We start from the raw sequence: 57,443 nt of genomic DNA on the forward strand, positions 1-57,443 counted from the left end.
CATAAGAATGCTGCACATGAGCATACAGGGCAGCGGAGAACATCCGACATTCCCTGCGCAATGGCTTTACGGCTTATAACGCGCTCTCCCCGGTGAGACGGCCTCTATTGCCACCGTCACCCCTCGGAAGCGTTAGCTCCCGAAAGACTTGACGCCGTTACGGGCGCCAGGACCACACGCCTTCACCGTACGCATCAGCCGCGACCGTCAATCGCAACATCAGCGTCCACCGCAACCCGCCCCTCGTTGTGACGATGGCCAACGCCCCTCTGAGTGGGACGGGATGGCTATTGATGTGCAGGTGATTTGGGGTCGAAGGAAAGGAAAATATTTTTGATTTTCGGAAATTTTGGACTTGACACTGATTTCTGTAAATCGGAACTGATTTGCCCGTCGGGCAAATTTTGTTGATTGCGCTCGCCTTTTTTGCGTCATTCCCGATCGGCAATTGCGTATCGTACAAGACACCTCAATCAGCGTCGGTAATTTTTCCTTTGCCGGTACAGGCCACGCACTTGGCCGGATAGATTCTGCGGATTGCCAGCACAGGCTGCTTCACCACGGGGAAGCCCGTTCCCTTGCAGGCGGAGCACGTATGCTCCCTGATTTTTTGCGTCATGATTTTCATTCGCTGCCTCCTAGGTGGTGATCCCGCCAATATGCACGCTGGCCGCCCCAAGACGCTGATCAATATTGCTCATCCTGTGCGAATTTGTACAAGCGGCGGCGGGTCGGGAAAAAGCGCAGCCTGGGTCGATTTGGCGATACAGCTATCATTTCCTTGAAATGAGAAACGCCAATTTCATGTCATTGTGCAAAATGGACTGTTCAGCCCGATTATCCCATTTAAGGGATACGCTCGACCAATTCCTCTCCGTGACGGTTGCCTGATCGCCTTCATCTGCACCCCAGCGAATGCGACTACCGACCTTGAGATTCCTTGATTCATCGCCGGTCATGGTCGACTCATGTCCCCGGTGGCCGCGGCCCCTGGAATTGGATGCCGCACTTCTTGATGTTTGCAGCTTGTTCAATGGCAACCATCTGCCCCTTCATTTGGGCAAGCTCGGCTGCGGTCTGCTTGTCGCCGCCGACGAAAAAAGCGGCTGGCCAAAAGATGACAACGGCCGCAGCGGTTGCCAGGCCGTCGTTGGTTCGCTTTTGATCCTGAACGCCCGATAGCGAAGCGGCCCGCGTTGAAACGGCCTGTGCTTCCTGAGCCAGTTGCTGACACGTATAACTCTGATACGCGACCGGCGAGACGTAGGCCGGCATGATATCAGATGAACTCGACGCACAGCCAGCCAGCGCGGTGCAAAGCACCACGATCCCGAGATTTCGCATTTTTGACTTCCCCCTGCCCAAGAGGTGTTGCGCCTACTGTGGCGGGAACACAAGGCACTCGCAGGCAGTTTGGCGCTTCCCAGTATTAGTACTGCCTTCCCGCCAAATGATGCGCGGGATTTCCATGGCCAACAAAAGGTTGCTGCTTAGCGAATCCACGACGCATCGCGTATCCTGTGAATTACCCCCCACCCACCAGCGCCATAAACACCCGTCGCACCTCGGCCTCGGTCTCCCGCACCCTCGCCGCCAGCGTCGAGAAATCCGGGGTGTCGCCGGCGCGGGCCATCACGCGCTGCAGATTTTCGCCTGCGGTTTCCGGGTTGAATTTGCCGTTCACGCAGAGCCGCAGAATCTGGGTCAGGTCGTGATAGAGCCGCGTCGCGGAGCGCAGCACTTCGGCTTCGGCTTGCGGCAGCACGCCTGACCGGGCGGCGTTGTCGAGCACCTGCAGCGTCGAGACGCTGAGGATTTCGGGCTTCTGAGCCGCGTAAGCGAGCTGCAGATATTGCGCGATGAAGTCGATGTCGACGAGGCCGCCGGCGGCGAGTTTCAGGTCCCAGATGTCGTCCTCGCCCTTTTCCAGCGCGATGGCGCGGCGCATGTCGGCGACGTCGGTCGCCGTGCTGGCGGGATCGCGGGAGCGGACCAGAACGCCGCGGATGATGTCCTCGATCTTCTTGCGGAACGCAAGGGACGCCGAAATCACCCGCGCCCGCGTCAGCGCCATGTGCTCCCAGGTCCAGGCCTCGCGTTCCTGATAGTCGGCGAATGAATCGATCCGCGACGCCACCGGGCCGGCGCGGCCCGACGGGCGCAGCCGCATGTCGACGTCATAGAGCACGCCGTAATTGGTCCGCGTCGTGAAGGCCGAGATCAGGCGCTGGGTCAGCCGCGCAAAATACTGCGCGCCGTGCAGCGACCGTTCGCCGTCGGAATCCGGATGCTCCTCGTCAAAATCATAGAGCAGGATCAGATCGAGATCGGAAGACGCCGTCATTTCGCGGCTGCCGAGCCGGCCCATCGCGAGGATCGCGGTCTCCTGCCCTTTGATCCTGCCGTATTGGGTCGCGAACTGGTCGGTGACGAGGCCATGCACGGTGTTCACGATGCCTTCGGCAACATCGGCAAAGGCGACGCTGGCCTGCTGCGCCGACACGGTGCCTGAAAGAATGCGCGTGCCGATCAGGAACAGGCTTTCCTGGCCGAACAACCTGAGACGGTCGAGGAAGTCCTCGTAGGAATCCGCGTCCTTCAATGTCGTCGCGAGGCGCGCGGACAATTCCTTCTGGTCCGGCATCGCGCCGAAGAAACGAGGGTCGATCAAGCCGTCCATGATCTGCGGCTGGCGCGCCAGCATGTCGCCGAGCCGCGGCGCCGCGCCGAGGATCAGCGCCACCAGTGCGACGAGATCGCGGTTCTGGCTCAATAGCGAGATCAACCGCCCGCCGCGCTGCAGCGCGCCGAGGAAACGGTCGAACGCCGTCACGGCGTCATCGGGGTCTTCGGCGTGCGCGAGGCCGTCGATCAGGCCGGGGATGAATTCGATGAACGCGCTCTTGGTGGCCTCGTTGCGCAGCCCGCGATAATCGCCCGCCATCCATTGCTGCAGGGTGCCTGCGACCATGATCGGCTTCTTGAAACCGAGCGAGCCGAGATGGTCGAGCAGCCGCTTGTCTTCCGGACCCGCGCCGTAATTGACGTCGGGCAGCTTTACGGTGCCGGTCGGGTCGCCCTCGAACAGCTTGCTGTAGTGCCCCTGCACGATGTTGAGGTGACCGAGCAAATCCTTCGCGAAAGCGGCGCGGCTCTCATAGCCGAAGAAGTTTGCAAAACGCGCCACGGCATCAGGGTCGTCCGGCAGCGCATGGGTCTGCTCGTCGGATATCATCTGCAGCCGGTGTTCGACGCGGCGCAGATATTCGTAGGCGATGGTGAGCTCTTCCAGCGCCTCAAACGTGATCCAGTTGCTGGTCGCCAGCACCTGCAACGCCTGCAGCGTCGGCCTCACCCTCAGATGCGGATGCCGGCCGCCTGCGATCAATTGCTGGGTCTGGGCGAAAAATTCGATCTCGCGGATGCCGCCGCGCCCGACCTTGACGTTGTGGCCCTCGACCGAGATCTCGCTCTGGCCGCGATAGGTCTGCATCTGCCGCTTCATGTCGTGGACGTCGGCGAGCGCGGCGAAGTCGAGATGCTTGCGCCAGACGAACGGGGCGAGTTCGGCAATCAGCGCCTCGCCGGCCCTGGGATCACCGGCGCAGGGCCGCGCCTTGATCATCGCGGCGCGTTCCCAGGTACGCCCTTCCCGCTCGTAATAATGCAGCGCCGCGTCGGTCGACATCGCGACCTGAGTCGAGGCGGGATCGGGCCGGAGGCGAAGATCGACGCGGAACACATAGCCGTCACCGCTGCGCTGCTGCAAAATCCGTGCGAGCGCCTGCGTGACGCGCACGAAGAACGGCGCCGGCTCGATGTCGGCGACGAGCGAGGTCGCAGCAGGATCGAAAAACACGATCAGATCGATGTCGCTGGAATAGTTCAGTTCGCCAGCGCCCATCTTGCCCATCGCGAGCACGATCAGGCCGCAGCCTTCCTCGGGCCGGTCGGGGTTGGCTGCATTCATCCGGCCGCGCACGACCTCCTGGCGGAGCAGGAACCGCAACGCCGCCTGCACTGAAGCGACCGCGAGATCGGTCAACGCCGCCGTCACCCGCATCACCGGCCAGACCCCGCCGATGTCGCACAGCGCGGTCATCAACGCGGCTTCCGCCTTCATGCGGCGAAGCAGATGCATCACGTCGGCTTCGCTGGCCGCATTGAATACGTCGTTGGTGGTTTTCTCGATCAGCGTGGAAAGGTGCGACTCCGGGTCGCACGCCAAGAGGCGGATCAGCCGCGCGGCGTCGGCGCGGATCAGATCGAACAGATAGGGCGAGAATTCCGCGATCCCGAGCAGGATGCGCCTGGCGAACGGCTGCGCCAGCACGGCCTCGAGCGCAGCCGACTGCGCCGGCTCCAGTTCGGAGAGCCAGGCTGAAAATATCTGTTCGGCATTGCTGGAAGCGGAGACATGCGGCCCGTCCACGAAGCGCGCGGCGAGGCCCTGTCCTTCCGCGTTGCCCGGCGCGGATGAGTTCATGCCACCTTCTGTGGCACATCCTGCGTTTGAGCCGCAAGCCTGTCACCGGAGGCCGCGCGCGCCGGAATGGCCAGCGTCGCGACCAGGCCCGGATGCGCATCGCCGAGCCGCAATTCGCCGCCATGCAGGGTTGCGACCGCCGAGGCCAGGCTGAGGCCGAGGCCGGAACCGGGCAGCGTCCGGCTGGCTTCCAGCCGCACGAACCGTTCCACCGCGTACTTGCGATCGCCTTCGGGAATGCCGGGGCCATGATCGGTGACGCTGAGCAGCACGGAATCGCCCTCGCGCCGCGACTCGATCAGGATTTCCTTCGATCGCGCCGCCACGGCGGCGTCCAGCGGCTGCACCGCCGGATCCGGCTTGCCGTATTTGATCGCGTTCTCGACCAGATTGGCCAGCGCCTGGCTGATCAGTTCGCGGTTGCCGTGCAGGGCTGCGGGTGCGGCCCTGACGCGCAATGTCAGCCCGTCGTCTTCAGCCAGCGGCTCGTAGAGTTCGTGGATGCCCCGGGCGACGTCGGCGGCGTCGAAATCGTCCATGTTGCCGCGCGCCTGCCCGGACTCGGCGCGCGCGATCATCAGCAGCGCGTTGAAGGTGCGGATCAGGCCGTCGGATTCCTCGATGGTCCGTTCCAGCGCGGCGCGGTATTCGCTCTCGCTTCCGGAACTCGCCAAAGCCTCCTCGGCGCGGTTGCGCAGCCGCGTCAGCGGCGTCTTCAGATCATGGGCGATGTTGTCGGAGACTTCCTTCAGCCCCGTCATCAGGGCCTCGATGCGCTCGAGCATGGCGTTGAGGTTTTCCGCGAGCCGGTCGAGCTCGTCGCCGCTGCGGCCCACCGGCAGCCGGCCGGAGAGATCGCCGGCCATGATGCGTTGGGTGGTGCCGGTCATCGCGTCGATCCGGTGCAGCACCCGCCGCGCCACGAAGATGCCGCCGCCGAGACCGAGCACGATGACGACCAGCAGCGACCATTGCGCGGCGTTGGCGACGATGCCGAACATCCGCCTTCGTTCCTCGAGGTCGCGTCCGACCAGCAGCCGAAAACCGTTGTCAAGCTGGGTGACGCGCACCAGCGCGCGATGGTGGGCGGTGTCCTGCTCGTCGAGCCGGCGGTACGCCGTCTCGGACCAGCCCGAAGAGGCCATTACGCCCGGAGACAGCGATTCGACATTGCCGCCGAACGCCGTTCCCGCCGGCGTGGTGACGAGATAGAGGTTGGCGCCGGGCCGCAGCGTGCGGCGGCCGAGCGTGAGGGCAAGGCCCTGCAGCCCGCGGCGAGCGTAGATGATCTCGATCTCTGCGATCTCGGCGTTGACGGTCGCGGTGATCTGCTCGTTGATCAGCCGGCGCGTATTCCAGGCGAAATAGCCCAGCAGCGAGGCGGCAAACAGCGCAAACAAAAACAGATAGACCAGCGTCAGGCGAAACGCCGTGGTCCGGATCAGTTTACCGAATGCCGTCACGGATCATGTATCCGGCGCCGCGGATCGTATGCAGCAAGGGCCGCTCAAAGCCCTTGTCGATCTTGGAGCGCAGCCGCGAGATATGCACGTCGATGACGTTGGTCTGCGGATCGAAATGATAATCCCAGACGTTTTCCAGCAGCATGGTGCGCGTCACCACCTGCCCTGCATGCTTCATCAAATATTCGAGCAGGCGAAACTCGCGGGGCTGCAGCGTCAGCTCGTCCTTGCCGCGGGCGACTCGGTGCGACAGGCGGTCGAGTTCGAGATCACCGACCTTGTAGGTGGTTTCCTCGGCGGGACCGCCATGGCGGCGCGACAGCACTTCGACACGCGCGAGCAGCTCGGCGAATGAATAGGGTTTTGGCAGGTAGTCGTCGCCGCCGGCGCGCAGTCCCTTGATGCGGTCATCGACCTGGCCAAGCGCGGAGAGGATCAGGACCGGCGTGCGGTTGCCCTTTTCGCGCAGGCTGCCGATCAGCGACAGGCCGTCGCGCTTCGGCAGCATGCGGTCGACCACCAGCACGTCGTAATCGCCGCTGTCGGCGAGCGACAGCCCTTCCTCGCCGTCGCTGGCGAGATCGGCGATGTAACCGACTTCACGGAACGCCTTCACCAGATAGTCGGCGGACTCGCGGTCGTCTTCGATGATCAACAGGCGCATTTGGGAGGCGGTCGCGGTCTGAGAAGCGGTTGTGCTCACGTTGTGGGCCTTTTCTCACCATGGCGCGTGGCGCATGCCGATGCAAGGCAACGGGGAACCCGCGCAACTTTTTGTGTTCCCAGAGCTTCGGTTTCCGAAGCTCTGGATTCTTGTTTTGACGCGTTTTCTTCACGCAAACCGGTGCCCACTTTGCTCGAAAACGCTTTCGTGTAGAAAAAGCGGGCGGCGAGGCTGGGGGACCCCGCCGCCCTTTTCCCTTCCGACAGAGGGGGGCGTATTCCATCGAAAGGTAGCTGGAGGGAGCGAGTTTTGCACCCGCTCCCCGGAAGGAGCCGTCGGCGGGGGCGACTGTTGCCGGCGAAACCCTCCATCTCGTATTTAACCCTTCGCTACCGGCACTGCCACGAACCGCGACGAACCGCCGCTCTTCACGCGCATGAGAACGCTGCTCTTGTTGTCGGTACGCGCCGCGTTGATCGCATCACGCACTTCGCCAGCGGTAGCGACGCTCTTGCCGGCGACTTCCAGGATCACATCGCCTTCCTTGAAGCCGCGCTCGGCGGCCGCGCTCTTCGGGTCGACCTCGGTGACCACGACGCCTTCCTTGCCGGCGCCGGCCACGCTGTTGGCGGGGGCAACCGTCATGCCGAGCTTCGGCACGTCGGTTCCCTTGTTCGGCTTGGCCTTGTCGCCGTCGTCGATGCTGGCCTTGGCCTCAACGGTGTTCGGCAACTGGCCGAGCGTGAGGTTGACGACCTTGTCCGCACCCTTGTGCAGCACGTTGAGCTTGACCGCGGCTCCCGGCGCCAATCCGCCGATGGTGCGGGCGAGTTCTCGCGCATCCTTGACCGTCTCGCCGTTGACCGCGGTGATGACGTCGCCGGATTCGATGCCGGCCTTGGCCGCCGGACCATTGGCCTGCGGTTCCGCCACCAGCGCACCTTCCGCCTTTTTCAGGCCGAGGCTGTCGGCGATATCAGCGGTTACGGGCTGGATCTGGACGCCGATCCAGCCGCGGGCGACCGAGCCCTTGTCCTTGAGCTGGGCGACCACGCTTTTTACCGTGGAGGCGGGAATCGAGAACGCGATGCCGACGCTGCCGCCGGACGGCGAATAGATCGCGGTGTTGACGCCCATCACCTCGCCGGCGGTATCGAATGCCGGTCCACCCGAGTTGCCCTTGTTCACGGGCGCGTCGATCTGGATGAAATCGTCATACGGACCGTTGCCGATGTCGCGGCCGGAAGCCGAGACGATGCCGGCGGTCACGGTGCCGCCGAGGCCGAACGGATTACCGACCGCGAGCACCCAGTCGCCGATCCGCGGCTTGGAGTCGGACAGCTTTGCGAACGGGAAGTCGGTGCGGCCGGCGACCTTGATCAGCGCGAGGTCGGTGCGCGGATCGGTGCCGATCACCTTGGCGGAGTAGCTCTTGCCGTCGTCCATCGTGACTTCGACCTTGTCGGCGCCGTCGACGACGTGATTGTTGGTCACGGCATAACCGTCAGGCGAGATGAAGAAGCCGGAGCCCTGGCCGGTCACCGGGCCACGGCCGCCACGCGGGTTACCGCGCAGGCCGGGCGGCAAACCATCCGGTCCACCGAAGCGGCGGAAGAAGCGCTCCATCGGCGAGCCCGGCTGGAACGGCGAGTCGTCGTCACGGTTGGCGCTGTCGTCCTTGTCCTTGCTGGCAACCTTCTCGGCGATGTTGATCTTGACCGAAATCACCGACGGCTTCACGCGCTCGACGATGTCGGCAAAGCCGATCGGCCGCTCAACCTTGCGGACTTCGTTGTTGACCTGCGCGTGCGCCGCGCTGGTGAACACATCGACCGGGCCCGACGAAGGGCTGAAACCATAAACCGCGGCGCCGAGGCCGGCGACGACGGACGCCATCAGCGCGAATTTGCGCGCCGAGAACAGCGAGCGGCGCGGGGCGCCATAGGACGGAAGCGAGGAAAGATCGACGGGACGTTCAGTCATTTTCAGAAATCTCCAGATCCAGAATTCGACGGTGCGGGGGGCTGGGCACCTGACAGGACGGAAGATGGGGTCTGGCGCCTTACCGCGCGCTGGCGAGGGAATTAAACTTTTGTAATGGAGGCGGTTATGGCTGCGGCAGTTTAGCGCAGGCAATCCAAGGGCTTAGCGCCGGCCGAAAGTGGCGTTTTGAGGGGCATTGCAGCCTCCCTCATTTGCCGCAATGGCGCCGCTAACCGCCGCCGGATTTACTGGATTTTCTGGACTTGTTCCCGGATTTGCTGCTGGCGCCATTGGCCAGGATATCCGCCATGTTCTCGATTTCGCTGGCGTCGTCCCACTTTCGGTCGGGGGCGAACACGCACCGCGTCAGGAAATACCCGACATGCATGCAGTGCACGGCGCGGGCCAGCACCTCGACATCGACATCGCTGCGAAGCCTGCCGTCGGCACGCAGGTTCTCCAGGCTTTCGAGCATCGGTTCCCAGATGTGCCGCTGCCACAGCCCGGCCATCGCGCCTCTGATATCGTCGTTCTGAATCATCTCCGCGGTGACGGTGCGGGCGATTCCCGGGTTCTTGACCACCATCGCCATCTCCTCGCTGGCGGCCGCGATGAACCAGTCCTTCAGACTCGGGGCCCTCGCCTTGATCTGCCTTTCCCGCGTCTCCCACTGCCGCGTCAGGCCCCGCTGCAGCATGATCGGAAACAGCACGCGCCGGACCAGATCGTTCTTCGAGGGGAAGTAGCGAAACATCGTCTTCTCGGTGACCCCCGCGCGCCGCGCGATTTCGGCGGTGGTCGCGCCGTCGACGCCGCGCTCGCCGATCAGGGCGACCGCGGCGTCGATGATCGCCTTCTCCTTGGCGGTGGCCGGCGTGAGGAATTTTTCGGTCTCGCGTTCGAGATCGGCCAGCGACAGGCGGGATTTTTGAGCCGGTTTTTGATCCATGACCTTGAGAATTCCCGCTTTTTCTGGAGGGTATAGTGATCACTATCTTTTCGTATAGTGCCTACTTTACTCGATGTATAGTGCGTACTATACTCTTGACCGTCGTTACGCAAGCGCGCCGAGGCGCCGCCGCCCGCGATGCTTGCCAGCAAACGGAGATCACCATGACCGCGTCACGGCAAACGCTGCTTCGCACCAACGCCATCTTCCTGCTTGCCGCGTCCGCCGGCGGATTCTCCAGCGACGTGCTCGGTATCTTCTTTGGAGTGGGGCCGGTCGCCAAAATCGTCGCGGTCGCACCCTATTCCGGTCTCGGCTTCATCGAGGCGCACGGGCTGGCCTTCCTGATCGGCATCCAGATGTGGCGCGCCGAACCATCGCGCGCCTGGCATCTCACCGCCGTGGCGATCCATGTCCTGCTCGGCACCTCCAACCTGGTGTTCTGGCAATTCTTCGTCGCCGCGGACATGCTGGTCGTCGGCTACGTGACGACGGCGCTGCACGGGCTGTTCGTGGTGCTGCAACTGCTTGCTGCCGGCACCGCGGCAGCCCCGATCACCGGTCCCGCCCGGGCCTGAGCGAGACCATTTCGCATCTGTTTGAAAAATGATGGAGCTGGACTGTGACCCGCGAACAGAACACCGTTGCGATTGGAGCCGCGAGCGGTGTTTTGACCATGGTGCTGGCGGTTGCCGGCATCTACCGGCTTTGGCCGGATACCGCAGGCCTCACCGATATTGCCAGCCGATTAGCCTTCACGCTGAAGGCCAATGCGTTTGCGGCGATCCCGCTGCTGGTCGGCATCATCACCGTCGGCAACAACCGGTTTCTCAGCGAAGCCATCGATCCGACGCTGCACAAGGAAGACGCCGCGACCGAGATCAACGGCCGCGTGCTCGACAACACGCTTCAGCAATACGTGCTGTTCCTGGCGGGCACGCTCGCCCTCAGCGTCACGCTGACGGCAGGGCAGACCAAGGTCATTGCCGCCGCCGCCATCGTGTTCTTCGTTATGCGATTTGCGTTCTGGGTCGGATACCGGATCCATCCGCTGTATCGCGCCTTCGGCATGTCGTCGACGATCTACCTCAATGTCGGCATTCTCGGCACGGCGCTCTGGAAGACCCTGTGGGGATAGACCAGCCTTCAGGTCTTCAACTTCAGCCGGCCCATGAAATCGCGTTTGCCGAGCGGAACGCCGTTGGTGCGCAGGATGTCGTAGGCCGTGGTGGCGTGGAAATAGAAATTCGGCAACGAGAACGACATCAGGAAGCCTTCGGCCGTGAACGGCAATTTGCGATCGCCGAGCGCGAAGATGACGTCCTTGCCGCCGAGCGCATTGACCGCCTCCGGCGTCAGCGCCGACAAGGCGTCGCGGGCCTGCGTCACATGCGCCTGCAATCCGGCGAAGTTGAACGGGGTCTTGAACGACGGCGGATTGAAGAGGCCCTGCTGCACGCCCTCGATGGCGCCGCGGGAATGCTGAACGACGGAAATGATCTGAAAGCGGAACGGCAGCATGTCCGCTGCCAGCCGCGTCTCGACGATCGCTTCCGGATCGATGTTGTTCTCTTCAAAATGGCTCAGCGCGCGGTCGAGGAATCCGCTGACGGCGCCGAGGGTCTGCAGATAGTTCGCCACGCTGGCGTCGTAGAGCGAAAGAGCCATTGCGAATTCCCCCTTTGGCGATGTTGTTTTTGACGGCCGCAATGTAGCGGCGGAACCGGCCGGCTTGCAATCGGTACAGGCTTCAGGCCGGCTTTTCCGGCGACGTTTCCTTGGCGATCAGCCGCTCCAGGCGGGCCTCTTCCTCGGCCGTCAGCTTGAGCAAGCCTTCCGTGCCCGGGAATTTCGAACGGCGCCGGCTGTAGATCCACAGCGCCAGTCCGCCACCCAGCAGCGCCAGCGGCGGCAACAGCCACAGCACCAGCGTATGCGGGTTGAACCGCGGCCGCAGCAGCACGAATTCGCCGTAGCGCGCCACCAGGAAATCGATCACCTGCCTATTGCTGTCGCCGGCCGCAATCCGCTCGCGCACGAGCAGCCGCAAGTCGCGCGCCAGCGGCGCCTCGGAATCGTCGATCGACTGGTTCTGACACACCATGCAGCGCAGCTCGCGCGACAGATCGCGGGCACGGGCTTCCTTGCCCGGGTCCGCCATGATCTCGTCGGGCTGCACCGCGTAGGCCGCCGGGCAGCCGATCAAGAGGAACGCGGCAAATACGCAGGCCAAGAGCGCTTTCAATGGATCACTCCGCGGCCTGCAACGCCCGCGAAGCCTTCGCGGGCTTCGGCGCGCCGACGCGCAAGCGCCGGTCCGACAGCGACAGCATGCCGCCAAACGCCATCAGCACGGGGCCCCACCAGATCAAGAGCACCAGCGGCTTGTGATAGATGCGCACCGCGACCGCGCCTTCGTTCGTGCTTTCGCCGAGCGAGATATAGAGTTGGCTGGCACCCCGCGTCAGCAGCGCGGCCTCGGTTGTCGACGATCCCCGCGTGGTGAAATTGCGCTTCGACGGCGTCATCACGCTGAGCTTCTCGCCGTCGAGACGAACCGTGAACTGCGCGATCATCTCGCGGTAATTCGGTCCCTGCCGCTGCGTGACGCCGTCGAGCTTCAATTCGTAACCGGCAACCCTGGCAACCTCGTTCGGCTTCAAGGTGCCGATATATTCGCTGTTCCAGGTGGTCTCGCAGACGATCCCGATCAGCGCCACGCCGACGCCGGCATGCGCGAACGCGGTGCCCCAGGTCGCCCGTGGCAAGCCGCGCGCGCGTTGCATCGCGGTCGCAAAGGGGGCGCGGAACAACGCCGTGCGCTCGGCGAGATCGCACATCGCGCCGGCGATGACGAAGATCGCAAGCCCGATCGCGAGCGGTGCAAAGGTGCTGCCGCCATAGGTCCAGGCATACGCCACCGCAATCGCGACCAGCGCCGCGATGCCCGCCGCCGTCAGCCGCTGCGCCGCGCCGAGCAGGTCGCCGCGCTTCCAGGCCAGCAGCGGCCCGAACGACATCGCCATCATCAGCGGCACGAACAGCGGCCCGAAGGTCAGATTGAAGAACGGCGCGCCGACCGAAATCTTGTCGCCGGTCAGAACTTCCAGCGCCAGCGGATACAGCGTTCCGACGAACACCGTCGCGCAAGCCGTAGTCAGGAACAGATTGTTGAGCACCAGCGCGCCTTCGCGCGAGATCGGCGCGAACAACCCGCCCTGCTTCAGCGTCGATGCACGCCAGGCATACAGCGTCAGGCTGCCGCCGATGAAAAAACAAAGGATCAGCAGGATGAACACGCCGCGCGTCGGATCGGTCGCGAACGCATGCACCGACGTCAGCACGCCCGATCGCACCAGGAAGGTGCCGAGCAGCGACAGCGAGAAAGTCAGGATCGAAAGAAGGATGGTCCAGACCTTCAGCGCATTGCGCTTTTCCATCACAACGGCGGAATGCAGCAGCGCGGTGCCGGCGAGCCACGGCATCAGCGAGGCATTCTCGACCGGATCCCAGAACCACCAGCCGCCCCAGCCGAGTTCGTAATAGGCCCAGTACGAGCCCATCGCGATGCCGAGCGTGAGGAATATCCACGCCACCAGCGTCCACGGCCGCACCCAGCGCGCCCAGGCCGCATCGATCCGGCCCTCCATCAGGGCTGCGACCGCAAACGAGAACGAAATCGAGAATCCGACATAGCCGAGATAGAGCATCGGCGGATGCACCGCGAGGCCGATGTCCTGCAGCACCGGATTGAGATCGCGGCCCTCGATCGGCGGGGTGGCGATGCGCAGGAACGGGTTCGATGTCATCAGGATGAACAGATAGAACGCCGCCGCGATCCAGCCCTGCACCGCCAGCACATGGGCGCGCAGCGACAGCGGCAGATTATTGCCGAACGCCGCGACGAGGCCGCCGAACAACGCAAGGATCGCCACCCACAGCAGCATCGAGCCTTCGTGATTGCCCCAGACGCCGGTGATCTTGTAGAGCAGCGGCTTGGTCGAGTGCGAATTCTCGAACACGTTGGCGACGGAGAAATCGGAACTGACATGGAGCATCACCAGCGCCGTGCACGACACCGCCACGAACAGCAATTGCGCCAGCGCCGTGGAGCGCGCGACGTTCATCAAGGCGGCATCGCCCCAGCGCGCCCCCGCGATCGGCACCGTCGACTGGATCAGCGACAGCGCCAGCGCCAGCACCAGCGCGTAATGTCCGGCTTCCGCGATCACTTGGGCGCCCCCTGCATTGGCGCCGCCGAAGCGCTCGGCTTGGCGCCGTAATCGTCCTTCCAGTGCCCCTGCTTCTTCAGCGCGTCGGCGACGTCCTTGGGCATGTAGGTCTCGTCATGCTTGGCGAGCACGGTGTCGGCCCTGAACACGCCCGACGCGTCGATCGCGCCCTCGGCGACGACGCCTTGCCCTTCACGGAACAGGTCGGGCAGGATTCCCTTATAGGCAACCGGCAGCACGGCACTGCCGTCGGCGACGCTGAAATTCACCGCCAGATTGTCGCCGCGCACCAGCGATCCCGGCTGCACCAGGCCGCCGAGGCGGAAGCGCTTGCCGGCGGGAATCTGCTTCTCGGCCGCCATCGAAGGGGTGGAAAAGAACACGATGGAATCGCGCATCGCGTTCAGCACCAGCGCCGCCGCCACCGCGAGCACCGCGAGCGAACCGCCGATCATGGTCAAACGCCGCTGCTTGCGCGTCATGATAATCCTTTGGTTCCCTGCATGATGGGTTCCATCATCCGTCGAGCCCGAGATTCTTCAGGCCTTCATTGAGCTGGCGCAAGCGTTCGGCATCGTTGGCAACCGCCTGGCGTGCATCGCCCAGCGCGCTCACCGCCTTGTCGCGCTCGCCCATCACCATATAGGCCCGCACCAGCCGCAGCCATCCCTCGACATCGTCGCCGTTCTCTTTCAGCCTTGTGGCGAGGCGGTCGACCATGCCGCGGATCATGGCGCCGCGGTCGGCCTCGTTCATGTCCTTGGCCGCAGCCATCGCATCATTCGACAGCGTGGGTGCCGCCGGACCGCCGACCCGCACCAATGCGGCCTGAACCAGCGGCCGCCACGGCGCATCGGCCGGCGCCTTGGCCAGCATCGCGCGCCAGATCGCGGCGGCGTCGGTGCGACGGCCATCCTGCTCGGCGGCAAGCCCGAGGAAATAGCCGGCCTTGGGCTCGTCGGCGTTCAGCGCTGCCGCGCGTTCGAATTCGGCCTTGGCCTGCGAGGTCACGACGCCGCCTGCCGAACCGGTCAGGGCTTCGCCGAGATCGGACCGGCGCTCGGCGCTGTCGCCATTGTAAGTGATCGAATTGCGCAGCGCGCGGATCGCATCGTCGTAGCGGCCGAGCCGCACCAATGCCGGGGCCAGAACGCTCCAGCCGCGGCCGTCGGTCGGATTTTTGTCCAGATGCGCCTCGACCTGCGCGATCAGATTGTCGATCGGCTGGTTGACGTCGGGGGCGCGGCTGCGGCTGGCGAGCGGGAAATCGCCGAGCTGCGGCGATCCCAAGGAAAGGTAGAACGCAACCGCCGCGACCGGCAGTCCCACCAGCGCCAGGACGGTCGAGGACCGCCGCAGCCCGAGGTTCGCCTGCCCCGGCAGGTCGTCCTTGCTATCCGCGGCCGCCAGCAGGCGGCGGCTGATCTCGACGCGCGCGGCTTCCGCTTCCGAGGGCCCAATCAGGCCGGCGGCGACGTCGCGATCGATCTCGGCAAGCTGGTCCCGGTAGACGGCAGCCTCGCTGCCACCACCGGCAGACGCCGCCGAACCGCGGCTCAACGGCCAGAGCACGGCAAAGATCGCCGCGACCGTCATCAGCGCGAACACAAACCACAGCGTCATCAAGCGGTTCCCGGGCGGAAACGGCGCCTGCGCAGCAGGCACCGATGCGCCGCTTTACACCACCGGCGGCAAGCCCGGCAATTGACAATTGCGGCAGAAAAACCGGCGAAACCGGACCGATCGCAGCCTCGATCGCGTGGGCGCCGCCGGGGCAGCCCGCGCGACGCGCGAACCTGCGCGAAACTTCGCACAGTTCCTGCAAAAACCTGGAGGGACGCGTGAGTCACGCCAACAGGCACGCGCGCACAAATTCAATTATAAATTGATACCTTATAGCAATACACGCAGGATACGCAGATGCCTACCTTTTGATCCTAGCGAACGGAAAATCTGGCGGGTGTGATCAAAACGTTCCGCGGCCGCTGCAGGGTGCGGCAGCAAGCTATAGCATTTGCACCAAGACGTAGGCGATGCTACACAATGGGGTGAATACGTTAATTCCCAGCCCCTTAGAGGCAAAACCGATGCGATCCTGGAAAGCTCTTCGACGCGACGCCCTTCCCTTTGGCCTTGTTGGAATTCTGGATGGCCCGAAGGTTCGCCGCGGCGCCGCCTTGCTTGCGCTCCCGTTCTTGTTCCCATCGCTTCCGGCGTCGGCACAGGATGGAGTTGACAGAACCGCGATCGCGGTCGCGCTGCTGCCCCGCGATCTCAGCCCCTGGGGCATGTTCATGCAGGCCGACATCGTCGTCAAAGCCGTGATGATCGGTCTGGTCTTTGCGACTCTGGTGACCTGGACGGTATGGCTGTCGAAGACGATCGAGCTGATCAAGGCGCGCCGCAATGCGAAGAACGCGTTGCGCGAACTCGCGAGCGCCAGGAACGTGGAAGACGCCGTGCGGCAGGTTCCCGAGGGGGCGGTTGCGCAATTGCTCGAAGGCGCGATGGCGGAATTGAAATTGAGCACCGACCGAATGGACAAGGAAGGGATCAAGACCCGGGTTGCATCTCGGCTTCAGCAGATCGAGGCGGCGGCCAGCAGGCGCATCGGGTTCGGCACAGGCGTGCTGGCAACCATCGGATCGACCGGTCCCTTTGTCGGGCTGTTCGGAACGGTGTGGGGAATCATGAACAGCTTTATCGGGATCTCGAAGTCGCAAACCACCAATCTCGCGGTGGTCGCGCCGGGTATCGCCGAGGCGCTGCTGGCGACGGCGCTCGGGCTGGTGGCGGCGATACCCGCCGTGATGATCTACAATCTGTTCGCGCGCCAGATCAGTTCGTATCGCGCGCTGCTCGGGGACGGGTCGTCGGAGATCACCCGCCTCGTCGGCCGTGACCTCGACGGCGGCGCCATACTCGTCCGGCGGCATCTCGCAGCGGCGGAGTAGCGGCGATGGCTGTCAGCGTTAACCAGAGCAATGGCGATCTTGCGGAAGTCCATGAGATCAACGTGACACCGTTCATCGATGTCATTCTCGTGCTGCTCATTATCTTCATGGTCGCCGCGCCGCTCGCAACCGTCGACATCGCGGTCGATCTTCCGGCCTCGAATGCGCAGCCGCAGCCGCGGCCCGACAAGCCGGTCTACCTGACGGTCAAGCCGGACCTCTCTTTGTCCGTCGGGAACGAGACCGTGGGGCGCGCCGCGCTGCCCGGCGTGCTCGATGCGAGCACCAACGGCCATAAGGACAGCCGAATTTTCCTGCGCGCCGACAAGCTCGTCCCGTATGGCGAGGTGATGCAGGTGATGAACATGCTGCGCGCCGCCGGCTATCTGAAAGTCGCCCTGGTCGGACTGGAACAAGCCTCGTCGCCATGATGCAGCTTGCGGCCGAAGATCGTTCCGACCTGCAACGCTGGATGTTGAGCGGCCTTGCGGTGCTGTGCGTCTACGCCGGCGTGACCGCGACGCTCGCGACCTGGCGCTATCCGGACGACACCGCGACCACGGAGCCTTCTGGCGCGATCGTGGTCGACCTCGCACCGCTGCCGGCAGCGCCCACGACGACCCCATCCGATGTCGCGCCGGGCCCGGAACAAGTGATGTCGGAAGCGCAGCCCATGGCGAAGCCCGAGGTGACGCCACCCGATGAAACACCTGAGCTGCCCCCCGCTCCCAATCCGGATGCGGCCGTGGCGCTGCAGAGTAAGCCGCAGCCTGAGGTGACGCCGCAGCAGCAGGCCGCCGCCGCGACCACGTCGGCACCCGCGGCAGTCCCTGATCGCATCGCGCCGGTCGCGGTGGCGCCGACACAGGGCGCGCCGAATGTGAAAGACTCGGAAGCGGCGGTGACATGGCGAACCAAAGTCCTCGCCTTGATCGAAAAGAACAAGCGCTATCCGGAAGCCGCGCGGCCGCGGCAAGGGACGGCACGCGTGTCGTTTGCGCTGGACCGCAAGGGAATGGTGGCCAACGCGCGCGTGATCGACAGTTCGGGCTCCAGCGCCCTCGACGAGGAAGCGGTCGCGCTGCTCAAGCGCGCGGAGCCTTTTCCGGCGCCGCCCGCAAATTTTCCGGGCGATTCGGTTGTCGTGAGGCTGCCGATCCGCTTCACCGTGAAATAACGCGGACAAGAACGGGCCGCAGAATCGCAGACACCAGACGTCCGCAAGGGCGGCGTCGGGAAGCAGGCATCGGTTGAGCCGAGTGGGCCGCCTGCCTTGCTCTAAAATTCAGGCGGCCCCGCCGACTACATCAATTGTCCTGCCCCACGGCAGAGGCCATAGCCAGCCAGGCAAAATATGAACAGACGGATTTGAAAGTCTTATGACAGAGGCCGCCAACCAGGCGGCCTCTGTCAATCGCCATTTCCCGCGCGGCTTTGCGCTACAACACCGGATCAATCCGCAATGATCGCCCCGCCGGCGCCGAACTTGTAGTTCACGCCGACCCTGATCCCATCACTGCTCACCCTGGTGTTGGAGTCGAACGCGACCGCCGTGTTGGCGGCGGTGGCCGGCGTGGAACGCACCGAACCGAAATCCATGTGAAGATATTCGAGCTTGCCGGTCCAGTTGCCCGCGAGGCGGGTCTCCAGACCGCCGCCGATGGCCCAGCCGAAACGGTAGGTGTCGGTTGTCAAAGCTGCCGTCGTCGCGGCACCCGCATTATCGAAACCTGTGACAGACGTCGACGTCGTTATCTTGCCGAACGGCACGCCCGCCGTGACATAGGCCAGCAGGCCGGGTGAAACCAGCGCGCCGACGCGCCCGCGAACGGAGGCGACCCATCCGAGATGATAATCCAGGCTTGCCGTCACGGGTGCGTCGAGCGGAGCCAGCGCCGCGGTGCAGGCATTGCCGGGACATGTCGTGATGTTGCGTCCGCGCTGATTGCGGTATTCGAAATCGCCTTCGATGCCTGCGACTAGCCGGCCCGATATCCAGTTGTATCCAGCCTGCCCGCCAATACTCGCGCTGCCGCGCGTGGAGAACAGGCGGCCGCCGTCAAACGGCAGGCCGGTCGCATCCTCGCTGAATACCGCGCTGGTAACGGCCCTGCCGCCGACATACCCGACAGTGCCGCCGGCATAGATGCCGGCCCAGTTCCAGGCCGCGTCGAGCATCCGCGGCGATTTGTAGTACATGTTGCCGCCCGGCCCCCGCGCCATACCGAAGGACGAACCCGGCGCTCCGCTCGGCCGGTCGACACCGTATTTGACGTTAAGAAAGAGCTTGAACCCGCGGCCGGGCTGCAGGATCTCGTCCTTGTGGAATTGAACGGCATTGCGAATGTTGGCGTTGAGCAAATTGTCGCCGACGATTCCAGTCGCGACCTCGACCGCGCCCCACGGCGAATCCTTCCAGAACTGCCGGTTCTCCACCTGCACCTTGAGCAAATCGTATCCGCCGGTCGTCGTATCGAACTGCGAAACGTCGTTCTGTGCGAAGGCATGCAGCAGGCCGACGCGGGCAAACCAGCTGTCGTTCCGCCAATAGGCGCCGCCACCGAGCCGCATCGGCGGGATGCGCGGAACATTGCTGCCGTCGGTGAACGTAGCCCGCACGACATCGAATTGTCCATCCACACCGAACGTGCCGCTCCCGAGCGGTGCGACGTCCCATTGCCAGGCCAGTTCGCCGCCGCGGAACGTCGCGTCGCGCTGATCGTAATTGACCTGGATGTAATCGGTGCCGGCGCCGCAGGTGGCAAACGTTTCCTGGCACAGGATGCCGGTGGCGCGCGAGAAGATGAACTTGTCGTACGACGTGTAGTAGGCGTTGGCGGCGAACCTGAAATCGCCGGCGATGCGCTTCAGGCCGATTTCTGCCGTCTGCGCGGTCTCGATTCCCAAATTCGGGTTGCCGATCTTGAAGGTCTTCTCCGAACCGTCAGGGCCTTGCGCGAACAGTTCTAGCGCGCGCGGCGCGCGTTCGATCCGCTGCAGCGTCAGGCTCGCCACCAGATAGGATGGAAGATCCTTGATGATGCCGAAACTGACGCTCTTCGGCATGAAGTCGAGCTTGGCTGCAGCCCTGCCCGGTTCATTGGGCGGCGGCAGAAAATTCGGCGGGAAGGTGAACGCCGTTCCTGCGATATCGACGCCCTCGATGCGTCCGGCCAATTGCGTGCGGAGTGTGTCTGTGTGTCGTACTTCATTGAGGAAATACGCCGCCGCGGTTCTGGTCTGGGCGGGAAGCAGGATGGCCTGGCCTGCCGTATCCAGTTGCTGGTAGGCGCCCTGCGCACCGACAATGCTGGTCAGCGCCCCGATCGGCGTGGCGAACGCCGCAGATTCAAGCTCGATCTTTCCCTCGGTCTGCGTGTTCTTGAAAGTGGCCGTGATCCCCTCGTAACCGGGACCGGCGAGCACCGTCTCGTCATGCCTGTACTCGGAATATCCGGTCCAGTACCTGACGGCCGCAAGCGCGGCCGCATCCGGCCGATACTCGCCCTTGCTGGTAATCTTGGTCTGCTCGAGATCGTTGTGCTGGCGTGCATCCGCGGTCGCGATACCCGGAACGAAATAGTCGCTGGTGAAGCGAGAGACGGCGACGCCGGCATAGCCGCCGTCGAACAAATAAGAGCCGCCGACCGCCGCCCCCGCGCTTTGCGAGGCCGAGTTCGGTTGCCTGCCGTTGCCGACCGGCGCGGGGTTTGGCGGAACAAGATATGGATAGCTCGGGATGCTGTAGTCGCTGGAGGATCGCCCGTAGATGTCGGCGTGAACGGCGGCGTTGCGACCGCCCGCATCCAGCAACAGGCCGCTTTCCCATCCCTTGTTGACGCTCGTCACGGCCGATCTCAGTTCCGCTGCCAGCCCACCCACTGGAGCGGCGGTCGGAATCCGGTTGTTGTTGACGTCGACGACGCCGCCGACGGCCTGCGAGCCGAACCGGAGCGCCCCCGGTCCGCGAACGACGTCGACCTTCTGGATCGCGAGAGGATCGATCGGTACCGCGTGGTCCTGCGCAATGTCAGACACGTCGACCGCACCGACGCCGTTCTCCTGAATGCGGACCTTGGCGTCCGACAAGCCGCGCAGAATGGGGCGGGACGATTCCGTGGCGAGGCCCGCGGAAGTCGCGCCGGGCATGGTGGAGAACAGGCTGCCGAACCCGCCATTGCTGCTGCCGGTCTGGATTTGATTGCTGCCGATCGTCGACAACGGCGCAAACGGCGGATTGAAGGGCGAGGCGGGCGCGGCCGCCGGGGCGGGACCAGGCAGCGGTGCGGCGACGGCCCGTGAAGGCCGGCCGGGCTCGGCGCGCCCTGCCCGCCGCGCCGGCTTGGGCTGGCGGCCCTCCACCGTCACTTGCGGCATGTCGATTTCCGCCGGGGCGGCGGGCTTGTCTTGCGGTCCGGCGGCGGTGGCCGGTTGCGGCGGTGCCGTCTGCGATTGAGCGGGAGCCGCCGGGGCTTGCCCCGTTGCCGGGGCTGCCGGCGCGGATGGTTCGGCAGGCGCCTGAGGCGCGGCCGGAGACGCCGATGGCGCAGGAGACGCCGATGGCGCAGGCGTGGCCGTCTGCGAGAGGGCCGCAGTCTGGCCCAAACATACCATTGCAAATGCAGACGTGCCCAACAGGGCCATTCGTGTAGCGCGCATCTCGTCCCCAACCTTCATCGCGCTACAGGAACCGGTCCGGATAAGCTGCGACCTTAAAACGTAGGTAAGGCTACATGTTAATGTTGCCCCGTTAACTGTCAAGATGCCGCGGCCGGTCGTCGCAAGCGCGCGCCGGCCTGTTGCGGATTCGCGACATGCCGCCAACTTGCAATGTGGTCGGCAGCACGCCATGGTCTGCCTCCTCTCGATGGATTCGCCTGGAAAGGTGCCGTGTTGCGCAAGCCCTCGACAGACCGGGCCAAATCGATGCAGCCGCTCCCCACGGAGCAAACGCAGGCGCGCCGCTTTGGAAAAGCGCGGTCGGCGCGGTCGACCGCGGTTCTGGAAGATTATGTCGAACTGATCTCCGATCTGTTAGGCACGACCGGCGAGGCGCGCCCGACCGATATCGCGCGCCGGCTCGGCGTGTCGCACCCGACGGCGATCGACACCATCGCGCGGTTGAAGCGGGAAGATCTCGTGACGGCGCGGCCCTATCGCGGGGTGTTCCTGACCGAGAAGGGCGAGACCCTCGCCAAGCGCGTCCGCGCGCGTCACCGGCTTGTGGTGGATGTCTTGCTGGCGCTGGGCGTCCCGCAGGAAGCGGCAGAGGGCGATGCCGAGGGCATCGAACATCACGTGTCGGACGTGACGCTGAAGGCGTTCGCCGAATTCCTGCGCGCCAACAAGGATCGCCGCAAGGTGTGAGGCGCGACCTCGCCGTCCTATCCGTTGCGGGTGGACTTGCGCTCGGCGGATTTGCGCTCGCCCGTGACGGCGTTTTCGGCCGCCCTGCTCATCAGCGACGCATAATCATGGCCGAACAGGACTTCGCAGAAGCGGATCGCCGCCTTGGCCTGTAATTGCCGGTAGGCGCGCGCCTTGGTGTCGCCGCCGCGCAGCGCCTGCACCAGCGCCTCGGTCGAGTGCTCGACATAATGCTGCAGGTCGGAATAGGTCCGCAACGTGACCTCGTTGATCGCAAGCTCGCTGGCATAGGTGCGGCAAACCGCGACGAAATCGATCAGGGCCGCGGTTTCCTCGACGTCCGTGGCGTCGATCTTGGGAGCCGACGAAATGTCCTTGTCGGCGCGCTGGCGCAGGATGCGCCGGACCCGGCCGGGCACGCTGTCGATTTCCGACTGCAGCGAATTGGAAATGTCGGCGCGGATCGAGGTCAGCTGCTTGCCCCACGTGGAATCGTTGCGCAGGTCCAGTTCGGTGCGCAAGCCGCGCACGCCGTCATGCAGCGTCTTCAATTGTTCGCTGACATTGTCGAACTGGCCGCGCCTGATGTCGGTGCGCAGGCAGGCCGCGAGAAAGGACAGATCGTGCAGCGCGAGCGTGACGGCGATGCCGTACGGCGTCGCGGCGACGCGAATTTCATCGTCGGAAGCCGCCATCTTGATCGCGAGGCGGATAATCTGCCACGGCGCCGCCAGCCGCTGCATGATCAGCGACAGCGCGAACGGCAGCAGTTGCGGCGTCTGCAACGAGGGAACATTGAGCGCCGAGGTCACCGACGCGATCTGGGATTCCGACAACGCCCGCAATTGGCTGGGAAGCCGGCTACCCAGCGTGTCCATCGCCTCACGGGCGCGCAACACCGACCCGATCGACAGGAAGTCCTCGACGACGTTGGGCGGGCCGATACGCGCGAGTGAACGCTGCCTGTCGTCGCCCTGCACCGGCGCCGCGACCTTGGCGATCGCCTCCGCGGCGGCGAGCTGGAATTTGCGCGACTCCGATTCCAGTCCTGCGGTCGAACCGCTCTGCCTGATGTCGGCCAGCGCGGCTTCGAAGGCCCGCGCCTGCTCCGGCGCGCCGTCCCGGGCCAACCATTGCCAGACCGGCAGCAGCGAGGTGCGGCGGATCTGGCCCTGCCGCATCGGGAAATTGCTCTCAACCAGAAACGGCTCGATCGGGCGAAACAGCAGACGCGCCGGATCGTCGGTCCGCGGCCGTATTTCTTCGTCTTCCTCGGTTCCGCGCACCACCTTGCGCAATTGCTCGAGTACGAGGGTGGCGACCGCGACTTCCTCGCCGCGCTCGATCGCGCGCTCGAACGAGCGCATCAGCAGCGCCTGCGCCTGAGGCGGGAGCTGGGCGAGATAGTCCCTCAGCCGCTCGGTCGATGTCTGGCTCATGCGCCCGGTGTGGATATGCGTGTGTCGTCCGGACGGCAACGCGCGTCCAACCGCCATCATAAAAGTGCGCGCGTTAAGAAGTCGTTTAGGAATGATGAAATCAAGGGCGGCATGGCCGGTCCCTCCAACCGGATTCAATCGCTTTTCGCGCTCAAACCCCCGGCAGCACCAGCTCGGCCCGCAACCCGCCGATCGGGGCATCACCGAGCGCAAGGCTGCCGCCATAGAGGGCGGCGAGATCGACCACGATCGAAAGCCCGAGGCCAGAGCCCGGCTTGGATTCGTCCAGCCGCTGTCCGCGCCGCGAGACCTGCGCGCGCTCGTCGGCCGACAGCCCGCGGCCGTCATCATCGACGATGATCCGCAGCCGTGGGCCTGCACTTGGCTCCTTCGCCGGCTCCAGCAGCACCTCGATCAAAACCTGCGAGGCGGCCCATTTACAGGCATTGTCGACCAGGTTGCCGGCCATCTCCTCGAGGTCCTGGCGCTCGCCGCGAAACTTCGCGTTGGAATCGGCTTTCAGCTCGATCGCGATGGCGCGATCCCGGTGGATCTTTTCCATGGTCCGCCGCAACGCCTCGATCGCGGGCGCGACCTCGGTGACCGTGCCGACCACGGTGACGCGCGCGGCGATGCGCGCGCGCTCCAGATGATGCGCGACCTGATCGCGCATCACGTCGGCCTGCTCCAGCACCTTGCTGGCAAAGGCATCGACGGGGTGCGCGGCGGCCTCGTTGACGATGACCGACAACGGCGTCTTGATGGCGTGGGCGAGATTGCCGACATGGGTGCGGGCGCGCTCGACGATTTCCCGGTTGGCGTCGATCAGCGCATTGGTCTCGCGCGCCAGCGGCGCGATCTCGACCGGAAACTCGCCCTCCAGCCGTTCGGCACGGCCGGAGCGGATATCGGCGATCGATTCCGAAATGCGCTTGAGCGGCGCAAGCCCGAAGCGGACCTGGAAGATCGTGGTCAGCAGCAGCACGATGCCGAGCGCCGCGAAGGTGCCGCCGAGGTAATAGTCGAAGCTGCGCGTCTCATCGAATATCTCGGCGGCATCGCCGGCGACGCCGATCAGGAACTTGCCGTCCGCGCCGAGGTCGACCGGCCGCTCCACCATCCGCAAATTCTGCCCCTCGGGGCCGTCGACATAGCCGAGACGGATGCCGGCCGCGGTCAGTTCGGCGCCGTGCTCCTCGAGCTTCGGCAGCTTCTTGTCCCACAGCGAACGCGACACCCGCGCTTCGGGCTTGTCACCGTCGGTGCGCACGACCTGCCAGTACCAGCCCGACAGCGGCAGCTCGAACAATGGCTCGCCGAGCGACTGGAACGGGTGGTCGGGCGGCTCGTCCGGCGTGGCGACCTCCGCGATCAGGGTGCGCAGATAGAGATTGAGGCGGCGGTCGAAAGCGCGCTCGGTGGCATCGCGATAGACCGACGACAGCACGAACCCGGTGATGACAAGGATCACCACTACCCACGCGGTCGCCGACAGGAACAACCGTGTGGCGAGCGAGGAGCCGCGCATCAGCACGCGATCCGGAAAAGTGGCGGCCGGTTTTCAGACAAAAACATGCTCAAACAAAGAAGTAAGCGTGTTGCTTCGTCAACGCCTTTAATCAGGGGCCGGCAGAGCGCTTTCCGTTCCGATTGCATCGGAACGGGGCTCTAGATTCTTGTTTTGACGCGTTTTCTACCGCAGATAAGTCTATGCAATCTGCGTAAACTTGATTGCTATGCGAACCGGGCGCCACTTCGCTGGAAAACGCTCTGGTCACGCGCCGGGGGCCGGCGGCGTCAGGAGATAGCCGAGCCCGCGCACGGTCTGGATGATATCGACGTCGAGCTTCTTGCGGATCCGGCCAACGAACACTTCGATGGTATTGGAATCGCGGTCAAAATCCTGATCGTAGAGATGTTCGACCAGTTCGGTGCGCGACACCACGCGCCCGGTGTGGTGCATGAGATAGGCGAGCAAACGGTATTCATGCGACGTCATCTTGATCGGATTGCCTGACACGCTGACCCGGCCGGTGCGGGTGTCCAGTGAAACCGGGCCGCAGGTCAGTTCCGACTGGGCGTGACCGGTGGAACGGCGGAGCAGCGCGCGGATCCGCGCCAGGACTTCTTCGAGGTGAAAGGGTTTTGCGACATAGTCGTCGGCGCCGGCGTCGAAGCCCTGCACCTTGTCGCTCCAGCGGTCGCGGGCGGTGAGGATCAACACCGGCATCGCCCGTCCGTTGCGGCGCCAGGACTCCAGCACCGAGATGCCGTCCATCTTCGGCAGGCCGATGTCGAGAACGACGGCGTCATAGGGTTCACTGTCACCGAGGTAGTGCCCCTCCTCGCCGTCGAACGCGCGATCGACCACATAACCGGCATCCGTCAGCGCCGTCGTAAGCTGACGGTTGAGATCGGGGTCATCCTCGACGACAAGCAGGCGCACGCTGGCCTCCAATGGTGTGCTTCACGAAACCTGCCACAAGATGAGGCTCACCGGCGTGAACGGCCAATGAACAGGGCACTTGGCGCCAGGTTACTTTTTTGTCATGGCGGCCCGCTAGGCGCGGCGCTCAGTCGCAGGCAATGCCTGGAGCCCCGCGCCGATGGAATCGGAACGGGGCTCCAAATTTTTGTTTTGACGCGTCTAGCATGCCGAATCGGCCGCCCAAAGCGCCCAAAAGCGCGGCTAACGACCGTCTGCCCCGCGGACTACGATCAAATCGACAGGGCCGCCAGGCCGGCCATCGTCGAACACGCCAACCGTCAACCGTCCGGTTTTCCAGGCGGCGGTGTCGAGATTGGTGCGGCCCTCGAATAACAGTGGGCCTTCGGGATCATTGTCGTGGCCGTGCACGACGTGGAGCGCGCCGAATCCGCTCGAATCGTCCTTCGGGTAGCGCTTCCACAACAGCGTTTTTTCGCTCTGCTTCTCCAGCGGTGTCCCCACCTCGACGCCGGCGTGCACATAGAGGCGGTGCGCATCGACATACAGCAGCCGCAATTGATCGAGCCACGCGATATGGGCCGGCGGCACCGCGGCGGGATCGCCGCCATAGGACGCCAGCGCCATGTCGCCGCCCCGCTCCAGCCAAAAGGCCTGCTTCGCCGGATCGCGTAGCCCGTCGACCATCATCGCGTCGTGATTGCCCTTCAGCGCAACAAACCGCCAGCCGCCGTCAACACCTGGCAGCAGCCGCTCGATCACCTGCCTGCTCTGAGGGCCCTTGTTGACGTAGTCGCCGATGGTGACGATGGCGCCAACGTTGCCGGACGCATGTGCATCGATCTCCAGGAGCGCGCGGCTCAGCAGATCATCGCGGCCGTGAATATCCGGAATGACGTAGGTGAAGCTCATCCGCGTGCGCATTCCGGCCAAGGGACACCACGGTGCTATTCCAACCGCACGCCACCGGCAACCGGCGTGCATCGTCCGGCCGGACTGCCGGCGAGTGTCATTTGTACCGTCCCTTACGTCCGGAAAAACACGAACCAGACCACGCCCAGGATCACCAGTCCAGTCGAGACGGTCAGGAGCGCCAGCACCGAGGGACCGGGTTCGGCCTGACGCGCTTCGGTCGGGGTTTCGATAATCTGGTCATGCCGACGCGTTGCCATGGGGGACCTCAATTGCGTAAGTGCCTGTAATGCCAGCTATTGCTTCGACACCACCTGTCAAAAGCAACGCATGATGGCAGATGATGTTCCGGGGCCTTGCACCCGGCATTTTTGCGATCAGGTCGTCCAAAAGGTCGTAGCCGAACGGCGGAACATATCGCTCGGTCTCGGTTAACGCCGTTGGCAGATTCCTTTCCCCGCTGTGTTTGAAACCGGGTCTGCCGATGGTATTCTTGACGGTCGTCTGTTGCGTCCTCGGAGTTTTCCCATGGCCCCCCGCGCCAATTGGAAAGGCTTTTTGCGCCTTTCGCTCGTGACCTGCCCGGTCGCCCTGTATCCGGCGACCTCGGATACCGAGAAGGTCTCGTTCAACCAGATCAACCGCAAGACCGGCCATCGCATCAAATATGCCAAGGTCGACGCCGACACCGGCGAGGAAGTCGCGAACGAAGACATCATGAAGGGGTACAAGATCGACACCGACACCTATATCGAGGTGTCGAAGGACGAGCTTGACGATCTCGCGCTGGAATCGACCCGCACCATCGAAATTGACGAGTTCGTACCGAGAACGGATATCGACAGCCGTTACGTGATCCGTCCCTATTACCTCGTGCCGGACGGCAAGGTCGGCCACGACGCGTTTGCGGTGATCCGCGAAACCATCCGCAGCATGGACAAGGTCGCGATCGGCCGCGTGGTGCTGACCAACCGTGAACACATCATCGCACTGGAGCCGCTCGACAACGGCCTGATGGGGACCCTGCTGCGCTACCCCTACGAGGTCCGCAGCGAGAAGGAATACTTCGACGACATCCAGGACGTGAAGATCACCAAGGATATGCTGGATCTGGCCAAGCATATCGTCGAGCAGAAATCCGGATCGTTTGAACCCGAGCAGTTCGAGGATCGCTACGAGCAGGCGCTGATCGACCTGATCAACCAGAAGCGCAATGGCCTGAAGACATCAGCCAAGGCGGCACCGAAGACCGGGGGCAACGTCATCAATCTGATGGACGCACTGAAACGCAGCCTCGCCAACGAGAAACAGGCCGCTCCTGCCGCAGCCAAGGAAAACGGCAAAGCCAAAGGCAAGAAGCCGCGCAAGGCAGCCGCCGGCCAGCGCGAAATGCTGCTGCCGATCAGCGGCAGCGGCAAGCGCGCCGCCAAGGAAACTGTCAAGGAAGCGCCTAAGAAGGCCGAGAAGCCGGTTCGTGCGTCCGCCCGCACCAGGAAGGCCAGTTGATCGCGCGGGCATTCGGCCGATAGCGCGCGATGCCGTGGTCGACGCCGTTCAATGAGCCGATCGCGCTGCGGGGCGGCCGCACGCTCACGACGCTGCAGCACGCCGCCGACTACGTCATGAAACTGCCAAAAGCCGAACAGCAGGAAGCGCGCTGGCAAACCGCGGTCGAGCAATTGATCAGGGCTGCGGAGACCGGCGGCGGGTGGCTGATGTTCGCGCGGATTGCAATGATGCGGGCGCTATATACGGATGAAAACGACCGGTAACGCGGTTTTGTGGCGCTAGTCCCCGTCGCCGTCTCCCCCGCCAAAATCAAATCCGTCGATGCCGTCGCCGGTTGGTCGATTGCGGAGCATCAGATCCGTGAGCAGGGCCACAACCAGTATGGCGGCGAATACGCGCCACGGATGCTGCACGCCGTAGGCGATGACCTGCCGGCCGAAGCTGGCGATTGATGGACCCCAGGTCCCGAACAGCAGCTCTTGCATGGTGCGCGCTGCCGGTCCGTCCCTATTTGAGCGATGTGCTGACAGTCTCGAATTTGGTGCTGAGCGCAGTGCCGACGCCGTTGACGGCACCAACGATCACGATGCCGATGCCCATCGCAATGAGACAATACTCGATTGCGGTCGCGCCGGACTCATCCCTGAAAAAATTCTTCAACAATCGACGCATGAAAACTCCTGTCGACGCCGCTGGAATTCTCCCCGCGCCCCGCTCCAAATGGAACCCTAGATTGGAATGATTGACGACGTTTTGACGAACAGGATGAACGACTTATTAAGCCGGAGCCCTGACTGCACAGGTATTCCTACGGTACCAAAAATTTACTCTGAATTGTGTCGCGCCCGCCATGGTCGGCGGATCGGCGTATTCCGGATCGAGCGCACATGTCCGCGCAGAAGCGTGAACCAGGAAAAAACTACATCGGCCTCCTGAACGATGAGTTGGAAGAGCAGCGCACTGCCGAGGTGCGATTCGGCAACGATCGCCGCCTGACGGCGTATGTCCTCGGCCTGATGGCGGCGATGTTCACCCATCGCCGCAACGAGGCGAGATAGTAGCCCTCCTCTCGCCCGTAGGACGCGGCAGGCTTGAGGCCGCCGCGGCGAACAGCGCCCGACACGTTCTGATCGAGTAGGAACCGCTGGACGTCGGGCTCATCGGTCTGGCGCCGGTATTGGTCTGCAGCAACCGCTCCGGCGGCAAACGCATATCAGCACTTCCCGGAGCAGGCGCCGCCCGCGCTTTACCGGACGGAAAATTCCTGTTCCAACTGTGAGAAATCGGCCGAACGAACCGGCCTGCACACAAGGGGGAGACCGTCATGAAGCTCGGCGCGGCGATTGCAGAAATCATGAAGCGCGAGGGGATCGAGATCCTCTGCGGCTATCCCGTCAATCATCTGATCGAATATGCCGCCAATGCCGATATCCGCCCCGTGATGGTCCGCCAGGAACGCATCGGCGTCCACATGGCGGATGCGATCTCCCGCGTCACCTCGGGCCATTCGATCGGCGCGTTTTGCATGCAGCACGGCCCCGGCGCCGAAAACGCCATGGGCGGCGTGGCGCAGTGCTACGGCGAATCCGTCCCGGTGCTGGTGCTGCCGATGGGCTATGCGCGGCGGCTCGCCAATATCGACCCGAACTTCAACTCCAGCCAGGCGATGCGGGCGTTCTCAAAATCCTCCGAGCCGATCAATATCGCGGCTGAAGTCTGCAACATCTTTCGTCGCGCCTTTACCAAGCTGAAGAACGGCCGCGGTGGGCCGGTCATTGTGGAAATCCCGGCCGACATGTGGAACGAAGACGTGCCGGAGCCGCTGAACTACACGCCGGTGCTGCGCACGCGTTACGGTGCCGATCCCGTTCATGTGAAGGAAGCCGCCGCACTTCTCGTCTCCGCCAAGCGGCCGGTGATCTACGCCGGCCAGGGCGTGCACTACGCCAAGGCCTGGCCGCAATTGAAGCGGCTGGCCGAGCGTCTCGCCATCCCCGTCACCACGAGCCTTGGCGGAAAATCGTCGTTTCCGGAGACGCATCCGCTATCGCTCGGTTCGGGCGGCCTGGCCGTGCCCCGCGCGGTGCCAAAATTCCTCGGCGAGGCCGACGTGATCTTCGGCATCGGCTGCTCCTTTACCGAGACCTCGTTCGGCATCGCCATGCCGAAGGGCAAGACCATCATCCATTCGACGCTGGACCCCAACCATCTCAACAAGGATGTCGAGGCCAGGATCGGCCTGGTCGGCGATGCCGGCCTGGTGCTCGATGCGTTGCTGGAAGAGATCGGCAAGAGTGTCACCAGCGATCGTGACGCATCCTCCGTCGCCGCGGAGATCGCCGCCTCGCACAAGGAGTGGCTGGCGAAGTGGATGCCGAAACTCACCCACAACGACGCGCCGCTCAATCCCTATCGCGTATTGTGGGACCTGCAGCACACCGTCGATATCAAGAACACCATCATCACCCATGATGCCGGCAGCCCGCGCGACCAGCTGTCGCCGTTCTGGAAATCGGTCGAGCCGTTGTCCTATATCGGCTGGGGCAAGACCACCCAGCTCGGCTACGGGCTTGGGCTCGCCATGGGCGCCAAACTGGCAAAGCCCGACAAGCTCTGCATCAATGTCTGGGGCGATGCCGCGATCGGCTTCACCGGCATGGATTTCGAGACCGCCGTGCGCGAGCGGATTCCGATCATGTCGATCCTGTTGAACAATTTTTCCATGGCGATCGAGCTGAAGGTAATGCCGATCTCGACCGAGAAATACCGCTCGACCGACATTTCCGGCGACTACGCCGCGATGGCGCGCGCCTTCGGCGGCTATGGCGAACGGGTGACCAAGCCGGAAGACATCATTCCCGCGATCCAGCGCGGCATCGCCAAGACCAAGGAAGGCATCCCGGTGCTGCTGGAATTCATCACCAGCAAGGAGACCGAGGTCTCCCGGCCCGGAACCTGATCACCGCCCCGGCCGATAACCGCTTAGCCTGCTTCACATTCTGGCGTCCCGGCCTTAAGAAAAGGCCGGGACGGCGCTGGCTTGGCCCCGCCTGGAATGAAATTATCTGCCACATTGGTGCGAGCGCTGATGGCTTGGCGCCATCGGCCTGCAAAGCTTGCTGTGAAATGGCTTGCCGTGAAATGGATTGAGTGAATGACCGCGCTCCCCCCGGACGCCGTGGCCGATCTTCACAGACTGGTTGGCGAGCTCGAGCAGAGGCTCGAATCCAGCTTCGCCGCCCACGACGTGGCGATCGCCCGTCAGGCGGCGATGGACGCGGAAAACGGCCGGCTCATTCATGAACTGAGCATCGCCCGCGAGCGCCAGAACGCCAGCGCCGATATCCTGCGAACCATTGCCAGCGTATCGGGCGATGCCGAACACGCGCTGTACCAGATCGCCGAGACGACCGCGCGATTGTTCGATGCGGCGAGCGTCACGATCCGGATCGCTGACGGCGACAGATGGGGTCTCTCGATCCGTTTCGGCGAGGGCTCCGAGCGTATCGGCAAAGAAGTACCTGCGGCGCAGCTTGAGATCGGCGCCCGCAACCTCCCAAGCGCGGTATTTGCCCTCGACCATCAGATCCATGTGCCTGATCTGACCAACCTCGGTCCCGAGATGTCCGAATGGCCTGGTCTCGTGACCTCGCGCGCCGCGGGTCTTCTCACGGTCGCCGGCACACCGCTGCGGCGCGAGGGCAAGCCGATCGGTATTCTCATCGTCTACCGAGACCGCCTCGCGCCCTTCACCGACGACGAACTCGCGCTGCAGCAGAGCTTTGCTGATCAAGCCGCAATCGCGATCGAGAATTCGCGGCTGTTCAACGAACGGCGCCAACGCACCAACGATCTGAGCGAATCCCTCCGTCAGCAGACCGCTACCGCCGACGTGCTCAGGGTGATCGCGTCCTCGCCGGCCGATGTCGAACCGGCGCTCAAGGCAATTGTCGAAAGCGCCTGCGCACTTTGTGACGCCTATGATGCCAACGTCCTGCTCAGGATTGGCGACCATCTGCATTTCAGCGCCCATCACGGGCCGATACCGACAGGTCAACACAGTCGTCCGATCAACAGGGAGTGGGTCACGGGTCGCTCGGTTGTCGACAAGGTACCTGTGCAGGTGTCTGACTTTTGGGCGCCCGAGGCTGCCGATTTTCCCGAGGGGCAACGGCAATCGCGCGAACAGGGGCACCGCTGCAGCCTCAGCATACCTCTCCTGCGGGAGGGAGAGGCCATTGGTGCGATCGTACTTCGTCGCCTGGAACCGGTCGCCTTCACAGCCAGACAGACAGCCCTGCTGCAGACCTTTGCGGACCAGGCTGTGATCGCCATCGAAAACGTGCGGCTGTTTCGCGAGACAAGGGAAGCGCTGGAACGACAGACAGCCACGGCCGAAATCCTGAAGGTCATTGCCGCCTCTCCCTCCGACGCGCAGCCGGTGTTCGAAGCCATCGCTGCCAGCGCCAAGCGACTGCTCGGCGGGTTCTCCGCCACGGTGCTGCGCTTTCTCGGCGACGAACTGCATCTGGTGGCGTACACACCGACCAGCCCCACCGCCGATGAAGGCCTGCAGGCCTCGTTTCCTAGATCGATCTCGGAATTCCCGACCTTCGCGCTGGTGCGCAATGGCGAGACCGTTCAGTTTCCCGACAGCGAAGCCGAGCACGTCCCGAAGTTGAACCGGGAACTGGCGCGGCTGCGCGGCTTCCGCAGTGTATTGTTCACGCCCCTGATGAACCAGGGCGAGCCGGTCGGCATGATCAGCGTCACCCGCGCGGAGCCGGGCGCCTTTGCCGCCGACCACGTGCAATTGCTGCAGACGTTCGCCGACCAGGCGGTGATCGCGATCGAGAACGCACGCCTGTTCAACGAAACCAGACAGGCGCTCGAGCGACAGACCGCGACGGCTGATGTCCTCAAGGTGATCGCCGGCTCGCCGTCGGATGTGCAGCCGGTGTTCGAGGCCATCGTGGCCAGCGCGAACCGGCTGATCGGCGGATTTTCCACCGCGATCTTTCGCTACGCTGGCGACCGGATCCATCTGTCCGCGTTCACTCCGACGGACCCCGCGGGCGATGCGGTGCTGCAATCCTCGTTCCCGATGCCGCTTGACCGGTTCCCGCCCTATCAGTTGGTTCGCGATGGTGCGCCGGCGGAACTCGTCGATACCGAGCTCGAGCCGGCCGCACGCGACATCGCGCGTGCACGGGGATATCGCAGCATGCTGTTCGCGCCGCTCATGAACGAGGGCAAGGCCGTCGGCATCATCACGGTCACGCGCCGGGCACCCGGCTCGTTCGACGAGCCGCACGTCCGGCTGCTGCAAATGTTCGCCGCGCAGTCGGTGATCGCGACGGAAAATGTGCGGCTGTTCAACGAGACGCGGGAGGCGCTGGAACAGCAAAAGGCGTCGGCGGACATCCTCCGGGTCGTCAGCAGCTCGGTCGCCGATGCCCAGCCCGTATTCGATGCGATCTTGCGCAGCATCGAGCATCTATTTGGCGGCGATGACCGGTTCATCTACCTCGCAGGCGATGATGGACTGCTCCATATCGGCGCGGCGCACGGCGCCAACGCCGAGCGCGTGCGCGCGCTGTATCCGGTGCCGCTGGAGGGAACCGCGAGCGAGGTGGCCTTCCGCGAGCGCCGCTTGATCCATTACGCCGACGTATTCAACGATCCGGACGTGCCTTCGCCGCTGCGCGAGATCGCCCGCCGTATCGGCAAGAACTATTCGATGGCACTCGCGCCCATGCTGTGGGAGGACCGTGCCATTGGCTCGATCTTCGTCGGCCGCACTTCGATGAAGCCGTTCAGCGAAAAAGAGTGCAGCCTGCTGCGCAGCTTCGCCGACCAGGCTGTCATCGCGATCCAGAACGCGCGGCTGTTCAACGAGACGCGGGAAGCGCTGGAGCGGCAAACCGCGACGGCCGACATTTTGAAGGTCATCGCCAGTTCGCCTTCGGACGTGCAGCCGGTGTTCGACGCGATCGTAAAGAGCGCTGCGCGGCTTTTCGAGCCATGCTCGGCCACCATCACAACGCTGAAGGATGGCAAATTGCATTGGAACGCAATCGCGGAGATCGCGTCGAGTTTCGATCACGAAGCTGCCAGGGCCAGGTATCCGATCGCATTCGACCCGGATCGCTCACCCTCGGCGCGTGCGATGCTGGAGCGCCGAATCATCGAGATTCCCGATGCCAGCGCGCCGGACACACCAGAGTTCACTCGAAAAATCGCAGCCGCTGGTGGCTTCCGGAACATCATCTTCGTGCCGCTGATCCATGAAAACAAGGGCATCGGCACCATCATTCTGACGCACCCGCAGGTCGGATTCAAGCTTTCGGACAAACAACTCGCGCTTGTCCAGACCTTTGCCGATCAGGCCGTGATCGCGATCCAGAATGCTCGCCTGTTCAGTGAAACCAAGGAAGCGCTGGAGCGGCAGACCGCGACGGCGGAGATTCTCAACGTCATCGCCAGTTCTCCCACCGACGTACAACCGGTGTTCGACGCCATCGCCGAAAGTGCCAAGCGGCTGCTCGACGGCCAGACCGCGCTCGTCACCCGCGTTGTCGGCGACCAGCTTGATCTGGCAGCCCACACCGCGGGAAGCGAGGCCGGCGACGAGGCGATTCAGAGTTCGTTCCCGACCCCGCTTGCTTCCTCCGGAATGCACAGCCGGGCGGCGCTGACCGGGACGATCGCGTTCCGGACCGATATCGAAACCGAACCCGACGTCCCCGAAGCCGTCAAGGAAACGGCGCACGCCCGGGGCTACCGAAGCATCATCTCCGTGCCGATGCTGCGCGAAGGCGTGGCGATCGGCACCATTGGTGTTTCGCGTGCCGAGCCGGGACGGTTCGCCGACAACCAGATCGACCTGCTCAAAACATTTGCCGACCAGGCGGTGATTGCCATTGAGAATGTCCGCCTCTTCAACGAGGTCAAGCAGCGCACTGAAGACCTGAGCGAGTCCCTGCAGCAGCAGACCGCGGTTGGCGACGTTCTCAAGACCATCAGTCGGTCGACCTTCGACCTGCAACCGGTGCTTGATACGCTGGTGAACACCGCTGCCCTGCTCTGCGACGCCGAGATGGCCTTCATCATGCGGCGCGAAGGCGATGAGTATCGGGCCGGCGCCGCCGTCGGTTACAGCCGTGAGTACATCGAATTCCTCGTGACCCACCCCCTCAAGGCCGACAGAGGTTCGATCACCGGCCGCGCCGTACTCGAACGGCGCACGGTTCAAATTCTCGATGTCGCCACCGATCCTGAATACACCTTGCGCGAAGCTACCACGATCGGCCGTCAGCATACCACGTTATGCGTGCCGTTGCTGCGCGAGAATGAGCCGATCGGAACCATCGTGCTGGCGCGACAGCGGGTGGCAGCGTTCACGCAGAAGCAGATCGACCTCGTTACCACTTTTGCCGACCAGGCTGTCATTGCGATCGAGAACGTCCGCCTGTTCGATGAGGTTCGCCAGCGCACGGAAGATTTGAGCGAATCCCTGCAGCAGCAGACCGCGACCGCCGACGTGTTCAAGGTCATCAGCCGTTCCGCGTTCGATCTGCAGAAGGTCCTCGACACGCTTTCGGAGTCGGCAGCCGGCCTGTGCGAGGCCGACATTGTCATCATCCATCGCAGGATCGGCGAGGGATTTCGAGGCGCGGCGAGTTTTGGCTTACGCGAAGAGCATCACCGCACGGTCATGGAAATCGACCATAAGCCTGGACGCGGCTCGCTTGGCGCGCGCGTCCTGCTCGAAAATGCACCTGTTCTCATCGAGGACGCAGAGAACGACCCGGAATATGACTTCGCTTTGCAGCAACGGGTCGGCATACGAAGCATGATGGGCGTTCCGTTGCTGCGCGAGGGCGTCGCGATCGGCCTGCTGCTGTTGTTCCGCAAGAGGGTGCACCCTTTCACCGAGCGACATGTCGATCTTGCCATGACCTTCGCCGACCAAGCCGTGATCGCGATCGAGAATGTTCGCTTGTTCGACGAGGTTCAGGCACGCACGCGCGATCTTACCGAAGCGCTGACCTACCAGACCGGAAGCGCGAATATCCTGAAGGTCATCGCCTCCTCGCCGACCGATATCAACCCAGTGCTCCAGGCGATCGTCGAAAGCGCCTGCGAGGTTTGCGATGCGTATGACGCCATAGTGCGCCTCAAACAAGGCGACAACCTTCGCTTCAGTGCGCACCATGGCCCGCTATCGGTCACCTTGAACGACCGGCCCATCAGCCGGAACTGGACGGCCGGCCGAGCTGTCATTGAGGGAAAGCCGGTTCAGGTAAAAGACCTCCTGTCTCCCGAGGGCGACGAATTTCCCGAAGCCAAGACGTTGGGACAGAAAAATGGCCAGCGCACCGTTCTGAGCGTGCCGCTGCTCCGCGACGGCAAAAGCCTTGGCGTGATCACGCTCCGCCGCCTCGAAGTAAACCCCTTCGAAGAGAAGCAGATTGCCTTGCTGCAGACCTTCGCGGACCAGGCCGTGATCGCGATCGGCAATGTCCGTCTGTTCGAGGAAGTGCAGCAGCGCACCCGCGAGCTTTCGGAATCATTGGAGCAGCAGACCGCGACGTCGGAAGTGCTGAGCGTGATCAGCCGGTCCGCCGGTGATCTGGAGCCGGTGTTCAAGAGCATGCTCGAAAACGCCACACGCATTTGCGGCGCGCAGTTCGGCCTCATGAACCTGTACGACGGCGACAGCTTTCATACCGTCGGCTTTCACAACGTGCCTTCGGCATTCGAGGCCGCCAGGCAGCGGAGTTTTCGGGCGCATCCCGACGGCGACCTCGGACAAATGGTCCTGACAAAGAAAGTTGCACACATTCATGACCTCCGCACACGGCCGCTCTATATCCAGGGCGATCCGGCGACCGTACAACTCGCCGATCTGGCGGGCGCGCGCACGATCCTCATCGTTCCGATGATCAAGGACGACGAGTTTGTCGGCACCATTGGAATTACCGTCTCGAAGTTTCGCCGTTCAACGAAAAGCAGATTGCGCTGTTGAGCAGCTTTGCCAGCCAGGCCGTTATTGCGATCGAGAATACACGGTTGCTCAAGGAGCTTCGGGAGCGAACCCACGATCTCACGCGGTCGCTCGACGATCTCCGTACCGCGCAGGACCGGCTGGTGCAAACCGAGAAGCTCGCTTCGCTCGGCCAGCTCACCGCGGGCATCGCGCATGAGATCAAGAACCCGCTCAACTTCGTCAACAATTTCGCCGCCCTTTCGGCGGAACTGACCGATGAACTGAACGACGTGCTCAAGCCTGCCGAGATCAGCGACAAGATCCGCGAAGAGGTCGACGAACTGACCGGCCTGCTCAAGGACAATTTGCAAAGGGTGGTCCAGCACGGCAAGCGCGCCGATTCCATCGTCAAGAACATGCTGTTGCATTCGCGCGAGGGAGGCGGCGATCACCGGCCCGCCGACATCAACGCGCTGATCGACGAGAGCCTCAACCTCGCCTATCACGGTGCCCGCGCCGAACGAGCCGACTTCAACGTCACACTGCAGCGCGACTTCGACGCCAATGCCGGCATGGTCGAGATGTTTCCGCAGGAAATCACCCGCGTGTTCCTGAACCTGATCTCGAACGGCTTTTATGCCGTGAACCGGCGCAGGATCGAGGTCGGCCAGTCCGGCTTCGATCCCGTGCTGATCGCCGCCACCCGCGATCTCGGCGATGCCGTCGAGATTCGCATCCGTGACAACGGGATAGGCATCCCGCCCGAGGTAAAGGACAAGATGTTCAATCCGTTCTTCACGACCAAGCCTGCGGGCGAAGGCACCGGGCTTGGCCTGTCGATGAGCCATGACATCGTCGTGAAACAGCATGGTGGCACGATCGACGTCGATACCGAGCCCGGTCAATTCACCGAGTTTCGCATTGTTCTGCCGAGGACCAGCAATCCTCTCAGCAAGACCCGGGGTTCGACGTGAGTGTTCTGGTCCTTGTTGGTCGATGACGAGCCCGATCGACTTCGCCCTGCTCCGGGACGAAATCGATACGCGGCTGGCACAGGCGAGCTAAAGCGTTTTCGAGCGAAGTAGGTACCGGTTCACGTAAAGAAAACGCGTCAAAACAAGAATCTAAAGCTTCGGTTCTGATGCAATCAGAGCCGAAGCTCTAGCGCCCTATTCCGCCATCTCGACCGGCGGCGGCGTCCCCGGTCCGGCGAGCGGTCGTTCTTCCATCAGGATCATGCAGAGCGTGGCGCCTGCCATCAGCGCGGCCGCAGCGCCGAATACGTAGCGGAACGCCGTGATCATGTCGGCGACGGGGATCGAATTCAGGGGACCGTGGTGTTCGCCGACCAGCGAAATGTCCGCCCCCAGCACCATCAGCAGGATCGCGGTGAAGGCTGCGACCGTGAACGACGACATCAGCGCGCGAAAGAAATTCATCGCACCGGTGACGGTGCCGATCTGCGGCCGCGCCACCGAATTCTGCAGCGAGACCACGCTGACCGGGAACGTCGTTCCGAGCCCGAGGGCAAACACCGACAGCAGCACCAGCAAGCCCCACAGCGGCAGCGTGGTGAGCGCCAGCGCGCATCCGGAGATCGCGGCGATCGACGTTCCGATAATCGCGACGCGCTTGTAGTGTTTGGCGCGCGCCATGGTGCGTCCGGCGATCGCGGCGCCGCAGGTCGAGATCGCGGCGAGCGGGATCAGCGCAAGCCCCGCCTCGCTGGCGGTGAGGTGATAGACCACCTCGTAATAGAGCGGCAGATTGACCGTCAGTCCGGTGATGGCGCCGAGCGCACAGCCGCCGGCGGCCATCGCATACGGCACCACCGTTCCGCCCATCAGGGGCAGCGGCAGGAACGGCTCGTCGGCCTTGCGCGCGTGCCAGACGAAGCTGAACGCCAGCGCGACTGAGGCGCCGATCATCGCGATGATGGTCGGCGACAGCCACAGATAACGGTTGCCGCCCCAGGTCAGCACCAGCATGAACACGACCGCGGCCGCCATCAGCAAGACGCCGCCGAGCCAGTCGACCTTGCGCCGGCGGTGGAACACCGGGATCTTGCCCATCTTCGGCAACAGCAGCGCCAGCGCGCCGATCGCGAGCGGCACGTTGATCCAGAAGATCATCGACCAGTGCAGATGCTCGGCGAACACCCCGCCGATGACCGGCCCGCCGATTCCGGCGGCGACCCACACGCCGCTGAAATAGGCCTGGTACTGGCCGCGTTCGCGTGGGCTCACCACGTCGGAGATCACGGTCTGCACGACGGGCATGATGCCGCCGCCGCCGAGGCCCTGCAGGCCGCGCGCGAGGATCAGGATCGGCATGTTCGGCGCCAATGCGCACAGGATCGAGCCCGCGATGAACAGGCTGAGGGCGACAATGATCATGACGCGGCGGCCGTAGATGTCGCTCAGCGTTCCGAACACCGGCGCCACCGCGGTCGATGCCAACAGATAGGCCGTGATCACCCAGGAGAGATTGGAAACGTCGCCGAACTGGCGGCCAATGGTCGGCAACGCGGTTGCGACGATGGTCTGGTCGAGCGCGGCCAGAAACATCGTCAGCATCAGGCTGATCAGGATGGTGCGGACCTCGTCCTGGGTCAGCGGCGCGCGCGGCGCAATCGGCGGCGCATCGCTGACATCGATGACCTCGGTCGTGATGTGCGAGATTTCAGCCGAAATTTCGTCGGTTAACGTATCATGGTCGGCAGATTGACCGCGCTGCCGTTCGAGCTTGTTCATTTGAGGCGTAATATTTTTCTTCGCAGCCTAAAGCCGCCGAGATGGAATCGCTATATCGGCAGCACTCTAGAGCGCAAACTTCCCTCGCGGCAGGCACCTGCGCGCATGGGAGCATCCCGCGAGCGCAGCTTCGCAATCACGTGATCGATAGCTTGCACAAACGCCACGATGTCGGCCGCCTTTTGAACCGCCCGCCCCATGCAGCGCAGCTTTGCAAAGGGCGCTGGAGCATGGGGTAGTTTTCGCGATTTGCTCTGGGCCGCGCGGCGCGTTCACACCGGCCGCTTCTTCAGCCGCGCCCGCTTCGGCAACAGCGCCGGCCATTGCACGATGTGATCTTCGAGATCCTCGTCGGCGATCTCGTTCTCCGTTCCCTGCACACGCCCGCGCACGGAAACGCCGGCCTCATGCACGGTATTGGGATCACCTGAAATCAGCGGGTGCCACCAATAGAGGTCGCGGCCCTCGGCGACCAGCTTGTAGCCGCAGCTCGGCGGCAGCCAGTTCAGGGTGCGGACGTTTTCCGGGGTCAGTCGGACGCAGTCGGGAACCTTGGCGGAGCGGTTCGGGTAGTCCTTGCAGGCGCAGGAGCCCGAATCGAGCAGCTTGCAGGAGACGTGGGTGAAATAGATCTTGCCGGTATCCTCGTCTTCGAGCTTCTCCAGGCAGCAGCGCGCGCAGCCGTCGCACAGGCTCTCCCATTCGGCGCTGGACATCTCTTCCAACGTCTTGGTTTTCCAGAAGAATCCCTCCTGGCCGGAAGCTCGCTTGGGCGGTGCGGTCATGAATTCAGGGTTTTCCAGATCCGATCGGTCTTGCGCCCTTCTAGGAGGTGCGGTGGCAGCCTTGCAAGCCGGACCGCTCCGGCCGGCATAAAAAGCCGGGGGCAGCGTTAGTCCTGACCATCAAAATGGTGAGCCAGACCATTGGTTTATGGCCCCCGCTCGGATAGAACAACCGCGAGTCCCCAACGTGCTTGAAGGTCGCCTGGCGAGCCGTAAAAGCGCCTTGGGTTTGCCGCAACATCGAAGCAAGACGTCTCGATAGCGCCAAGCGTGCGCAGAGCGCCTACGAACCGACCAAGGGCCCCGGGTGCGCGAGTTCATTCCAGCGCGATGGAAGACAAAGATCCAGCACGTCATGCTGGACCTCGACGCGCGCATCGACTCGACGCTGTTCTCATCCGGCAAGGGCGCGCGCGAACTCTATGAGCGCTTTTCCACCTTCATGGACCGCTTCTATGTCGGCGGCTGGAAGCGCTGGGTGTTCATCGAGCCGGCTTCGGAAGCCGCCACCATCGGTCTCGGCGGCCTGATCCTGATGCTGGCGCTCGCGGTGCCCGCGTTTCGCGAAACCGCCGACGACGACTGGCTGAAAAAATCCGACCTCGCGGTGTCGTTCCTCGACCGCTACGGCAATCCGATCGGCAACCGCGGCATCAAGCACAACGACTCGATCCCGCTGGAAGACTTTCCGGACAATCTGATCAAGGCGACGCTCGCCACCGAAGACCGCCGCTTCTACGACCATTTCGGCATCGACATCGCCGGCACCGCGCGCGCCCTCGTCACCAACGCGCAGGCCGGCGGCGTGCGCCAGGGCGGTTCGTCGATCTCCCAGCAGCTGGCGAAGAACCTGTTCCTGAACAACGAGCGCACCATCGAACGCAAGGTGAAGGAAGCCTTCCTTGCGATCTGGCTGGAGACGCGGCTCACCAAAAACGAGATCCTGAAACTCTATCTCGACCGCGCCTATATGGGCGGCGGCACCTTCGGCGTCGACGGTGCGGCGCATTTCTATTTCAACAAGTCGGCGCGCGACGTCACGCTTGCCGAATCCGCGATGCTGGCCGGCCTGTTCAAGGCGCCGACCAAATACGCGCCGCACATCAACCTGCCGGCCGCGCGCGCCCGCGCCAACGTGGTGCTGGACAACCTCGTCGATGCCGGCTTCATGACCGAAGGCCAGGTGTTCGGCGCACGGCGTAATCCGGCCGTCGCCGTCGACCGCCGCGACGAGAATTCGCCGAACTACTATCTCGACTGGGCGTTCGACGAGATGCGCAAGCTGGTCGACACGTTCCCGAAATCCTACACCGAGCGCGTCTTCGTGGTCCGCACCGCGATCGACATGACCGTCCAGCGCGCCGCTGAAGCAACCGTCGAGAACCAGCTCCGCCAGTTCGGCCGCGATTATCATGCGACCCAGGCAGCCCTTGCCGTCGCCGACCTCGATGGCGGCGTGCGCGCCATGGTCGGCGGACGTGACTATGGCGCGAGCCAGTTCAACCGCGCGACCGACGCGATGCGCCAACCCGGTTCGTCGTTCAAGCCCTATGTCTACGCCACCGCGCTGATGAACGGCTACAAGCCGTCCTCGATCGTGGTCGACGGCCCGGTCTGCATCGGCAACTGGTGTCCGCAGAACTACAGCCACTCCTATTCGGGAGCGATGACGCTGACGCAGGCGATCACGCGCTCGATCAACGTCATTCCGGTGAAGCTCTCGATTGCACTCGGCGGCAAGTCGCCGAATCCGGCCAAGGCCGGCCGCGTCAAGATCACCGAAGTGGCGCGCAGGTTCGGCATCAAGGCGCCGCTGCCCGATACGCCGTCGATGCCGATCGGCTCCGACGAGGTCAACGTGCTCGAACACGCGGTGGCCTATGCGACCTTCCCGAACAAGGGCAAGGCGCCGATCCCGCATGCGGTGCTGGAAGTGCGCACCGGCGCCGGCGATCTGGTCTGGCGCTTCGATCGCGACGGCAAGAAGCAGATCCAGGCCATTCCCGTCAACGTCGCCGCCGAAATGTCGGAAATGATGAGCCACGTCGTAAGCGAGGGCACCGCACGGCGTGCGATCATCGACGGCATTCCGACCGCCGGCAAGACCGGCACCACCAACGCGTATCGCGACGCCTGGTTCGTCGGCTTCACCGGAAACTTCACCTGCGCGGTCTGGTACGGCAATGACGACTATTCCCCGACCAACCGCATGACCGGCGGCTCGCTGCCGGCGCAGACCTGGCGCGAGGTCATGGTGGTCGCTCACCAGGGCGTCGAGATCAAGGAAGTGCCGGGCATCGGCATGGGCACGAAACTGCCGCAGGCCGCCCAGCCCGCCAACGTCGCCGCCAATGGCGCGCCGAAGATCCTCGACACCAAGCCGGGTCCGCCGCCGGTGCTGACCAAGCGCGGCGCCGATATTCTGGTGCGCGTTGAGAAGCTGCTCGACGAGGCCGGCAAGACCGCGGGCAAGACGTCGGCCAGCGAACCGGCCAAGCCGGGCAAGTCGACATCGTCGAGCGCGCTGGCCTTCCCCGACAATTACGTCGCAGCCGCCGGCGACCCGGCTCCGCCGGCGCAGCGGAAGAACTAGTGCGGTGATTTTGCGGAGCACTGGCCTGTGCGGCTGATCTTCATCACGTTGCTCGCGTTGGCGCTCGCCACCGTCGTCGGTCTGGGCTCGACCTATATGACGGCGACGCGCGGCACCGATCTCGGCACGCTCACGATCGGTTCGTGGACGGCGCGGCCCAAGAGCGGCACCGCCGAAGTCGATCCCTATTCGCGCGCCTCGATCGCACGCAGCGGCGAATTGCCGATCGGCACCGGCGACGGCATCGCCTTCTCGGCTACCACGGACGACAAGAAGAAGCCGCTCGACGGACGCTGCGACGTGGTGGTCAGCGGCGTGACGCCCGCGGCGCGGTTCTGGACGCTGACGCTGTTCGACCGCAAGGGACATCTGGTGGCGAATTCATTGCAGCGCTACGGCTTCACCAGCCAGGAAATCATCCGCGGCTCCGACGGCGCGTTCGAGATCCGCATCGCCTCGCGCTCGCGCGCCGGCAACTGGCTGCCCACCGGCGGGATCGAGCGCTACGCGCTGATGCTGCGGTTGTACGATACGCCGGTCGGGGTCGCGACGCGGACGCAGCGCGACGCGCCGATGCCCTCCATCACCACGGTGGGCTGCCCATGATCCGGCTCTTGTTCACGATCATCGCAGGCGTGCTGCTGGGCGGCGTGGTGCATCTTGTCAGCGTGCTGGCGCTGCCGCGCATCGCAACCCAGGACGCCTATTCGCGGCTGACGCCGATGACCCGAACCAATGCCGTGACGCCGCTCGCGCTCGCCGATCCCAACAACGCGCCGATGCCGTTCATGGACCCGGCATTCGCGGTGGCGATCTGCCGTTACGATTTGTCGGGCGGTCCGCTCAAGCTCACGGTGCCGGTCAGCCAAGCCTATACGTCGGTGTCGTTCTACACCCGCAACGAGGTTGCCTACTACGCCATCAACGACCGTTCCGCCGGCCGCAAGGTGATCGAGCTCGACCTGATGACCGAGGAGCAACACGGCCAGCTGCCGGAGGATGAGGAAGTCACCGCCGCCGACCGGCTGATCATCGACTCCCCGACCATCACCGGATTGATCGTGCTGAAGGCGTTGGCGCCGGAGCCCGGCCTGATGCCGCAGGCCCAGGCTTCGCTGGCGGCCTCGCGCTGCACGCTGCAGACCGAAATTGCGCCGCCCAAGCAGCCCGAACCGCCACCACCCGCACCGGCGCCGGCGCCGAAGGGCAAGCGATAGCCGACGCGCACCACGCGAGCGGTCAGTGCTGCCCGCAGCGGCAGTGCTCGTAGTCAACGGGATCGTGGCTGTTGAAGATCGTCACTGCATCACTGTGCGCAGCCTTCAGCGTCCGCAAGCGCTCCTGGTTTTCGATGCGCAGCGTGCGGTCCATGTCGGCGCGCCGCTGAAACATTCCGAGCACCAGCGGCATTTTCGGCTTCGCGTGCAGCTGGCCGTGGAAGAAATAGGCGTCGCCGGCGTGCAGCAGCCATTTGTCTTTGGTGCGCACGGCGATGCCGCAATGGCCGAGCGTATGGCCGGGCAGCGGGATCATCAGGATGTCAGGTTCGCGATCGCCGAGCGCGCGCACGCCCTTGAAGCCGAACCAGTCCTCGCCGCCCTCGCCATACAGCGCCCATTCCGGACCATGCTTCCATTGATCCCTGACGTAACGGCCCTTCGGTGCCGGGATGCGATGGAGCACCGCCATGTCGAGTTCGCGGCGATGGACATGCACCCTGGCGTTCGGGAAATCCGGGATACCTCCGGCGTGGTCGCGATCGAGATGCGTCAGCAGCAGGTGCCGTACATCGTCAGGCGAATAACCGAGCGCCTTGACCTGCCGCACGGCCGTTTCGGCCGGATCGAGCCGAGGCGTCGTCTGCCGCACCCCATTTGCGCCCGAGTCGCGGCGGGTTGGCAATGTCATCGAGACCGATGCCGGTATCGACCAGTGCAAGCCCGTCATGAGTCTCGACCAGGAGGCAGTGACAGACCATCCGCGCCCGCCGGAACATGCTGCCGGTGCCATTCACGAACCGCTGGCCGATCGGGCACATGGTGCCGGTGTTGATGTGGTGGACGCGCATCGCAAGCTCCTTCGCTGAAGTCAGGCGCCCTGGTTGCCATTTCTCCTTTCATAGGTAAAATATTGATATCTGATAGTATCAATAGGATACAGCTATGGATATCCGCGAGCTGCGCTACTTCTCGGCCGTGTTCAGCGAACGTAACCTGACGGCGGCGGCGAAGCGTTGCTTCATCTCGCAGCCCTCGATCTCGGCCGCGATTACCAACCTCGAAGCCGAGCTCGGCACCACGCTGTTCATCCGGCACAAGAAGGGCGTCGCACCGACCGCGTCGGCCGAACAATTCCACACCGTCGCCCGCCGCATCATCGACGACGCGGACGCCGCAAAAAATCTGTTTCGGAAGCCGTCGACGCGGCAGCAGTTGACGCTCGGCCTGATGCGCACGCTCGACATGCCCAGAACGATCGCGCTGCTGAAGCCGCTGACCGCGACCGCCGATGTCGCGCTTCGCCTCGTCGGCATCAAGGACGCCGCGGACGCGCGGATCATTTCGAAAAATATCATCGATGCCGACGAGCATTTCATTCCGCTGTGGGTCGAACGCTACGTCGCCGCGCTGCCGCCGTCGCATCCGCTCACGCTGAAGGAGCGGCTTCGCACGTCGGACCTTGCCGGCGTCGCGATGATCGATCGCTGCCACTGCGAGCAGAGTGAGTTCTTTGGCCGAGCCGCCTCACCGTCGCGCCAGCCCGCGGCGATCGCGGAATCCGAGGACTGGACGATGGCACTGGTCGCGGCCGGAGTCGGCATCGCCATCGTTCCGGAGGGCGTGGCGCGCGCCAATCCCGATGTCGCCGTGCGCGAGATCGATGTCGACGTGAAGCGCCAGGTTGGCCTTGCCTATAGCGCAGCGCGGCCGCCGTCAGAGGTACTGCAGAATTTTATCGCGAGGTTGCAGCGCGCGCGCCCGAAAGCCGGCCGCGCCAAATCGTCCGGCAGGGCGCGCTGATAGATTAGCCCTTCACTGTGACCGCACGCCCGATCACGGGATTGGCGGCGACCGGCGGATTGGCGGTTTGGGCGGCGAGTTCGCCGATCAGGCGGTCGGCATCGGCGGCAATGGTATCCGGCGCCTGGATCACCAGCCGCTCCAGCGCCCAGCGATAGGACGCGATCCTCCGCTCCAGGCACTGCTGCACCCACTGCACGATCAGCGTGTTCTCTTCCATGCGGGCGACCGCGTCGGCCTGTTCGCGCGGCGACAGCTCCGAGACCATCCTCAGGCTGGCGCTGCGCTTGCGGTCGAGTTCGATCACGCGGATGGCGGAGGCAAAGAACGGCTCGAACCGCGTGATGTCGTTGCGCACGTCCTCGATCAATTGCTGATAGCGCGAGGTATGCGCGCGGTGCGGCTCGTCGATCAAGGCGCGTCCATAGGTGGTGCGATCGAACGCCACCTTCTGCCGCCATGGCGAGGGCAGCGGCTGGTAATCGCCGAACACGCTCTTCCAGGCCGGCCGCGAAAGCGGCGGCTCGATCAGGGGATAGGCGAGATCGCGAAGCTGGCGTTCGTTTTCGGTGAGCTGGAAATGCGACGGCTTGAGCCCGACGCTGCCGGTGGCCTCGGCGCCCAGCCAACGATGCATATCGTCGTTGCGGAAATCGGCGCGGGTGCGGCCGAAATCGCCGCCGCTGCAGCCGCCGAGGGCCGAGCCAATTAGGATGAGTATAAGAGCCGGGAGTGACCGAATCCCGGCGGTCCGGATCGGATGGCGCAGCTCCGGCATTTCAAATGTCCGTTGTCAGGGGCGCCGACGGCGACGGCGGCCGGGAGCTGTACCTTCCTCCGGTCCGCGCCCGCCGCTCTCGTCGGTTGGACGTTCGATCCGGACTACCGGAAGGATCAGTACGGTCCCCATGCCCTCGCCCGAAGCGCCATCCGGGGCGGGCCGCCGCGAAGCTGCATCCGCCGGAAATTCAATGATGGTGCCCATGTTCCGTTCTCTCTCATTGCCGCACGGACATGATTTGGCCGGCGACATGCGATCATTCAGAACAGAACGTGGTTAACGGCATCTTAATCCACGAGGGTGTTTAGCGCCGTTAAGCACCATTAACTAACGCCCTAACTCACCGTAAATGTTTGCGTTTTTGTGTTAAAGGCTATAAGAAACTGTTAGGCTTTATTTGGCTTAAAACGTTAGCGGAGCGTTAGTTCGCCATGCAGAAGCGCATAGCTCCAAACAAGCAAAAACTGACCGAATTTCTCGTCAAGAATCTCCAGCCGCAGGAGCGCGCGTATCTGGTTTGGGACACGCTTCAGCGGGGTCTTGCGGTCCGGGTTGAACCAACGGGGCACCGGGCCTGGAAGGCCATCTACAAGTTTGGCGGGCGGCCACGCTGGTACAATATAGGGAGCACAGCTGCCGTCGGACTCGCCGACGCGCGTCGGTTGGCGGGCCGGGTTATGTACGCGGTTGCCGAAGGTGCCGACCCCCAAGCTGAGCGTAGGGTGGCAAGAAGCAGCGGCACATTCGAGGACTTAGCCAAACGCTACGCGGCGTATGCCGAGAGCAGGAACAAGAGTTGGCGGCAGGCCGATGCGCTTGTTCGCAGGCATCTGATGCCGAAGTGGGCCAAGATACGCGCCGCCGATATCACTCGCTCCGATGTCCGGACGCTGATGGCGCGCATTCATGCACCTATAGTCGCTAACCAGGTGTTGGCGAGTGCGAGCGCTATCTTCACATGGGCAATCAGGGAGGAATTTGCGGAAATCAAGATCAACCCGTGCCATGCCATCGAGCGCAACCCGACACAGAGCCGTGATCGGGTCGTCTCTGACTCCGAAGTTCCGCGTATCTGGGCCGAGTTCGAGGTTGCCGGCTTGCAAGGCAAAGCATTGCAAATGCTTTTGCTAACTGGGCAAAGGCCGGGGGAAGTTTCGCACATGAGAACCGAGCACATCGCGGACGGCTGGTGGACGATGCCCGGTGCGGTCGTCGCCGAACTGAATTGGCCCGGAACAAAGAATGCTCAGTCGCATCGCGTATGGTTACCGATACCGGCGCAAGCGATCCTGGCGGAAATGGATGCAGCGGGACTTGTTTTCGCCGGGCCGCGAGGCGGAGCGGTCAAGGAACTCGATGCAGCGATGCGTCAAATCTGCGCTAAGCTCGGCGTGCCCGCGGCGACACCGCATGACTTGCGAAGGACACATGGCACTTTAATCGCGTCGTTGGGTTTTGGCCGCGATGCGATGAACCGGATTCAAAATCACGCCGAGGGTGGCATCGCCTCGGTCTACGACCGCCACCAATACGCCGATGAGAACAAGCGCATAATGGAGGCTGTGGCATCACGGGTCATGTCACTGATTCAGGGAACTGCTGGCGGCAACGTGCTGCAATTTGGTAAAAATCCCCAAGGGCCTGTTTACGTGAGCTAATAAACAGGTTACATTAACTGTCAGCAGCAGCGTATCGCGCCCCGCGACGAGTCTGCTTTACCAAACAAAATTCAAGACCGCGCATCGCGACGGTCGGGCGCCCAAACGAGCCGAGGCTCATTGGGCGCGTGTAAAGGTGCGCTCGGCCCGGCTCTTCTCGGAGCCAGTAGCACATGTTTAATACCAACCGACAAAAGCAACCGGCAGCGCCAGCCAAGCGGCCATCCCCGCCGCGAACGCGCATCTTAAAGCCGACAGCCGCTCATCAATCAACCGACAGCGCTGCTTCCCTTATCGATGCTGCCAAGCCTGCGCAGCCACCTCGATTCGTATTCAAGCCGGAAGTTCTGGACCGCGTCGGCGTGTCCTACGTCTGTATCTGGCAATGGATGCGTGCAGGCAAGTTCCCGCGCAGCAGGGAGGTCGGCGGCAAAGTCGCCTGGTTAGAAAGCGAGATTGATGAGTGGATGGTGACGCGTCCGCTTCGCAGTTATAAAAAATCGGAGGTCGCGTGAGTCATGGCCTCCTCATCGAGCAAGAAGCACCAGCAGCGTTCGAACGCTGCCGGAATCAAGGATTCGTGGCGCGATTTCAATAACGCTGATGCGATTAAGACCCGCTACGCGACGCAGTCGATGGACCAGGACCATCCCCTGTTGACATGCGATCATGCCGAGGCCGGTTGCTTCCTTCAGGCGATCGATCCTGACGCGACGAGATTCACCTTCCAAACATTCGACGATTCAAAGTTGAAAAGGCGAGCGCTCGCCCAGACGATTGAAGGTACGCTCGACGAATCCTGGGAGCGGCTGGTCGCCCTCAACAACGAAGGCGCTGGTGTCTTCGTCACCATTAATAAAACCGTCCTGGTGGGTCGTCGCAAAAACGATAACATCGTGGCGATACGCGCCGGATTTGTTGATCTCGACGGCGCATCTCTTGAGCCGGTGCTCAATGACCCGGTGTTGCCCAAGCCGCACATCGTCACCCAGACATCTCCCGGCAAATGGCACTGTTTCTTCCTGCTCCACAGCATCGAGTTGGCGCAATTTACTGCAATGCAGTCAGCGTTAGCGGTTCACTTTAATTCCGATCCAAGCGTTAAGGACCTGCCGCGCGTGATGAGATTGCCGGGTTTCTGGCATCGTAAGGCCGAGGCGTTCATGACTCAGATTATCAGCGTGAGCGCTGACCCGCCTTATGATGGCCAGCAATTCCTGGAGAAGCTCGCGACCGTGACGGAAAAGTATGCAATCGCAGCCTCCGCGTCGGCCGCTGATGCAAAGAGGTCGATTCAGGAAGCGCCGATTCTCGATGTTCGCTGCGGAAGTAGCGCGAGAAAGGCGAAATCGAACAAATCCCTAAATCACGACGGCGATGACGACGGCAACCGTAACCAATGGACCAACTCCTCAAACGAAAATAGCCAGCGGTCGCAGGGACGAGGTGAGGACAAATGGCGCCGATTCAACAATAATCTCCTCCAGATTTTGCCGGTATGGTTTCCTCGGCTGTATTCTCCCGATGGAGCCAGGCCATACCAGACCGGCTATCGCGTCACCAGTAAGTGGTTAGGACGCGACCTCGAGGAAGACCTTTCAGCCCTGCCAGCCGGCATTTTTGACTTTGGCCTCGAAAAAGGGTTCACCCCGATCGACCTTGTGATGGCGCGGATGCAAGTTGATTTCACAAAGGCCGTCGCCTGGTTATCCGGCACGACGGGCATCGTTGTGGATGAAGACGACGGGATAAGCGAAGACGATGAAGATTCAGAAGGAGGAAGCGACGACGACGATGACGATGCGGTGGACGACAAAGGCGATGCGAGCCGCGACAATCGTTGGAGTAACGCCGAAGAACGCGACGCAAACGAGGCTCCGGTTGCCAATAAGTTGCCGGTCATCCAAATAACCCCGCGAATCTCAGTCCTGACCTCAGCCGCCCAGACGATGTTGATCAATGCCAAGGTACCGTTTTATCAACGCGGTGGCGAGTTGGTTCGCCCCATCATCAGGACCGTCAAAGCGGCACACGGTCATTTAACCAAAACGGCACAATTGAGAGCGATCACGGTCATATACATGCGCGACACGATTTGTCGTCACTCGATCTGGAAGAGGTACGATAAGCGCGCGAATAAGTGGATCCGGGCCACACCTCCTCTGAACGTGGCAGAGACGCTGCTCGCCCGTGACGGAATCTGGGCCTTCCCGGAGATTGCGGGTGTGATTGCAACTCCGACGATGAGACCGGACGGTACGCTTCTGACCGAGCAGGGCTACGACCCGACGACACGGCTGCTGCTGATCGAACGCCAAAAATGCCACCTATCCCTGATAATCCTACGCGCGAAGATGCACTGGAGGCCCTCGCCCTCCTTACGGACTTGATCCGGGAATCTCCATTCGTCGATGGAGTGGCAAAATCGGTGGCGCTCTCTGGTCTTATTACGCCGGTCGTCCGAGCAGCTTTTCCCGTAGCCCCGCTGCATGCAGCATCAGCTCCCGTTGCTGGAACAGGCAAAAGTTTTCTGGGGGATCTGGATTTCATCGGGCCAGCGGCGCATTCCCGTGATCGCGGCCAGTAACGAGGAAGAGACCGAAAAACGGCTTGTTGGCGTGATGTTAAGTGGTCAACCGCTCATCAGCATCGACAATCTGAACGGCGAACTGAAAGGCGACTTTCTGTGTCAGGCGGTCGAGCAACATTTTCTTGATATCCGTCCGCTTGGCCGCTCAGTCATAGCTCGAATCGAAACAGGCGGCGTTACGTTTTTTGCCTCTGGCAATAACATCGCCATTGTCGGAGACCTTTGTCGGCGCACGATAAAGTCAAGATTGAACGCCAAGATGGAGAACCCGCAGCTGCGACAATACGAGGGGGATCCGATTTCTAAAATCTTGGAAGATCGTGGCAGATTCATTGCCGCCTGCTTGACGATTTGTCGAGCCTACATCGTCGCCGGTCGACCCAGCTTAGCTCCGCGGCTGGCATCGTTTCAGGGCTGGTCGGACACGGTGCGCTCCGCATTGATCTGGCTCGGCCAAGACGATCCAGTAAAATCCATGGAGACTCACCGGGCGGAAGATCCTCAGCGCGTGGCCCTGAGCGACGTGATCAGAACTTGGTCGAAGGTCATTGGAATCGGAACTCGTGTTACGCTCGCCGATGCAGCGAACAAAGCAGCCCAGCATGAATATGGAATTTCAAGATATCCAGAATTTCACGCCGCGCTGCTCGCCGCCATGTCCATGATAAAGGGCGGCAATTCATATGGATCGAATATCGATGTGACGACCCTTGGCAGATGGTTTAAAATGAACAAAGAACGCATTATCGATAGTCATTGTCTAATGAACCAATCAAACGAAAAGGGCGTCGCAACCTGGTGGGTAGAGGCGGCATGACCTGAGGTCTCCCGGCCATCTTGGGGGGCAACGGGGGGCGACGGGGGGCAAAAACAACCCTTCATGTGAAGTTTGGCAGCCAAAATTCCTAGACCCGAGAAGAATTGGTCCCCTTTGGCCCTGTTGCCCCCGTGGCTGGAAGATATTGATCGCCCACCACCATCGAAGAGCGGCAACGCAAGTCGTTTGTGCCGAATGCACCCAGTGTTGACTCGTGTAATCTGGCGCGCTCGAATGGCAAGCCAGGTTGACTAATCCTGAGCGGGGGTCATTCCCTGATGTGTTCGTCGGGGGTTGCACCTCCCCGCGCTCCGTCGACAATGTCCTCCCCTACCGGCAACGATCCATCCGCCAGCAGCAACATCTCGGGATCGTTGACCGTCGCCAAGTACAGCGACGCCGCCTGATCCACGTCCATGCCATCTTCAATGAGCAGGTTTCGGTCGACCTTGATGTTGGCATTGACGCTGACGGCGCTGAGGTGCGGGTGAAGAAAGGGAGCCGCGTCGACCGCGCATCGCTGGGCCTTCTCCTTGAATGAGCCCAACTCCTTCATGGCGCTGATCAACTGTTCTGGCTTCGCCTCGCCCTCGGCCAGCCTTTTCAGAAGCTCGGCCAATATTGTCTCCGCCTCCGAGTGATAGAAGCGCATGTTCTGAAGCATGACCTCGAGCGGCGTGATGCCCGCGGCTAAGGCCTCGTCTGCGATGTTCCGTAGAGCCGCTGTTCTGGCGTTGATGCCGCCCTTCTTGCGACCCGCATTTGGTTGATAGCCACCAAACGTTCCCATTAGTTTTTCCTAGATTGGTCTTTCTTCAGGACGGAGGCGAACCCGTGGGGGCACCGCATCGGTAGCATCACTGGTCGGCTAGCGAGTTTAGCCGCCCACACTTTAGCTTAATTCTCCCGTATCTAACAGGGACCGCTTCCAGTTATCGCGGCCAACCTGCTGCCGCTGCCAACAACGGAAGTCGCAGAAGTATTCGACCGCCTCGTCGACGAACGCAAGCAGGCCTGCTGGCATTCAACGAGGCAAAACGCTGCACTGATTGGTCCGAAGTCCGACTTCCGCGCTACACCCGAAAGCGGACTCCACCCGGACATCACGCCATGCCCGAAAAGTGCCAAGAACAGACATGCGCCCTGACCATTAATTTCCTAGCTGCCGAGCTAACCCAAGCAAGACGGCTTGAGCTTCGCCAACGATCTCGCGCACGATCTCCGCTGCGGGTTGTCTCTTGTGAACAAGGGCAACGCTCTGTCCAGCATAAAGCGCCATAGCATCTATATCGCCCTCAGCATCAGCGGCGGGCGGCGCTGGTCGATACCGCACTATCGGCCCGCGTGATTTTGACGTAGCGACCACTTCACCCTCACCGGGCCGCTTGCCCGTTGCCGGACGTCCGGCGGCTTCCCAAGCCGCGACAGTGCCATTGCGCAGTACGCGATGAGGTGCCTTGGGCCAGCCGAGGTCGAACAGCTCTTCGAGATAAACGGTATCGTCTTCCGTGGCCTGCAATACTCGCTCGCGATAGTGCGGATGAATTGGCACCTCGCTGCTCGCAAGAAAACGGGTCCCGATCCAAGCCCCCGATGCGCCCAGCGCCAAGGCAGCAGCAAGCCCGCGGCCGTCGGCAATACCCCCCGCTGCAAAGACGGGCACTGGTCCGACCGCGTCGACCACTGCGGGAACGAGCGCCATCGTGGCGACTGTTCCACCAGCTTCCCATCCCTGGGCGACTACGACGTCAACGCCACACTCTACAGCCTGCCGCGCTTCTACTGCCGTACCAACTGTGTGAAGCACCGTGGCACCACCAGCCTTCGCCCGGGCCACAAGGGCTGAAGGATCGCGCCAGATGAAGGAGATAACCGGCACGCCCTCCTGCAAACAGGCGTCAAGGCGCTCTTCTTGCGGAAAATCTAGGTTCAGATTGACTGCGAACGGTTTAGTCGTGAGAGCGCGAGTTTCGCGGACCTGCTGACGCAATGCCTGTATGTCCGCCCCCCACAGTGCGAGCGTGCCCAGGCCGCCAGCGTTGCTGACTGCAGCAGCGAGGGCGGGGCTGACCAGCCCACCCAGGGGCGCTTGAATTATCGGAATCTCGATCCCAAGCCGTTCACAACCTGTCGTAATCATTAGGTCGCTCCACCTGCTAAATACGCATTCTGGACCAATCGTTGGGTATTGGTATTGCTGACACCCTTGGCCATCTCGATTACGACCGGGTCAATTAGGCCCTTCTAATTGGTCCCAACTGCAAACGTTCGAACAACTAAACGAGTAATAAGAAGAAGTGCCGATGTCGTGAGGGACGCCTCTGATGGTCTCTGCACGTGGGGTTAGCCAGCGTTCCAAGGTCCACTTTTATACTTTTATGCGGAACTGATTGTAACCTGGGCCGTTTTTGCATGGAACCAAGGGCAAGGCGGGAAAAGTGGCAAATCTACCCATTGTTCTCATTGTCGAGGACGACCTGTTAATTCAAGGGATAGTGGATGAGGCTTTGCAGGAGGGCGGGCTTGAAACTGCTATCGCTGGGTCGGCGGAGGAGGCTGTGACCCTGCTGCAAGCAAAGGCCACTGGTTACAGCGCGCTCGTCACCGACATCAATCTCAAGGGACGCATGAACGGTTGGGAAGTCGCCAAGCAGGCCCGAGAGATCGATCCGGCTTTCCCTATCGTCTACATGACGGGAGCCGCCGCTGGCGAATGGGCGTCGCACGGCGTGCCCAACAGCATCCTATTGGAGAAGCCGTTTGCGCCCGCGCAGTTGGTCACTGCGGTCGCTCAACTTCTCAACGTCGGTCAAGGCTAGATGCAGAGCGTCGCCGTATTTTTGGTTGAAGACGAGGCACTGATAAGGATGATGATCGTCGAGATGCTCGAAGAGCTTGGGCACCGCGTGGTCGCCGAGGCGGGAAGCATCCACGAGGCTGAACCGCTGGCCCGCACTTCCGTATTTGATTTAGCGATTTTCGACATCAATGTCGCTGGTTTTAGCATCAGTCCTATCGCAGAGATCGTGGCGGCGCGGGGTCTGCCGTTCGTATTCGTCAGCGGGTATGGTCCGGAGGGGCGGCCAACCTTGTTCAGCGACAGGCCGGTGCTGCGGAAGCCTTTCTTGCTTGAAGACTTCGCTGCCATGATCGATGCAGCCATGGCTGTCAAAGCAGCTAGGCCCCCGAGATGAGGCCGATGCGCGGTTCGGTCAGCCGATGGACTAGGTCTCGATCCGCTTATCAACATGGGCGCTATCTGGCCCACATCCCTTGGTGCCAAACTGGTCGAATTCGCTGGGGCAACACATGCCCTGGCCGGGATAGGCTGCTTGGTGGCTGCAATCACCGCGACAATCATACATAATAGAGCCCCTCAGGAACGTAACTGGCGCAGTTCTATTGAGCGTTGTTCCTCCTCCCAAGGAACGCCTGATGGCCGACGACAACGCAAGAAACCCAAACGTAAAGCAGCCCGGCGAAAACCCGGAAGGCAAGTTTCACTACAACCCCGGAAACATGGCCGGGAAAACGCCCGGCGGCGTTCGAAGTAAAAGTGCCGCACGATGAAATCTCCTGGCAGCCAGATGAGAGGGAGCCACCGCCCTGAGTAGCAATCTCGTACCTACATCCAATGACATCAAGACCGAAGCGGCCGACGGCCGCGTCACCCGAATTCCGATCCTCAGACATTCGAAAAGCAAGCAGGCAGCCTCAGTTGCGGACTCGCGTACCCTGGAAGGCGGAAACTCTTAACTTCAGGATCGAGAATAATCACTCGAACGTAGGAGGTTTGTTCTTTCATGCCCGGCTGTCATGTCCGCCAGGGACGCGTCGATTGAATAGCTCACTCCACCGGGTTCAAACATGATTTTTGGTCGCGCTCCAAAATCCTGTGAGGCAAGCCTTTCGATCAAAATGCTGCCGAAACCTTTGCGAGTCGGAACCACGACGGGCGGTCCATCGCGCTCCTCCCATTGAAACTTGAATCTGGCTTCCCCGGCTTCCCAGTTGATCGACCAGTGAATTAAGACCTGACCCTTCTCCGGCAGCGAGAGGGCACCGTACTTGGCTGCGTTGGTGGCGAGTTCGTGAAGCAGCAGCGCGAAGGTCTGCGCCGCTCTAGAGTTCAGCATCACATCTGGACCTTTAGCGATCACGCGGTCGGAAAATGCTTCGAACTCAAGCCGAACGATCTCGGCCAGATGTGCGCCCTGGAATCCTTTGCTCATCAGCGCCGATTGACTGCGTGCAAGCGCCTGCAGTCGCCGCATTAGCGTGTTGCGCTCCTCAGCGAGTGGCTTGGTTCCGGTCAAGCTGCGGGAAGCGATTGATTGGACAACGGCCAGCAGGTTTCCGCCGCGATGTGCGAGTTCCCCCATGAGGAACCGCTGGTGCTCTTCAACTTGCTTCCGTTCGGTAATGTCATAGGCACAGTTGATTGCGCCCGTGACCTCCCCGTGCTGATTTCTAAGCGGACGGATATTGACGATGGCGGTCACCCGCGATCCGTCGGGCCGCTCGACGATTACTTCCTCGTCATTGACCTCCGACATTTTTCCCGAGACCACCCACGCCATGGGGCACTGGTCGTGAGACATGAAACTTCCGTCGGGACGGAACATCTTGAGAGAGCCACAGAAAGGTTCGTTGTCGTCGCCGCGGGCCGGAGTACGGCCCCACAATTCCCTAGCGCGTTGGTTGAAGTCCTGAATGACGCCGCGGGCATCGCAGGCATAGACGGCCGAAGGCCCCAGTTCAAATAGAGTGCGAAAGCGTTCTTCGCTCAAGCGCAACGCAGCTTCGGCCTTCTTTCGCTCGGTAATGTCGCGCACATTGCATTGAACGACCTGCGTGCCGTCCTCATCGTAGCGGTTGGCCACGACTTCCACTTCCCGCCTCTCGCCCGATTTGGATTCCAGCGGCAAATCATCATAACGGACCTGGCCGCTATTTTGCAGCTCTCGAAACGCGGCCTGGCTCGCCTGCTCGTCCTTGAGCAGGCCGATTTCCCAAAGCTCCTTACCCAGCAATTCTTCATGTCGATAGC

At 62.8% G+C, this 57,443-nt stretch carries 53 protein-coding genes (1 of these 53 running past the window's edge); 23 read left to right on the forward strand and 30 right to left on the reverse strand.

Annotation, left to right across the window (positions count from 1 at the left end; translation table 11 throughout):
- Nucleotides 1-469 precede the first annotated feature (469 nt).
- From JQ575_RS34015 to JQ575_RS34050, 8 genes are all read right to left on the reverse strand, one after another.
- Nucleotides 470-628, reverse strand: a complete 159-nt coding sequence (locus JQ575_RS34015; protein WP_212037544.1) for a hypothetical protein — start codon at nt 626-628, stop codon at nt 470-472.
- 145 nt (nt 629-773) lie between these two features.
- Nucleotides 774-959 carry a hypothetical protein gene (locus tag JQ575_RS34020; RefSeq protein ID WP_212037546.1) on the reverse strand — a complete coding sequence of 62 codons (186 nt, stop codon included), beginning with the start codon at nt 957-959 and terminating at the stop codon, nt 774-776.
- Nucleotides 960-966: 7 nt separating this feature from the next.
- Nucleotides 967-1,344, reverse strand: coding sequence for a hypothetical protein (locus JQ575_RS34025; protein WP_212037547.1), 378 nt, complete (start codon nt 1,342-1,344; stop codon nt 967-969).
- Between the two features lie 181 nt (nt 1,345-1,525).
- Nucleotides 1,526-4,486, reverse strand: a complete 2,961-nt coding sequence (locus JQ575_RS34030) for a bifunctional [glutamine synthetase] adenylyltransferase/[glutamine synthetase]-adenylyl-L-tyrosine phosphorylase (RefSeq protein WP_212037548.1) — start codon at nt 4,484-4,486, stop codon at nt 1,526-1,528.
- Nucleotides 4,483-5,949 carry an ATP-binding protein gene (locus tag JQ575_RS34035; protein ID WP_212037550.1) on the reverse strand — a complete coding sequence of 489 codons (1,467 nt, stop codon included), beginning with the start codon at nt 5,947-5,949 and terminating at the stop codon, nt 4,483-4,485. Before JQ575_RS34035 ends, JQ575_RS34030 begins: the two co-directional genes overlap by 4 nt.
- Complete coding sequence (locus tag JQ575_RS34040; RefSeq protein WP_192734724.1) at nt 5,933-6,613, reverse strand: response regulator transcription factor; 681 nt, start codon at nt 6,611-6,613, stop codon at nt 5,933-5,935. The genes JQ575_RS34035 and JQ575_RS34040 overlap by 17 nt, the downstream gene beginning before the upstream one ends.
- Before the next feature lie 378 nt (nt 6,614-6,991).
- Entirely contained in the window at nt 6,992-8,596 is a 1,605-nt protein-coding gene (locus tag JQ575_RS34045) for a Do family serine endopeptidase (RefSeq protein WP_212037552.1), read from the reverse strand.
- Nucleotides 8,597-8,825: 229 nt separating this feature from the next.
- Nucleotides 8,826-9,545, reverse strand: coding sequence for a TetR/AcrR family transcriptional regulator (locus JQ575_RS34050; RefSeq protein ID WP_212037553.1), 720 nt, complete (start codon nt 9,543-9,545; stop codon nt 8,826-8,828).
- Nucleotides 9,546-9,709: 164 nt separating this feature from the next.
- On the opposite strand from JQ575_RS34050, the gene JQ575_RS34055 reads away from it, so the two are divergent.
- Both JQ575_RS34055 and JQ575_RS34060 read left to right on the forward strand, forming a co-directional pair.
- The gene (locus JQ575_RS34055) at nt 9,710-10,123 is read left to right on the forward strand and encodes a hypothetical protein (protein ID WP_212037555.1); all 414 of its coding nucleotides are present in this window, start codon (nt 9,710-9,712) and stop codon (nt 10,121-10,123) included.
- Between the two features lie 44 nt (nt 10,124-10,167).
- Nucleotides 10,168-10,683, forward strand: a complete 516-nt coding sequence (locus tag JQ575_RS34060; RefSeq protein ID WP_212037557.1) for an MAPEG family protein — start codon at nt 10,168-10,170, stop codon at nt 10,681-10,683.
- Nucleotides 10,684-10,691: 8 nt separating this feature from the next.
- Here the strand turns inward: JQ575_RS34060 and JQ575_RS34065 are convergent, their stop codons facing one another.
- From JQ575_RS34065 to ccmI, 5 genes are all read right to left on the reverse strand, one after another.
- Complete coding sequence (locus tag JQ575_RS34065) at nt 10,692-11,213, reverse strand: DUF1993 family protein (RefSeq protein WP_212037558.1); 522 nt, start codon at nt 11,211-11,213, stop codon at nt 10,692-10,694.
- A gap of 82 nt (nt 11,214-11,295) precedes the next feature.
- On the reverse strand, nt 11,296-11,790 hold the full coding sequence (locus JQ575_RS34070) for a cytochrome c-type biogenesis protein (RefSeq protein ID WP_212037560.1): 495 nt from the start codon (nt 11,788-11,790) through the stop codon (nt 11,296-11,298).
- A gap of 4 nt (nt 11,791-11,794) precedes the next feature.
- Nucleotides 11,795-13,777 (reverse strand): heme lyase CcmF/NrfE family subunit, encoded by a 1,983-nt coding sequence (locus JQ575_RS34075; protein WP_212037561.1) that lies wholly within the window; start codon nt 13,775-13,777, stop codon nt 11,795-11,797.
- The gene (ccmE, locus tag JQ575_RS34080; RefSeq protein WP_212037562.1) at nt 13,774-14,259 is read right to left on the reverse strand and encodes a cytochrome c maturation protein CcmE; all 486 of its coding nucleotides are present in this window, start codon (nt 14,257-14,259) and stop codon (nt 13,774-13,776) included. The genes JQ575_RS34075 and ccmE overlap by 4 nt, the downstream gene beginning before the upstream one ends.
- A gap of 34 nt (nt 14,260-14,293) precedes the next feature.
- Entirely contained in the window at nt 14,294-15,400 is a 1,107-nt protein-coding gene (ccmI, locus tag JQ575_RS34085; RefSeq protein ID WP_212037564.1) for a c-type cytochrome biogenesis protein CcmI, read from the reverse strand.
- A gap of 464 nt (nt 15,401-15,864) precedes the next feature.
- Between ccmI and exbB the strand changes: the two genes are divergently transcribed.
- The 3 genes from exbB to JQ575_RS34100 are packed head-to-tail and all read left to right on the forward strand — an operon-like array spanning nt 15,865 to nt 17,908.
- A complete protein-coding gene (exbB, locus tag JQ575_RS34090; RefSeq protein WP_249167091.1) occupies nt 15,865-16,731 on the forward strand; it encodes a tonB-system energizer ExbB in 867 nt (288 codons plus the stop codon).
- A gap of 5 nt (nt 16,732-16,736) precedes the next feature.
- Entirely contained in the window at nt 16,737-17,162 is a 426-nt protein-coding gene (gene exbD / locus JQ575_RS34095; protein WP_192734306.1) for a TonB system transport protein ExbD, read from the forward strand.
- Entirely contained in the window at nt 17,159-17,908 is a 750-nt protein-coding gene (locus JQ575_RS34100; protein WP_212037568.1) for a TonB family protein, read from the forward strand. Before exbD ends, JQ575_RS34100 begins: the two co-directional genes overlap by 4 nt.
- 275 nt (nt 17,909-18,183) lie before the next feature.
- On the opposite strand, the gene JQ575_RS34105 is transcribed toward JQ575_RS34100, so the two are convergent.
- Nucleotides 18,184-21,108, reverse strand: coding sequence for a TonB-dependent receptor domain-containing protein (locus JQ575_RS34105; protein WP_212037569.1), 2,925 nt, complete (start codon nt 21,106-21,108; stop codon nt 18,184-18,186).
- 513 nt (nt 21,109-21,621) lie between these two features.
- Between JQ575_RS34105 and mntR the strand changes: the two genes are divergently transcribed.
- The gene (gene mntR, locus JQ575_RS34110; protein ID WP_312010846.1) at nt 21,622-22,098 is read left to right on the forward strand and encodes a manganese-binding transcriptional regulator MntR; all 477 of its coding nucleotides are present in this window, start codon (nt 21,622-21,624) and stop codon (nt 22,096-22,098) included.
- Nucleotides 22,099-22,115: 17 nt separating this feature from the next.
- On the opposite strand, the gene JQ575_RS34115 is transcribed toward mntR, so the two are convergent.
- From JQ575_RS34115 to JQ575_RS34135, 5 genes are all read right to left on the reverse strand, one after another.
- A complete protein-coding gene (locus tag JQ575_RS34115; RefSeq protein ID WP_212037571.1) occupies nt 22,116-23,537 on the reverse strand; it encodes a hypothetical protein in 1,422 nt (473 codons plus the stop codon).
- A gap of 151 nt (nt 23,538-23,688) precedes the next feature.
- The gene (locus JQ575_RS34120; protein ID WP_212037573.1) at nt 23,689-25,065 is read right to left on the reverse strand and encodes a sensor histidine kinase; all 1,377 of its coding nucleotides are present in this window, start codon (nt 25,063-25,065) and stop codon (nt 23,689-23,691) included.
- A gap of 246 nt (nt 25,066-25,311) precedes the next feature.
- Nucleotides 25,312-25,983: a response regulator transcription factor gene (locus JQ575_RS34125; protein ID WP_192734300.1), complete on the reverse strand. Its 672-nt coding sequence runs from the start codon at nt 25,981-25,983 to the stop codon at nt 25,312-25,314.
- Between the two features lie 243 nt (nt 25,984-26,226).
- Nucleotides 26,227-26,895: a metallophosphoesterase gene (locus JQ575_RS34130; protein WP_212037575.1), complete on the reverse strand. Its 669-nt coding sequence runs from the start codon at nt 26,893-26,895 to the stop codon at nt 26,227-26,229.
- 113 nt (nt 26,896-27,008) lie between these two features.
- Complete coding sequence (locus tag JQ575_RS34135; protein ID WP_212037577.1) at nt 27,009-27,155, reverse strand: hypothetical protein; 147 nt, start codon at nt 27,153-27,155, stop codon at nt 27,009-27,011.
- Nucleotides 27,156-27,423: 268 nt separating this feature from the next.
- Between JQ575_RS34135 and JQ575_RS34140 the strand changes: the two genes are divergently transcribed.
- Both JQ575_RS34140 and JQ575_RS34145 read left to right on the forward strand, forming a co-directional pair.
- On the forward strand, nt 27,424-28,401 hold the full coding sequence (locus JQ575_RS34140) for a Ku protein (protein WP_212037579.1): 978 nt from the start codon (nt 27,424-27,426) through the stop codon (nt 28,399-28,401).
- 29 nt (nt 28,402-28,430) lie between these two features.
- Nucleotides 28,431-28,667: a hypothetical protein gene (locus JQ575_RS34145; protein ID WP_212037581.1), complete on the forward strand. Its 237-nt coding sequence runs from the start codon at nt 28,431-28,433 to the stop codon at nt 28,665-28,667.
- Between the two features lie 15 nt (nt 28,668-28,682).
- Here the strand turns inward: JQ575_RS34145 and JQ575_RS34150 are convergent, their stop codons facing one another.
- Nucleotides 28,683-28,889: a hypothetical protein gene (locus JQ575_RS34150; protein WP_212037582.1), complete on the reverse strand. Its 207-nt coding sequence runs from the start codon at nt 28,887-28,889 to the stop codon at nt 28,683-28,685.
- A 22-nt stretch (nt 28,890-28,911) separates the two neighbouring features.
- The gene (locus tag JQ575_RS34155; RefSeq protein WP_212037584.1) at nt 28,912-29,076 is read right to left on the reverse strand and encodes a Flp family type IVb pilin; all 165 of its coding nucleotides are present in this window, start codon (nt 29,074-29,076) and stop codon (nt 28,912-28,914) included.
- 215 nt (nt 29,077-29,291) lie between these two features.
- Between JQ575_RS34155 and JQ575_RS34160 the strand changes: the two genes are divergently transcribed.
- The 4 genes from JQ575_RS34160 to JQ575_RS34175 all read left to right on the forward strand — a co-directional run bounded on the left by JQ575_RS34160 (nt 29,292) and on the right by JQ575_RS34175 (nt 38,370).
- Nucleotides 29,292-29,462, forward strand: coding sequence for a hypothetical protein (locus JQ575_RS34160; RefSeq protein ID WP_212037585.1), 171 nt, complete (start codon nt 29,292-29,294; stop codon nt 29,460-29,462).
- Nucleotides 29,463-29,728: 266 nt separating this feature from the next.
- Nucleotides 29,729-31,363, forward strand: coding sequence for a thiamine pyrophosphate-requiring protein (locus JQ575_RS34165; protein ID WP_212037587.1), 1,635 nt, complete (start codon nt 29,729-29,731; stop codon nt 31,361-31,363).
- Nucleotides 31,364-31,558: 195 nt separating this feature from the next.
- Nucleotides 31,559-37,435: a GAF domain-containing protein gene (locus JQ575_RS34170; protein WP_212037588.1), complete on the forward strand. Its 5,877-nt coding sequence runs from the start codon at nt 31,559-31,561 to the stop codon at nt 37,433-37,435.
- Complete coding sequence (locus JQ575_RS34175) at nt 37,432-38,370, forward strand: sensor histidine kinase (protein ID WP_212037589.1); 939 nt, start codon at nt 37,432-37,434, stop codon at nt 38,368-38,370. Before JQ575_RS34170 ends, JQ575_RS34175 begins: the two co-directional genes overlap by 4 nt.
- Nucleotides 38,371-38,565: 195 nt before the next feature.
- Here the strand turns inward: JQ575_RS34175 and JQ575_RS34180 are convergent, their stop codons facing one another.
- Together JQ575_RS34180 and JQ575_RS34185 are read right to left on the reverse strand one after the other, a co-directional pair.
- A complete protein-coding gene (locus JQ575_RS34180) occupies nt 38,566-40,149 on the reverse strand; it encodes an MDR family MFS transporter (RefSeq protein ID WP_212037591.1) in 1,584 nt (527 codons plus the stop codon).
- A gap of 272 nt (nt 40,150-40,421) precedes the next feature.
- Complete coding sequence (locus tag JQ575_RS34185; RefSeq protein WP_212037593.1) at nt 40,422-40,934, reverse strand: YcgN family cysteine cluster protein; 513 nt, start codon at nt 40,932-40,934, stop codon at nt 40,422-40,424.
- A 307-nt stretch (nt 40,935-41,241) separates the two neighbouring features.
- On the opposite strand from JQ575_RS34185, the gene JQ575_RS34190 reads away from it, so the two are divergent.
- Genes JQ575_RS34190 through JQ575_RS34200 form a run of 3 tightly spaced genes read left to right on the forward strand, consistent with a single transcriptional unit; the run spans nt 41,242 to nt 44,744 of the window.
- Entirely contained in the window at nt 41,242-43,527 is a 2,286-nt protein-coding gene (locus JQ575_RS34190; protein ID WP_212037595.1) for a transglycosylase domain-containing protein, read from the forward strand.
- A 27-nt stretch (nt 43,528-43,554) separates the two neighbouring features.
- Complete coding sequence (locus tag JQ575_RS34195; protein WP_192734287.1) at nt 43,555-44,133, forward strand: DUF1214 domain-containing protein; 579 nt, start codon at nt 43,555-43,557, stop codon at nt 44,131-44,133.
- Complete coding sequence (locus JQ575_RS34200; RefSeq protein ID WP_212037597.1) at nt 44,130-44,744, forward strand: DUF1254 domain-containing protein; 615 nt, start codon at nt 44,130-44,132, stop codon at nt 44,742-44,744. The genes JQ575_RS34195 and JQ575_RS34200 overlap by 4 nt, the downstream gene beginning before the upstream one ends.
- Before the next feature lie 22 nt (nt 44,745-44,766).
- Here the strand turns inward: JQ575_RS34200 and JQ575_RS34205 are convergent, their stop codons facing one another.
- Both JQ575_RS34205 and JQ575_RS45125 read right to left on the reverse strand, forming a co-directional pair.
- Nucleotides 44,767-45,354, reverse strand: a complete 588-nt coding sequence (locus JQ575_RS34205) for an MBL fold metallo-hydrolase (RefSeq protein ID WP_312016071.1) — start codon at nt 45,352-45,354, stop codon at nt 44,767-44,769.
- Entirely contained in the window at nt 45,320-45,595 is a 276-nt protein-coding gene (locus tag JQ575_RS45125; protein WP_249167104.1) for a hypothetical protein, read from the reverse strand. The genes JQ575_RS34205 and JQ575_RS45125 overlap by 35 nt, the downstream gene beginning before the upstream one ends.
- A gap of 94 nt (nt 45,596-45,689) precedes the next feature.
- On the opposite strand from JQ575_RS45125, the gene JQ575_RS34210 reads away from it, so the two are divergent.
- Entirely contained in the window at nt 45,690-46,547 is an 858-nt protein-coding gene (locus JQ575_RS34210; RefSeq protein ID WP_212037599.1) for a LysR family transcriptional regulator, read from the forward strand.
- Between the two features lie 4 nt (nt 46,548-46,551).
- Here JQ575_RS34210 and JQ575_RS34215 read toward each other — a convergent pair whose 3' ends face one another.
- Nucleotides 46,552-47,325 carry a hypothetical protein gene (locus JQ575_RS34215; protein ID WP_212037600.1) on the reverse strand — a complete coding sequence of 258 codons (774 nt, stop codon included), beginning with the start codon at nt 47,323-47,325 and terminating at the stop codon, nt 46,552-46,554.
- A 15-nt stretch (nt 47,326-47,340) separates the two neighbouring features.
- On the reverse strand, nt 47,341-47,532 hold the full coding sequence (locus JQ575_RS45130) for a hypothetical protein (protein WP_249167093.1): 192 nt from the start codon (nt 47,530-47,532) through the stop codon (nt 47,341-47,343).
- 227 nt (nt 47,533-47,759) lie between these two features.
- Between JQ575_RS45130 and JQ575_RS34220 the strand changes: the two genes are divergently transcribed.
- From JQ575_RS34220 to JQ575_RS34235, 4 genes are all read left to right on the forward strand, one after another.
- A complete protein-coding gene (locus tag JQ575_RS34220; RefSeq protein WP_212037602.1) occupies nt 47,760-48,986 on the forward strand; it encodes an integrase family protein in 1,227 nt (408 codons plus the stop codon).
- 173 nt (nt 48,987-49,159) lie between these two features.
- Nucleotides 49,160-49,501, forward strand: a complete 342-nt coding sequence (locus tag JQ575_RS34225; protein ID WP_212037604.1) for an AlpA family transcriptional regulator — start codon at nt 49,160-49,162, stop codon at nt 49,499-49,501.
- 3 nt (nt 49,502-49,504) lie between these two features.
- On the forward strand, nt 49,505-51,376 hold the full coding sequence (locus JQ575_RS34230) for a DNA-primase RepB domain-containing protein (RefSeq protein WP_212037605.1): 1,872 nt from the start codon (nt 49,505-49,507) through the stop codon (nt 51,374-51,376).
- 99 nt (nt 51,377-51,475) lie between these two features.
- The gene (locus JQ575_RS34235; protein WP_212037607.1) at nt 51,476-52,393 is read left to right on the forward strand and encodes a hypothetical protein; all 918 of its coding nucleotides are present in this window, start codon (nt 51,476-51,478) and stop codon (nt 52,391-52,393) included.
- 268 nt (nt 52,394-52,661) lie between these two features.
- Here the strand turns inward: JQ575_RS34235 and JQ575_RS34240 are convergent, their stop codons facing one another.
- A complete protein-coding gene (locus JQ575_RS34240) occupies nt 52,662-53,183 on the reverse strand; it encodes a hypothetical protein (protein WP_212037609.1) in 522 nt (173 codons plus the stop codon).
- Between the two features lie 360 nt (nt 53,184-53,543).
- Nucleotides 53,544-54,533, reverse strand: a complete 990-nt coding sequence (locus tag JQ575_RS34245; protein WP_212037611.1) for a nitronate monooxygenase family protein — start codon at nt 54,531-54,533, stop codon at nt 53,544-53,546.
- A gap of 298 nt (nt 54,534-54,831) precedes the next feature.
- On the opposite strand from JQ575_RS34245, the gene JQ575_RS34250 reads away from it, so the two are divergent.
- From JQ575_RS34250 to JQ575_RS45845, 3 genes are all read left to right on the forward strand, one after another.
- Nucleotides 54,832-55,212, forward strand: a complete 381-nt coding sequence (locus JQ575_RS34250; RefSeq protein WP_212037613.1) for a response regulator — start codon at nt 54,832-54,834, stop codon at nt 55,210-55,212.
- Nucleotides 55,213-55,587 (forward strand): response regulator, encoded by a 375-nt coding sequence (locus tag JQ575_RS34255; RefSeq protein ID WP_212037615.1) that lies wholly within the window; start codon nt 55,213-55,215, stop codon nt 55,585-55,587. It abuts the gene before it with no gap.
- A gap of 241 nt (nt 55,588-55,828) precedes the next feature.
- A complete protein-coding gene (locus tag JQ575_RS45845; RefSeq protein ID WP_283842671.1) occupies nt 55,829-55,963 on the forward strand; it encodes a hypothetical protein in 135 nt (44 codons plus the stop codon).
- Between the two features lie 188 nt (nt 55,964-56,151).
- Here JQ575_RS45845 and JQ575_RS34260 read toward each other — a convergent pair whose 3' ends face one another.
- On the reverse strand, nt 56,152-57,443 hold the 3' portion of the coding sequence (locus JQ575_RS34260) for a sensor histidine kinase (RefSeq protein WP_212037617.1). Its footprint extends 175 nt past the window's final position; only the last 1,292 of its 1,467 coding nucleotides appear in the window; the start codon falls outside the window, past its right edge; it ends in the stop codon at nt 56,152-56,154.

The organism is Bradyrhizobium sp. JYMT SZCCT0428 (assembly GCF_018131075.1).
GTDB lineage: Bacteria > Pseudomonadota > Alphaproteobacteria > Rhizobiales > Xanthobacteraceae > Bradyrhizobium.

Bases quoted from the DNA above. Each gene is read 5' to 3' on its own strand.
- JQ575_RS34015 (WP_212037544.1), bottom strand. From the start codon at position 628: ATGAAAATCATGACGCAAAAAATCAGGGAGCATACGTGCTCCGCCTGC.
- JQ575_RS34020 (WP_212037546.1), bottom strand. From the start codon at position 959: ATGACCGGCGATGAATCAAGGAATCTCAAGGTCGGTAGTCGCATTCGC.
- JQ575_RS34025 (WP_212037547.1), bottom strand. From the start codon at position 1,344: ATGCGAAATCTCGGGATCGTGGTGCTTTGCACCGCGCTGGCTGGCTGT.
- JQ575_RS34030 (WP_212037548.1), bottom strand. From the start codon at position 4,486: ATGAACTCATCCGCGCCGGGCAACGCGGAAGGACAGGGCCTCGCCGCG.
- JQ575_RS34040 (WP_192734724.1), bottom strand. From the start codon at position 6,613: ATGCGCCTGTTGATCATCGAAGACGACCGCGAGTCCGCCGACTATCTG.
- JQ575_RS34045 (WP_212037552.1), bottom strand. From the start codon at position 8,596: ATGACTGAACGTCCCGTCGATCTTTCCTCGCTTCCGTCCTATGGCGCC.
- JQ575_RS34050 (WP_212037553.1), bottom strand. From the start codon at position 9,545: ATGGATCAAAAACCGGCTCAAAAATCCCGCCTGTCGCTGGCCGATCTC.
- JQ575_RS34055 (WP_212037555.1), top strand. From the start codon at position 9,710: ATGACCGCGTCACGGCAAACGCTGCTTCGCACCAACGCCATCTTCCTG.
- JQ575_RS34065 (WP_212037558.1), bottom strand. From the start codon at position 11,213: ATGGCTCTTTCGCTCTACGACGCCAGCGTGGCGAACTATCTGCAGACC.
- ccmE (WP_212037562.1), bottom strand. From the start codon at position 14,259: ATGACGCGCAAGCAGCGGCGTTTGACCATGATCGGCGGTTCGCTCGCG.
- ccmI (WP_212037564.1), bottom strand. From the start codon at position 15,400: ATGACGCTGTGGTTTGTGTTCGCGCTGATGACGGTCGCGGCGATCTTT.
- exbB (WP_249167091.1), top strand. From the start codon at position 15,865: ATGCGATCCTGGAAAGCTCTTCGACGCGACGCCCTTCCCTTTGGCCTT.
- exbD (WP_192734306.1), top strand. From the start codon at position 16,737: ATGGCTGTCAGCGTTAACCAGAGCAATGGCGATCTTGCGGAAGTCCAT.
- JQ575_RS34100 (WP_212037568.1), top strand. From the start codon at position 17,159: ATGATGCAGCTTGCGGCCGAAGATCGTTCCGACCTGCAACGCTGGATG.
- JQ575_RS34105 (WP_212037569.1), bottom strand. From the start codon at position 21,108: ATGCCGCAAGTGACGGTGGAGGGCCGCCAGCCCAAGCCGGCGCGGCGG.
- JQ575_RS34115 (WP_212037571.1), bottom strand. From the start codon at position 23,537: ATGAGCCAGACATCGACCGAGCGGCTGAGGGACTATCTCGCCCAGCTC.
- JQ575_RS34120 (WP_212037573.1), bottom strand. From the start codon at position 25,065: ATGCGCGGCTCCTCGCTCGCCACACGGTTGTTCCTGTCGGCGACCGCG.
- JQ575_RS34130 (WP_212037575.1), bottom strand. From the start codon at position 26,895: ATGAGCTTCACCTACGTCATTCCGGATATTCACGGCCGCGATGATCTG.
- JQ575_RS34135 (WP_212037577.1), bottom strand. From the start codon at position 27,155: ATGGCAACGCGTCGGCATGACCAGATTATCGAAACCCCGACCGAAGCG.
- JQ575_RS34140 (WP_212037579.1), top strand. From the start codon at position 27,424: ATGGCCCCCCGCGCCAATTGGAAAGGCTTTTTGCGCCTTTCGCTCGTG.
- JQ575_RS34145 (WP_212037581.1), top strand. From the start codon at position 28,431: ATGCCGTGGTCGACGCCGTTCAATGAGCCGATCGCGCTGCGGGGCGGC.
- JQ575_RS34150 (WP_212037582.1), bottom strand. From the start codon at position 28,889: ATGCAAGAGCTGCTGTTCGGGACCTGGGGTCCATCAATCGCCAGCTTC.
- JQ575_RS34155 (WP_212037584.1), bottom strand. From the start codon at position 29,076: ATGCGTCGATTGTTGAAGAATTTTTTCAGGGATGAGTCCGGCGCGACC.
- JQ575_RS34160 (WP_212037585.1), top strand. From the start codon at position 29,292: ATGTCCGCGCAGAAGCGTGAACCAGGAAAAAACTACATCGGCCTCCTG.
- JQ575_RS34165 (WP_212037587.1), top strand. From the start codon at position 29,729: ATGAAGCTCGGCGCGGCGATTGCAGAAATCATGAAGCGCGAGGGGATC.
- JQ575_RS34170 (WP_212037588.1), top strand. From the start codon at position 31,559: ATGACCGCGCTCCCCCCGGACGCCGTGGCCGATCTTCACAGACTGGTT.
- JQ575_RS34180 (WP_212037591.1), bottom strand. From the start codon at position 40,149: ATGAACAAGCTCGAACGGCAGCGCGGTCAATCTGCCGACCATGATACG.
- JQ575_RS34185 (WP_212037593.1), bottom strand. From the start codon at position 40,934: ATGACCGCACCGCCCAAGCGAGCTTCCGGCCAGGAGGGATTCTTCTGG.
- JQ575_RS34200 (WP_212037597.1), top strand. From the start codon at position 44,130: ATGATCCGGCTCTTGTTCACGATCATCGCAGGCGTGCTGCTGGGCGGC.
- JQ575_RS45125 (WP_249167104.1), bottom strand. From the start codon at position 45,595: ATGCGCGTCCACCACATCAACACCGGCACCATGTGCCCGATCGGCCAG.
- JQ575_RS34210 (WP_212037599.1), top strand. From the start codon at position 45,690: ATGGATATCCGCGAGCTGCGCTACTTCTCGGCCGTGTTCAGCGAACGT.
- JQ575_RS34215 (WP_212037600.1), bottom strand. From the start codon at position 47,325: ATGCCGGAGCTGCGCCATCCGATCCGGACCGCCGGGATTCGGTCACTC.
- JQ575_RS45130 (WP_249167093.1), bottom strand. From the start codon at position 47,532: ATGGGCACCATCATTGAATTTCCGGCGGATGCAGCTTCGCGGCGGCCC.
- JQ575_RS34220 (WP_212037602.1), top strand. From the start codon at position 47,760: ATGCAGAAGCGCATAGCTCCAAACAAGCAAAAACTGACCGAATTTCTC.
- JQ575_RS34225 (WP_212037604.1), top strand. From the start codon at position 49,160: ATGTTTAATACCAACCGACAAAAGCAACCGGCAGCGCCAGCCAAGCGG.
- JQ575_RS34230 (WP_212037605.1), top strand. From the start codon at position 49,505: ATGGCCTCCTCATCGAGCAAGAAGCACCAGCAGCGTTCGAACGCTGCC.
- JQ575_RS34235 (WP_212037607.1), top strand. From the start codon at position 51,476: ATGCAGCATCAGCTCCCGTTGCTGGAACAGGCAAAAGTTTTCTGGGGG.
- JQ575_RS34240 (WP_212037609.1), bottom strand. From the start codon at position 53,183: ATGGGAACGTTTGGTGGCTATCAACCAAATGCGGGTCGCAAGAAGGGC.
- JQ575_RS34245 (WP_212037611.1), bottom strand. From the start codon at position 54,533: ATGATTACGACAGGTTGTGAACGGCTTGGGATCGAGATTCCGATAATT.
- JQ575_RS34255 (WP_212037615.1), top strand. From the start codon at position 55,213: ATGCAGAGCGTCGCCGTATTTTTGGTTGAAGACGAGGCACTGATAAGG.
- JQ575_RS45845 (WP_283842671.1), top strand. From the start codon at position 55,829: ATGGCCGACGACAACGCAAGAAACCCAAACGTAAAGCAGCCCGGCGAA.